General features: G+C 63.4%; 48 protein-coding genes, 6 tRNA genes and 9 pseudogenes (2 of these 63 running past the window's edge). 33 read left to right on the top strand and 30 right to left on the bottom strand.

Annotation, left to right across the window (positions count from 1 at the left end; translation table 11 throughout):
• Positions 1-733: the 3' portion of a glutamine synthetase family protein gene (locus CU110_RS12365; RefSeq protein WP_084209235.1), read on the top strand. Its footprint begins 644 nt before the window's first position; only the last 733 of its 1,377 coding nucleotides appear in the window; the start codon falls outside the window, past its left edge; it ends in the stop codon at positions 731-733.
• Here the strand turns inward: CU110_RS12365 and CU110_RS12370 are convergent, their stop codons facing one another.
• The 13 genes and pseudogenes from CU110_RS12370 to hemA all read right to left on the bottom strand — a co-directional run bounded on the left by CU110_RS12370 (position 734) and on the right by hemA (position 13,212).
• Positions 734-2,026 carry an FAD-binding oxidoreductase gene (locus CU110_RS12370; protein ID WP_084209236.1) on the bottom strand — a complete coding sequence of 431 codons (1,293 nt, stop codon included), beginning with the start codon at positions 2,024-2,026 and terminating at the stop codon, positions 734-736.
• 52 nt (positions 2,027-2,078) lie between these two features.
• Positions 2,079-3,422, bottom strand: a complete 1,344-nt coding sequence (locus CU110_RS12375) for a glutamine synthetase family protein (RefSeq protein WP_240665574.1) — start codon at positions 3,420-3,422, stop codon at positions 2,079-2,081.
• A gap of 39 nt (positions 3,423-3,461) precedes the next feature.
• Positions 3,462-4,412, bottom strand: a pseudogene (locus CU110_RS17240) (spermidine/putrescine ABC transporter substrate-binding protein); the annotation flags it as partial.
• Positions 4,409-5,209: an ABC transporter permease gene (locus tag CU110_RS12380; RefSeq protein ID WP_084209238.1), complete on the bottom strand. Its 801-nt coding sequence runs from the start codon at positions 5,207-5,209 to the stop codon at positions 4,409-4,411. The pseudogene CU110_RS17240 and the gene CU110_RS12380, both read right to left, overlap by 4 nt.
• Positions 5,206-6,129, bottom strand: coding sequence for an ABC transporter permease (locus CU110_RS12385; protein WP_084209239.1), 924 nt, complete (start codon positions 6,127-6,129; stop codon positions 5,206-5,208). The genes CU110_RS12380 and CU110_RS12385 overlap by 4 nt, the downstream gene beginning before the upstream one ends.
• Positions 6,130-6,131: 2 nt before the next feature.
• Positions 6,132-7,160: an ABC transporter ATP-binding protein gene (locus tag CU110_RS12390; RefSeq protein WP_240665382.1), complete on the bottom strand. Its 1,029-nt coding sequence runs from the start codon at positions 7,158-7,160 to the stop codon at positions 6,132-6,134.
• Positions 7,161-7,362: 202 nt separating this feature from the next.
• A complete protein-coding gene (locus CU110_RS12395) occupies positions 7,363-8,700 on the bottom strand; it encodes an FAD-binding oxidoreductase (protein ID WP_127736178.1) in 1,338 nt (445 codons plus the stop codon).
• Positions 8,697-9,449, bottom strand: coding sequence for a molybdopterin-synthase adenylyltransferase MoeB (gene moeB / locus CU110_RS12400; RefSeq protein WP_084209242.1), 753 nt, complete (start codon positions 9,447-9,449; stop codon positions 8,697-8,699). Before moeB ends, CU110_RS12395 begins: the two co-directional genes overlap by 4 nt.
• Positions 9,450-9,485: 36 nt before the next feature.
• A complete protein-coding gene (locus tag CU110_RS12405) occupies positions 9,486-9,986 on the bottom strand; it encodes an Lrp/AsnC ligand binding domain-containing protein (RefSeq protein ID WP_077371505.1) in 501 nt (166 codons plus the stop codon).
• 129 nt (positions 9,987-10,115) lie between these two features.
• Entirely contained in the window at positions 10,116-10,964 is an 849-nt protein-coding gene (prmC, locus tag CU110_RS12410; RefSeq protein WP_084209243.1) for a peptide chain release factor N(5)-glutamine methyltransferase, read from the bottom strand.
• 1 nt (position 10,965) lies between these two features.
• A pseudogene (locus CU110_RS18070) lies at positions 10,966-11,403 on the bottom strand (peptide chain release factor-like protein); the annotation flags it as partial.
• 187 nt (positions 11,404-11,590) lie between these two features.
• Positions 11,591-11,944 (bottom strand): annotated as a pseudogene (locus tag CU110_RS18075) (PCRF domain-containing protein); the annotation flags it as partial.
• Positions 11,941-13,212, bottom strand: a complete 1,272-nt coding sequence (gene hemA / locus CU110_RS12420) for a glutamyl-tRNA reductase (protein ID WP_084209244.1) — start codon at positions 13,210-13,212, stop codon at positions 11,941-11,943. The gene hemA and the pseudogene CU110_RS18075, both read right to left, overlap by 4 nt.
• A gap of 41 nt (positions 13,213-13,253) precedes the next feature.
• On the opposite strand from hemA, the gene CU110_RS12425 reads away from it, so the two are divergent.
• The 9 genes from CU110_RS12425 (at position 13,254) to ychF (ending at position 20,263) form a co-directional block, all read left to right on the top strand.
• On the top strand, positions 13,254-14,714 hold the full coding sequence (locus CU110_RS12425) for a hypothetical protein (RefSeq protein WP_127736181.1): 1,461 nt from the start codon (positions 13,254-13,256) through the stop codon (positions 14,712-14,714).
• Positions 14,686-14,823, top strand: coding sequence for a hypothetical protein (locus tag CU110_RS15840; protein WP_164850369.1), 138 nt, complete (start codon positions 14,686-14,688; stop codon positions 14,821-14,823). Before CU110_RS12425 ends, CU110_RS15840 begins: the two co-directional genes overlap by 29 nt.
• A gap of 13 nt (positions 14,824-14,836) precedes the next feature.
• Complete coding sequence (gene lolB, locus CU110_RS12430) at positions 14,837-15,430, top strand: lipoprotein insertase outer membrane protein LolB (RefSeq protein WP_240665383.1); 594 nt, start codon at positions 14,837-14,839, stop codon at positions 15,428-15,430.
• A gap of 2 nt (positions 15,431-15,432) precedes the next feature.
• On the top strand, positions 15,433-16,329 hold the full coding sequence (gene ispE, locus CU110_RS12435; protein ID WP_127736186.1) for a 4-(cytidine 5'-diphospho)-2-C-methyl-D-erythritol kinase: 897 nt from the start codon (positions 15,433-15,435) through the stop codon (positions 16,327-16,329).
• Between the two features lie 29 nt (positions 16,330-16,358).
• Positions 16,359-16,433: transfer RNA gene (locus tag CU110_RS12440), tRNA-Gln, on the top strand.
• 84 nt (positions 16,434-16,517) lie between these two features.
• On the top strand, positions 16,518-17,447 hold the full coding sequence (locus CU110_RS12445; protein WP_077371487.1) for a ribose-phosphate pyrophosphokinase: 930 nt from the start codon (positions 16,518-16,520) through the stop codon (positions 17,445-17,447).
• A 179-nt stretch (positions 17,448-17,626) separates the two neighbouring features.
• Positions 17,627-18,259 (top strand): 50S ribosomal protein L25/general stress protein Ctc, encoded by a 633-nt coding sequence (locus CU110_RS12450; protein WP_077371484.1) that lies wholly within the window; start codon positions 17,627-17,629, stop codon positions 18,257-18,259.
• A gap of 31 nt (positions 18,260-18,290) precedes the next feature.
• The gene (gene pth, locus CU110_RS12455; protein WP_084209246.1) at positions 18,291-18,875 is read left to right on the top strand and encodes an aminoacyl-tRNA hydrolase; all 585 of its coding nucleotides are present in this window, start codon (positions 18,291-18,293) and stop codon (positions 18,873-18,875) included.
• A gap of 296 nt (positions 18,876-19,171) precedes the next feature.
• Entirely contained in the window at positions 19,172-20,263 is a 1,092-nt protein-coding gene (gene ychF / locus CU110_RS12460) for a redox-regulated ATPase YchF (RefSeq protein ID WP_077371478.1), read from the top strand.
• Here ychF and CU110_RS12465 read toward each other — a convergent pair.
• Entirely contained in the window at positions 20,253-20,912 is a 660-nt protein-coding gene (locus tag CU110_RS12465) for a LysR family transcriptional regulator (protein ID WP_164850370.1), read from the bottom strand. The genes ychF and CU110_RS12465 overlap by 11 nt on opposite strands.
• A gap of 35 nt (positions 20,913-20,947) precedes the next feature.
• Between CU110_RS12465 and CU110_RS12470 the strand changes: the two genes are divergently transcribed.
• Entirely contained in the window at positions 20,948-22,282 is a 1,335-nt protein-coding gene (locus tag CU110_RS12470) for an FAD-dependent oxidoreductase (protein ID WP_084209248.1), read from the top strand.
• A gap of 81 nt (positions 22,283-22,363) precedes the next feature.
• Positions 22,364-22,440, top strand: a tRNA-Met gene (locus tag CU110_RS12475).
• 75 nt (positions 22,441-22,515) lie between these two features.
• Here the strand turns inward: CU110_RS12475 and CU110_RS12480 are convergent.
• The gene (locus tag CU110_RS12480; RefSeq protein WP_084209249.1) at positions 22,516-23,844 is read right to left on the bottom strand and encodes a M18 family aminopeptidase; all 1,329 of its coding nucleotides are present in this window, start codon (positions 23,842-23,844) and stop codon (positions 22,516-22,518) included.
• Between the two features lie 124 nt (positions 23,845-23,968).
• Between CU110_RS12480 and CU110_RS12485 the strand changes: the two are divergent.
• Positions 23,969-26,043 (top strand): annotated as a pseudogene (locus CU110_RS12485) (carboxy terminal-processing peptidase).
• On the opposite strand, the gene CU110_RS12490 reads toward CU110_RS12485, so the two are convergent.
• The 5 genes from CU110_RS12490 to CU110_RS12510 form a co-directional block, all read right to left on the bottom strand.
• Positions 26,006-26,081, bottom strand: a tRNA-Asn gene (locus CU110_RS12490). The pseudogene CU110_RS12485 and the gene CU110_RS12490 sit on opposite strands and share 38 nt — an antisense overlap.
• 98 nt (positions 26,082-26,179) lie before the next feature.
• Positions 26,180-26,255, bottom strand: a tRNA-Asn gene (locus CU110_RS12495).
• A 98-nt stretch (positions 26,256-26,353) separates the two neighbouring features.
• Positions 26,354-26,429, bottom strand: a tRNA-Asn gene (locus tag CU110_RS12500).
• Positions 26,430-26,603: 174 nt separating this feature from the next.
• Positions 26,604-26,680 (bottom strand) — tRNA-Met (locus CU110_RS12505).
• Positions 26,681-26,767: 87 nt separating this feature from the next.
• Positions 26,768-27,676: a choline ABC transporter substrate-binding protein gene (locus tag CU110_RS12510; protein ID WP_205632788.1), complete on the bottom strand. Its 909-nt coding sequence runs from the start codon at positions 27,674-27,676 to the stop codon at positions 26,768-26,770.
• Positions 27,677-27,741: 65 nt separating this feature from the next.
• On the opposite strand from CU110_RS12510, the gene betI reads away from it, so the two are divergent.
• The 4 genes from betI (at position 27,742) to CU110_RS12530 (ending at position 34,352) form a co-directional block, all read left to right on the top strand.
• Positions 27,742-28,353 (top strand): transcriptional regulator BetI, encoded by a 612-nt coding sequence (gene betI, locus CU110_RS12515; protein ID WP_205694108.1) that lies wholly within the window; start codon positions 27,742-27,744, stop codon positions 28,351-28,353.
• A 13-nt stretch (positions 28,354-28,366) separates the two neighbouring features.
• Complete coding sequence (betB, locus tag CU110_RS12520; protein ID WP_084209252.1) at positions 28,367-29,848, top strand: betaine-aldehyde dehydrogenase; 1,482 nt, start codon at positions 28,367-28,369, stop codon at positions 29,846-29,848.
• Positions 29,849-30,000: 152 nt separating this feature from the next.
• Positions 30,001-31,716: a choline dehydrogenase gene (gene betA / locus CU110_RS12525; RefSeq protein ID WP_077371454.1), complete on the top strand. Its 1,716-nt coding sequence runs from the start codon at positions 30,001-30,003 to the stop codon at positions 31,714-31,716.
• Positions 31,717-31,883: 167 nt separating this feature from the next.
• Complete coding sequence (locus CU110_RS12530) at positions 31,884-34,352, top strand: acyl-CoA dehydrogenase (protein WP_084209254.1); 2,469 nt, start codon at positions 31,884-31,886, stop codon at positions 34,350-34,352.
• A 125-nt stretch (positions 34,353-34,477) separates the two neighbouring features.
• On the opposite strand, the gene CU110_RS12535 is transcribed toward CU110_RS12530, so the two are convergent.
• Positions 34,478-35,023: a hypothetical protein gene (locus CU110_RS12535; RefSeq protein WP_127736195.1), complete on the bottom strand. Its 546-nt coding sequence runs from the start codon at positions 35,021-35,023 to the stop codon at positions 34,478-34,480.
• 145 nt (positions 35,024-35,168) lie between these two features.
• On the opposite strand from CU110_RS12535, the gene ugpB reads away from it, so the two are divergent.
• From ugpB to CU110_RS17250, 7 genes and pseudogenes are all read left to right on the top strand, one after another.
• Positions 35,169-36,467 (top strand): sn-glycerol-3-phosphate ABC transporter substrate-binding protein UgpB, encoded by a 1,299-nt coding sequence (gene ugpB / locus CU110_RS12540; RefSeq protein WP_127736198.1) that lies wholly within the window; start codon positions 35,169-35,171, stop codon positions 36,465-36,467.
• A gap of 71 nt (positions 36,468-36,538) precedes the next feature.
• Positions 36,539-37,414, top strand: coding sequence for a sn-glycerol-3-phosphate ABC transporter permease UgpA (gene ugpA, locus CU110_RS12545; RefSeq protein WP_077371440.1), 876 nt, complete (start codon positions 36,539-36,541; stop codon positions 37,412-37,414).
• Complete coding sequence (ugpE, locus tag CU110_RS12550) at positions 37,414-38,259, top strand: sn-glycerol-3-phosphate ABC transporter permease UgpE (RefSeq protein WP_084209256.1); 846 nt, start codon at positions 37,414-37,416, stop codon at positions 38,257-38,259. Before ugpA ends, ugpE begins: the two co-directional genes overlap by 1 nt.
• A gap of 38 nt (positions 38,260-38,297) precedes the next feature.
• A pseudogene (gene ugpC, locus CU110_RS16295) lies at positions 38,298-39,280 on the top strand (sn-glycerol-3-phosphate ABC transporter ATP-binding protein UgpC); the annotation flags it as partial.
• A 98-nt stretch (positions 39,281-39,378) separates the two neighbouring features.
• Positions 39,379-40,230, top strand: coding sequence for a glycerophosphodiester phosphodiesterase family protein (locus CU110_RS17245; RefSeq protein WP_346427139.1), 852 nt, complete (start codon positions 39,379-39,381; stop codon positions 40,228-40,230).
• On the top strand, positions 40,154-40,858 hold the full coding sequence (locus CU110_RS12565; RefSeq protein ID WP_240665384.1) for a DeoR/GlpR family DNA-binding transcription regulator: 705 nt from the start codon (positions 40,154-40,156) through the stop codon (positions 40,856-40,858). Before CU110_RS17245 ends, CU110_RS12565 begins: the two co-directional genes overlap by 77 nt.
• Positions 40,788-41,402 (top strand): annotated as a pseudogene (locus tag CU110_RS17250) (HAD-IIB family hydrolase); the annotation flags it as partial. The gene CU110_RS12565 and the pseudogene CU110_RS17250, both read left to right, overlap by 71 nt.
• 165 nt (positions 41,403-41,567) lie before the next feature.
• On the opposite strand, the gene trpC reads toward CU110_RS17250, so the two are convergent.
• The 5 genes and pseudogenes from trpC to CU110_RS16305 form a co-directional block, all read right to left on the bottom strand.
• Positions 41,568-42,407, bottom strand: a complete 840-nt coding sequence (trpC, locus tag CU110_RS12575; protein ID WP_127736207.1) for an indole-3-glycerol phosphate synthase TrpC — start codon at positions 42,405-42,407, stop codon at positions 41,568-41,570.
• A complete protein-coding gene (gene trpD, locus CU110_RS12580) occupies positions 42,407-43,453 on the bottom strand; it encodes an anthranilate phosphoribosyltransferase (RefSeq protein WP_084209260.1) in 1,047 nt (348 codons plus the stop codon). The genes trpC and trpD overlap by 1 nt, the downstream gene beginning before the upstream one ends.
• A gap of 77 nt (positions 43,454-43,530) precedes the next feature.
• Positions 43,531-44,166, bottom strand: a complete 636-nt coding sequence (locus CU110_RS12585; RefSeq protein ID WP_240499586.1) for an aminodeoxychorismate/anthranilate synthase component II — start codon at positions 44,164-44,166, stop codon at positions 43,531-43,533.
• Between the two features lie 322 nt (positions 44,167-44,488).
• Positions 44,489-45,976: an anthranilate synthase component I gene (gene trpE, locus CU110_RS12590; RefSeq protein WP_077373081.1), complete on the bottom strand. Its 1,488-nt coding sequence runs from the start codon at positions 45,974-45,976 to the stop codon at positions 44,489-44,491.
• Positions 45,977-46,051: 75 nt separating this feature from the next.
• A pseudogene (locus CU110_RS16305) lies at positions 46,052-46,678 on the bottom strand (phosphoglycolate phosphatase); the annotation flags it as partial.
• Between the two features lie 47 nt (positions 46,679-46,725).
• On the opposite strand from CU110_RS16305, the gene CU110_RS12595 reads away from it, so the two are divergent.
• Positions 46,726-48,027, top strand: a complete 1,302-nt coding sequence (locus CU110_RS12595; RefSeq protein WP_077371416.1) for an NAD(P)/FAD-dependent oxidoreductase — start codon at positions 46,726-46,728, stop codon at positions 48,025-48,027.
• Here CU110_RS12595 and CU110_RS12600 read toward each other — a convergent pair.
• Together CU110_RS12600 and rpe are read right to left on the bottom strand one after the other, a co-directional pair.
• Positions 47,957-48,304, bottom strand: a complete 348-nt coding sequence (locus CU110_RS12600; RefSeq protein WP_127736906.1) for a GIY-YIG nuclease family protein — start codon at positions 48,302-48,304, stop codon at positions 47,957-47,959. The two genes, CU110_RS12595 and CU110_RS12600, sit on opposite strands and share 71 nt — an antisense overlap.
• A gap of 24 nt (positions 48,305-48,328) precedes the next feature.
• A complete protein-coding gene (gene rpe / locus CU110_RS12605; RefSeq protein ID WP_077373074.1) occupies positions 48,329-49,036 on the bottom strand; it encodes a ribulose-phosphate 3-epimerase in 708 nt (235 codons plus the stop codon).
• Positions 49,037-49,206: 170 nt separating this feature from the next.
• Here rpe and ggt point away from each other — a divergent pair, with 170 nt between their 5' ends.
• The 4 genes from ggt to CU110_RS12620 are packed head-to-tail and all read left to right on the top strand — an operon-like array spanning position 49,207 to position 52,756.
• The gene (ggt, locus tag CU110_RS12610) at positions 49,207-50,877 is read left to right on the top strand and encodes a gamma-glutamyltransferase (RefSeq protein ID WP_240499757.1); all 1,671 of its coding nucleotides are present in this window, start codon (positions 49,207-49,209) and stop codon (positions 50,875-50,877) included.
• A gap of 22 nt (positions 50,878-50,899) precedes the next feature.
• Complete coding sequence (locus CU110_RS18080) at positions 50,900-51,577, top strand: hypothetical protein (RefSeq protein WP_205694042.1); 678 nt, start codon at positions 50,900-50,902, stop codon at positions 51,575-51,577.
• Positions 51,562-52,332, top strand: a complete 771-nt coding sequence (locus tag CU110_RS18085; protein ID WP_205694043.1) for a hypothetical protein — start codon at positions 51,562-51,564, stop codon at positions 52,330-52,332. The genes CU110_RS18080 and CU110_RS18085 overlap by 16 nt, the downstream gene beginning before the upstream one ends.
• Complete coding sequence (locus CU110_RS12620) at positions 52,271-52,756, top strand: YajG family lipoprotein (protein WP_164850372.1); 486 nt, start codon at positions 52,271-52,273, stop codon at positions 52,754-52,756. Before CU110_RS18085 ends, CU110_RS12620 begins: the two co-directional genes overlap by 62 nt.
• A gap of 35 nt (positions 52,757-52,791) precedes the next feature.
• On the opposite strand, the pseudogene tmpT reads toward CU110_RS12620, so the two are convergent.
• Positions 52,792-53,412 (bottom strand): annotated as a pseudogene (gene tmpT, locus CU110_RS12625) (thiopurine S-methyltransferase); the annotation flags it as partial.
• A 9-nt stretch (positions 53,413-53,421) separates the two neighbouring features.
• Positions 53,422-53,997: a TIGR04211 family SH3 domain-containing protein gene (locus CU110_RS12630; RefSeq protein WP_127736217.1), complete on the bottom strand. Its 576-nt coding sequence runs from the start codon at positions 53,995-53,997 to the stop codon at positions 53,422-53,424.
• 258 nt (positions 53,998-54,255) lie between these two features.
• On the opposite strand from CU110_RS12630, the gene miaB reads away from it, so the two are divergent.
• The 4 genes and pseudogenes from miaB to CU110_RS12655 form a co-directional block, all read left to right on the top strand.
• Entirely contained in the window at positions 54,256-55,605 is a 1,350-nt protein-coding gene (gene miaB, locus CU110_RS12635) for a tRNA (N6-isopentenyl adenosine(37)-C2)-methylthiotransferase MiaB (RefSeq protein WP_077373068.1), read from the top strand.
• 183 nt (positions 55,606-55,788) lie between these two features.
• Positions 55,789-56,976, top strand: coding sequence for a PhoH family protein (locus CU110_RS12640; RefSeq protein WP_240665576.1), 1,188 nt, complete (start codon positions 55,789-55,791; stop codon positions 56,974-56,976).
• Positions 56,966-57,408: pseudogene (ybeY, locus tag CU110_RS16320) on the top strand (rRNA maturation RNase YbeY). The gene CU110_RS12640 and the pseudogene ybeY overlap by 11 nt, the downstream one beginning before the upstream one ends.
• 128 nt (positions 57,409-57,536) lie before the next feature.
• Positions 57,537-57,671, top strand: the 5' portion of a protein-coding gene (locus CU110_RS12655; protein WP_077371396.1) for a transporter associated domain-containing protein. It continues 774 nt past the right edge of the window; only the first 135 of its 909 coding nucleotides appear in the window; it begins with the start codon at positions 57,537-57,539; its stop codon lies off the right edge, out of view.

The raw sequence follows: 57,671 nt of genomic DNA on the forward strand, positions 1-57,671 counted from the left end.
CGAGATCAACCTGATTCATCTCGACGACGTCATGAAGGCCTGTGACAGCGCCGTCCTGCTCAAACGCCTGATCAAGGGTGTCGCCCTGCGTCATGGCTTCGACGCGACCTTCATGGCCAAGCCGTACGGTGATGAAGCCGGCAATGGCATGCATGCGCACCTGAGCCTGGTGGACCGCGATGGACACAATGTCTTCGCAGACCCCGGCGAGAATCCTCTGGGCACCGAGACCCTGCGTCACGCCATCGGCGGCCTGCTGGAACTCATGCCCGCCTCCATGGCGCTGTTTGCCCCCAACCTGAATTCCTACCGCCGTTTCCAGCAGGGCCTGTACGTACCGATGGCGCCCACCTGGGGATTCGACAACCGCTCGGTCGCCATCCGCATTCCCTCCGGCCCCAATGAGGCGCGTCGGCTGGAGCATCGGGTCGCCGGGGCTGACGTCAATCCCTACCTGCTGCTGGCGACGCTGCTGGCCTCCATCATCCATGGCATCACCCATCGGATCTCCCCGGGTGCGCCGGTGACCGGCAATGCCTATGATCAGTTCGAGCCCAGCCTGACCAACAGCTGGCCCGAGGCCCTGACGCTGCTGGAGGAAAGCGCTCCCCTCACGGCCGCTTTCAGCGAGCGCTTCCTGAATGTCTTCATTGCCGGTCGCCGGGCGGAGCGCGAGGCCGCGATGCAGATCATCAGCCGTCTGGAATACGACTGGTACCTGCGCAGCATCTGATCAGAGGCCGAGCCTGTCGCGTGTCTGGTAGTACCAGGCTCCCACGGCAGACAGCGGCACTCGCAACAGTCGCCCCCCGGGGAACGGCAGATGCGGCAGGTTCGCGAAGGCATCGAAGCGACCCTCACGCCCCCTCATCACCTCGCTGATCAGTCGTCCGGCGAGGTGACTGCAGGTCACGCCATGCCCGGAATACCCCTGGGCGTAATAGACATTGTCATTGAGCACGCCGAACTGCGGCAGTCGATTGAGCGTCATCAGGAAGGTTCCGCTCCAGGCATAGTCGATCCTGACACTGGCCAGCTGCGGGAAGACCTTGAGCAGCTTGGGCCGAATCAGGGCCTCGATATCGGCGGGGTCTTCACCGCCGTAGTTGACACCGCCCCCGAAGAGAAGACGGTTGTCGCGAGTCAGGCGGTAGTAATCCAGCAGATAGTTGCAGTCCTCCACCGCCATGCCATTGGGCAGCAGCCCGCGCGCCACGTCATCCGCCAACGGCTCGGTGGCGATGATCTGCGTGCCGCAGGGCATCGACTTGCCCTCGAGCTCCGGCAGCACGCCGTGAAGATAGGCATTGCCCGCCATCACCACACGCTCGGCCCGGATGGCGCCAGCGGCCGTCCTGAGCACGACCGGACTGCCATGCTCGAGACTCACCAACGGGCTATGTTCGAAGATCACCCCGCCGAGGGACTCGAAGGCCGCGGCCTCGCCCAGCACCAGATTGAGCGGGTGGAGATGGCCGCCGGAGTGGTCGACCAAGGCGCCCGTATACCCTTCGGCGCTCACTTCACGCTGGTAGGCATCCCCTTCCAGCAATTCGAGACTGGTATTGCCATAGCGCTCCCAGAGGGCCTTGTGCTCCTTGAGTCCCTTGAGCTGACGAGCGTTGCAGGCGGCAAAGAGGTTGCCGTCGCGCAGATCGCAGTCGATGGCATAGTCAGCGATGCGATCCCGAATGATGCGATTGCCCTCAAAGGCCATGTCGCCCAATGCCTGCGCCGTCCGTGCGCCGAAGCGCGCCTCGATCACGTCCATGTCGCGACTGTAACTGTTGACGATCTGCCCGCCATTGCGACCCGAGGCCCCATACCCCACGCAAGCAGCCTCCAGCACCATCACCTTGAGTCCCTGCTCGGCCAGGTGCAGTGCCGCCGAGATTCCCGTGAAGCCAGCGCCGACCACGCAGACATCGCAGCTGACCTCACCGGACAACGGCCGGCGCTCGGGGGCGGCATTGGCGGAAGCGGCATACCAGGAGGCGGCAGGCTCCAGGGGGGTAGTGGCACTCATGACAGCATCCTTGTGGTAGACCAGATCAACCTGCGAACAAGACATCGGGGGTCTAGACACGCAGCAGCAGGTGCTCACGCTCCCAGGAGCTGATGACCTGGAAGTATTCCCCATGCTCGGCACGCTTGACGGCCAGATAACTCTTCACGAAGCGCTCACCGAGGATGTTGGCCAACGGCGTACAGGCATGCAGAGCATCGAGTGCCGGGCCGATATCGTCCGGCAGGGTATTGCCGCCCTCCCAGGCCGAGCCGACCACCGGAGGGCGCGGCTCGATCCGCTCCATCATTCCCAGATAGCCACACGCCAGCGAAGCCGCCATCACCAGATAGGGATTGGCATCGGCGCCCGCCAGGCGATTCTCGACCCGCGTACCCGCCGCGTCCGATACCGGCACCCGCAGGCCCACGGTGCGGTTGTCCAGGCCCCACTCGACATTGATGGGTGCGGAGCCACTGGTGTCATTGCGCATCAGACGCCGATAGGAATTGACGTTGGGGGCGAAGAACGGCATCGCGGCGGGCAGATAGGTCTGCAGGCCCCCGATGAAGTGACGGAACAGCGTGCTCGGCTGACCCGACGCATCGGCAAACAGGTTATTGCCTGACTCGACATCCACCAGGCTCTGGTGAATATGCATCGAACTGCCCGGCTGATAGGCCATCGGCTTGGCCATGAAGGTCCCGTACATGCCATGTCGCAGCGCCGTCTCCCGCAGGGTGCGCTTGAACATCACCACCTGGTCGGCGAGAGAAAGAGCATCCCCATGCTCGAAATTGACCTCCATCTGCCCCGCTCCCTCTTCATGGATCAGGGTGTCGAGATCCAGCCCCATCGCCTCGCAGTAGTCATACATCTCCTCGAACAGCGGATCGAATTCATTGACCGCATCGATGGAGAAGGACTGACGGCTGCTCTCCTGCCGACCGCTGCGGCCGATGGGCGGTTCCAGCGGATAATCGGAGTCGGTATTGGTCTTGACCAGATAGAACTCGGCCTCCGGCGCCACCACCGGCTGCCAGCCCTGTTCGGCATACAATGCCAGTATCCGTTTGAGCACATAGCGTGGCGACAGCTCGACCGGCTCACCATTCAGGTAATAGCAATCGTGGATGACCTGTGCGGTGGGATCTTCCGCCCACGGCACCAGATAGAGCGCGTTCACGTCCGGAATCAGCTGCATGTCCTGTTCGGCCGGATTCCAGAAGCGGCTGTCTTCATCATCCGGATAGCCTCCCGTGACGGTCTGGATGAACAGCGAATCCGGCAGGCGTGGCCGCCCGCCATTGAGGTACTTGCGCGCAGGCATGATCTTGCCCTTGAGAATGCCGGTCAGATCCGTGACCAGACATTCCACCTCGGTGATACCGTGAGCGGCGAACCATTCCTGCAGGATCGCGTCATCATCTTCATGGCCCGGCTGCTCGTGACCCACGTTGGGGCTGGCGTAGTAGTTGTAGTTGGACAACTGCGCGCCGACCTTGGCGTCCAGAAGGAAGTTGATGAAGGCGTGTGCCAGCTCAGGATGCGGCGCCTTGGCGGGAATCATCATCGAATCGACCCACTTCTCGGCACCTTCATCCGGAATCATGTACTTGATATCGGCGAAGGACTCCGGATTCTCGTCCAGATAGAACAGATAGTCGCCGTTGTAGGACAGCGCACCATGCGTGACCTTGCGTGCCAGCTGTTGCAGGGCCGGCGTGCCATCGGAGAAGCCGCTGAAGTTGTCGCGATGCTTGGTCTCGATCAGCAATCTGGCCGCCTCACGCCAGGCATCCATGCCGGTACAGTCATAGCCATGACCGAGATAGGCACAGGCCGCCCCCATGCTGACCTGGCCATCGCCCATCAGGCTGAACGGATATGAGGCATTGACGGCGGGATCAAACAGCAGTGACCAGCTCTTGGGGGCATCCTTGAACGTGCTGGCGTTGTAGACCAGCCCGGTGACTCCCCACTGATACGGGACGGTGTAGTTGGCTCCCGGGTCAAAGCTCGGGTCCTTGAACTGCGCATCGACATTGGCCAGGTTGGGCACTTTCGTCTTGTCGATCTTCTGGACCAGGCCGGTGTTGATCAGGCGCGGCACGTAGTAATTGGACGGCACGATGATATCGTATTGGGACACCCCGCCGGCATTCAGCTTGGCCAGCATTTCCGGCAGGGAGTTGTAATAATTCTCGACCACCTCGACATCGAAGGCCTCTTCAAAGGCGGTGATAATCTCCGGGTCCATGTACTGGGTCCAGTTGAAGAGATACAGCTTCCTGTCTTCAGCCTGGGCGGCGCCTGCCAGCAGCAGACTGCCGATGGCGACCGCGAGACGCAGCGTGTGAGTTGTCATTGTGATGCTCCGTTCAGTCGATGAGAGAGGTGGTGTCATGAAGCGCTGCGCCGGCGTGACAGCGCAAGACTCACGATCGCCGCCAGGGCGACCACCGCCATCATCAGGGTGGCGATGGCATTGATCTCCGGTGTCACGCCCTTGCGTATCGCGCTCCAGATGTAGATCGGCAAGGTGGCGCTCTCCGGTCCGGCGGTAAAGAAGCTGATCACGAAGTCATCCAGCGACAGCGTGAAGGACAGCAGGAAGCCCGAGATCAACGCCGGCTTCAGGGTCGGCAACATGAAGAACTGCACGCGCTGGCGCGGCGTGGCATAGAGGTCCTTGGCTGCCTCGAACAATGTCGGATCCAGACCGACGAAGCGTGAATAGACGATCAGCGCCACGAAGGGAATCTGGAAGGTGACATGCGCGATGATCATGGTGCCCAGCCCCGGTGACAGCAGCCCGGTCAACTCATTGATCTTGACGAAGAAGGTCATTTCTGAGATCCCGAACACGATGTCCGGCAACACGATGGGCAGATAGATCAACACGATCAGCCACCCCAGCTTGCGGTGACGATGGCGATACATTCCATAGCCGATCAGCGTGCCGATCATCAGCGCCAGCAGTGACGAGACCACCGCCAGCCACAGCGAATTGCCCAGCGCCGACAGAATCGCGTCATTGCCCAGCAGGCGCCGATACCAGCGCAGTGACACGCCGGTGAAGCTGGCGGCACTGTTGGAGGCATTGAAGGAGAACAGCATCACCACGATCAGCGGCAGATACAGAAAACCGAGCGTCAGCCACCAGAAGCCCCGCAATCCCTTGTGAAGTCCGCCGCGCGTCATATCACCACCTCTTCACCGCCACCCAGGCGCCTGCCGATGCGACGCATGGCATAGAGTCCGATGAAGGTCGCGATCAACATCAGGATCGCCCCCGCCGCCCCCAGTGGCCAGTTGGCACTGCCGGAGAACTGATTGGCGACCAGATTGCCCAGCATCATGCCCTTGCCACCGCCGAGCAGTTCCGGAATCACGTACATGCCGAACGCCGGGATCGCCACCAGCACCACCCCCGCCAGCAGACCCGGCAACGTCTGGGGGAATACCGCATGCCAGAAGGCCTTGAGCGGCGAGGCGTAGAGATCCTGCGCCGCTTCCACCAGCGAGAGATTGAGCTTCTCGAAAGCGGCATACAGCGGCAGCACCATGAAGGGCAGGAAGTTGTAGACCAGCCCCAGCGTGACCGCGAAATTGGACGGATAGAGCCCCATGTTGGGCGCGATCATGCCCATGGCCTCGGCCAGCTCCGCCATCGGCGTGCCCGGCGCCAGCAGGTTCATCCAGCCAAAGGTGCGGATGACCTGATTGGTCCAGGACGGCACGACTACCGCCAGCAGCATGATCGGCCGCCAGCGCTGGTCTGCCTGCGAGATGTGATAGGCGATCGGATACGCCACCAGCACCACCAGCACGGTGGAAAGCACGGTCTGCCACAGCGAACGCCCCAGCGTCATGAGGTTGCCCGGGCTCCAGCCGAGAAAGCCCTGACCCGCCAGCTGCGTAAACGAGGTCAGCGACAAGGGCATCTCCGGCAAGCCATAGGGGCCATTGCTCATGAAGGCCACGCTCATCAGATAGAGACTGGGCAGCACCAGGAAGATGATGATCCACAGCGCGCCGGGGGCGACCGTCAACAGCAGGTGGCGTGACTCGGCCACCACCGCGCGACTGCGTGCCGTGGGCAAGCTCCCGTGATAGGCCATCGTCATGCCTCCAGCGTGATCAGGTCTTGCGCGGCCACCACCACATCGACGTGGTCTCCCACGTCAGGCAACTGGCCGCCCCGATTGTTGACCACCACCTGCAAGGTGACACCCGCCACCTCCACGCGATATTCGGCATGGCTACCGCGGTACAGTCGCTCCTGTACTCGGCCCGGCAGATGATTTTCCAGCACGTCGTAGCGTTCGAATTCGCTGGCGGGACGCCGGCGCAGATCCAGCGTCTCGGGGCGCAGCAGCAGCAACCCGCCGCTGCCCGGTGCCTGCGCCGTCAGCATGCCCAGCGGCGTGGTCAGCCGGACGGCGTCATCGCAGCTGTCATCGCGAGCCGTGATCTCGAACAGATTGGCATGCCCCATGAAACGCGCCACGAAGGCATTGACCGGGCATTCATAGATCTCGCGCGGCGTCCCCACCTGCTGGATGCTGCCGCTGTCGAGCACCGCGATGCGGTCCGACATCACCATCGCTTCCTGCTGATCATGGGTGACGAACACGAATGTCATGCCAAGGCGCTTCTGCAGACGCAGCAGCTCGATCTGGATCTGACTGCGCAGCCCGGCATCCAGCGCCGACAGCGGTTCATCCAGCAGCAGCACATCCGGCTCGCAGACCAGCGCCCGCGCCAGCGCGATACGTTGGCGCTGACCACCTGAAAGCTGGTCGACCCGGCGATCGACCAGACTCCCCAGCTTGATGAACTCGGCCATCTCGGCGACCTTTGCCTCGCGCTCGCCACTCGGCATGCCCTGCATGCGCAGACCGAAGGCGAGGTTGTCACGCACGCTGAGATGCGGGAACAACGCATAGGACTGGAAGACCGTATTGACGCTGCGCTGATGCGGCGGTACGTCGGTGACATCGCGCCCGCCGATCACCACCTGCCCCTCATCCAATGCTTCCAGCCCCGCCAGAATGCGCAGAAGCGTCGTCTTGCCACACCCGGAAGGCCCCAATAGCGTGAAGAACTCGCCGGGCTGAATGGCGAGATCCACACCATCAAGCGCCGCCACCTCGTTGCCGAAGCGCTTGTGCAGTCCCTTGAGCTGAATGGATGACGCGGCACGTCGTGTCTCGCTCAGGCGCCATACCCTCGTTGCTGTCCACTGCGCTCATCGCGCCTCCCTTGCGATTACTCACCAGTCGTTTCCCGCTCATGGGCTGTCGGGATGATCAACGATGTCAAATGTGCAGCACCTTCATCATGGCTTCGGCCTAGAGCCGATCACGCAGCGTGTAGAAGCTGGTCGCCAGGACCAGCAGAGGAGTTCGCAACCAGTGTCCACCCGGGAAGGCGCGGTGGGGCATGGCGGCAAAGACGTCAAAACGTTCCGCCTGGCCGGCAATCGTCTCGGCGATCAATTTGCCCGCCAGCCCTGCAAGCGACATGCCATGTCCCGAGTACCCCTGGGCGTAATAGACATTCGGGGCAAGACGCCCGAAGTCCGGTGCCCGATTCATGGTGATGGCCACGTCACCCCCCCAGCGGTAATCGATCCCCACCCCGTCAAGCGCCGGAAACAGACGGCGAATCTTGCCGTCCATGCGCGTCTTGAGGTGGCGCGGCTCTCGTCCGGTATAGCTCACCTCCCCCCCGTAGAGCAGGCGCCTGTCAGCAGAGAGACGGTAGTAGTCGAGCACGAAGTTGGCATCGGAAAGGGCATCATTGCCCGGCAACACCTGCGCGACCTGTGCTTCGCTGAGCGGTTCGGTGGCCACGATATAATTGGCGACGCGCATGATGCGCTCATCCAGCCGCGGGACCAGGCCATCGAGATAGGCGTTGGTCGCCACCACCACAAACTCGGCACTCACGCTGCCCTGCGCGGTATGCACACGCGCACGCTCTGCCTGCCCACCGGAGCCATTGGCGACGATGCCACTGCCACTTCGGCCATGCTCGAGCTTGAGCACAGGACTCTGTTCACAGATCGTGACCCCTGCCCGCTGAGCAGCACGCGCAAGCCCGAGGGTGTAATTCAGCGGATGCAGATGGCCACCCTCTCCATCATGCAGCGCCCCGGGATAGGCATCGGTAACGACTCGCGCTCGCAGGGCATCCCCCTGCAACCACTGCAATGCATGGTAGTCATGATCGCGTGCCATGCGCGCCTGAAATTCCTGCAATTCGCGCACATGTCGCGGCTTGACGGCAGCATGCAGATAGCCGCGGGTATAATCACAGGGGATCCGGTGCTTCTCGATCAGTGCGGTGGTGAGACGAACCGACTCGCGACTCATCTCCCAGATGGCATGCGCCTGCTCACGGCCGAGAGCCTTCTCGACCGTGGCGATGTCGGTGCCAAGTCCCGGCAGGATCTGGCCGCCACTGCGTCCCGAAGCCCCGAAGCCGATGCCGCGCGCCTCCAGCAGGATGACCGAATAGCCACGCTCAGCGAGATGCAGAGCCGCTGAGCAGCCGGTGATACCGCCGCCGATCACGCAGACATCAGCGCGCCGTTCCCCGGCCAACGGTGGACAGGGTGCAAGCGTCACACGCTGACTGGCCCGGTAGTAGGAGCGGATGTCATCACGCCCACGCTGCGATGTCATGTCGAGCGACGACATACCGGACAGGCGGGGTCACGCTTGAGCCCCATGCGTCGCCACTCACCGGTCAGGCCATCGAAGGTGGCGAGCCCTCGATGCACATGCCCGGCACCACTGATCAGCTTGAGCGCTTCCAGCGCCTGGAAGGCCCCGATGATGCCGACCAACGGCGCGATGACCCCGCTCTCGGCACAGGTCAGCTCTTCATCGCCCTGCTCTTCCGGCGAATACAGGCAGCCGTAACACGGCGCATCTGCCTCACGGCGATCAAACACCGCCAGCTGGCCGGAGAAACGAATCGCGGCACCTGACACCAGCGGCGTGCCTGCCGCCACGCAGGCGGCGTTGATCGGGAAGCGCGAACTGAAACGGTCAGTACAATCAAGCACCACGTCCGCGGCGGCGACCTGCTCGGCCAGCGCCTCGCCCTGAAGGCGTTCGGACAGGGCGATCACCTCGGTGTCGGGATTGATCGCCGACACCGAGCTGGCGAGCGAGCGCGCCTTGGGCTGGTCGATGTCCGCCTCTCCGTGGGCGATCTGACGTTGCAGATTGGAGAGCTCGACATGGTCATCATCGGCCAGCACCAGCGTGCCGATACCGGCTGCCGCCAGATAGAGCGCCGCCGGGCACCCCAGACCGCCAGCCCCGATCACCAGCACCCGCGCGGCCAGCAATCGTTGCTGACCCGCGATATCGACCTGAGGGAGCAATATCTGACGCGAATAGCGCAGCAGTTGCGAATCTTGCATGGAAGGTGAGCCGTCTGTCTGTGAATGAAGTGAGCGTCACTTGGCGTCGAGATCCTCGATGTCCGGCACATGCAGCGAGAACTGCTCCTTGACCTCTTCCATCACCACATAGCTCTTGGATTCCTTGACCCCGGGCAGCGTCAGCACCACATCCCCGAGCAACTGCCGATAGGCGGACATTTCCGGAATCCGGCACTTGAGGATGTAATCGAACTGCCCCGAGACCAGATGACACTCCTGGATCTGCGGCAGCTTGGAGACGGCACGGCGGAATTCATCGAAGACGGAGGGTGACTGGGTCTCGAGGCTGATCTCGACGAAGACCAGCAGATTGGCCTTGAGCGCCTTGGGGTCCAGCACGGCCTTGTAGCCACGGATGATGCCGGCACGCTCGAGGCGTTTGACTCGCTCCAGACAGGGAGTGGTGGAGAGTCCCACCTCGGAGGCGAGGTCGACATAGGAAATGCGCGCATTTTCTTGCAGGCAGCGCAGGATCTTGAGGTCAATGCGGTCCAGAGAACGTGATTTCGCTTTCATTATAATAGTTTTCCCAGCAGGGTGACTTGCAGCAGGATCATCCTTACTCCTGTCTTTCGTGCAGTCAGGCAACCCGAGAACGCGGGGGTAATCAGGCGACCTTTCCAGTCATGCATCGCCGGGGAGGCGTCAGCCAATGCGCCCCAGCGTGATGCGCTCTCGCCCACCGAGGTCTTCCAGCGTTTCCACTTCCAGAAAACCACCGGCGCGCAGCGCCTCGCGCACTTCCTTGCCCTGGGCCAGGCCATGCTCGAGCATCAGATGACCGCCCGCGGCCAGATGGCGGGGCGCGGCCTCGATCAGATGCAGGAAGTCTGCCAGCCCCTGCTGGCGCGCCACCAGTGCCGAGCGCGGCTCGAAACGCACGTCACCCAGTGCCAGGTGCGGGTCATCATCGGCCAGGTAAGGCGGATTGGCGGTCACCAGCGCAAAGCCGGTCTCGGGAACGGCGGAGAACCAGTCACTGCGCCGGAATTCGACGTTGGGAATCGCGAGATGCTCGGCATTGTCACGCGCAAGCTGCACGGCCTCCTCGATGAGGTCCACCCCCAGCACCTGCCACTGCGGACGATGACGAGCGAAGGCCAGCGCGATGGCGCCGGTGCCGGTGCCGAGATCCAGCAGCGTGCCTTCGGGCGCCTCGGCCAGCTCCAGCGCGCACTCCACCATCACTTCGGTATCCGGGCGCGGAATCAAGGTGGCAGGAGAGCAGCGCAGCATCAGGCCATAGAACTCACGGCGGCCAAGCAGGTGGGCGACGGGGTGTCCTTCGGCTCGGCGTGCCAGCAGCGCCTCGAAGCGTGCCACGCCCTCGGCGCCCGCTTCCGTCTCGAGATCGCGATCCCCCCAGGTATAGAACCAGGTGCGATCGCGCCCCATCACCTCTCCCAGCAGCAGCTCAGCATCCAGACGCGGAGATTCGCTGCCCGACTCACTCAGACGGGCAGCCGCGGCTGCCAACGTGACATCGATTCTCACCTCATTGCTCCTGCAGTGCCGTCAGCTGGTCTGCCTGATATTCGACGACCAGCGGCTCGATCACCTCGTCCAGCTGACCGGCGATCACTTCATTGAGCTTGTAGAGCGTCAGATTGATACGGTGATCGGTCAGACGCCCCTGGGGGAAGTTGTAGGTGCGGATGCGCTCGGAGCGATCACCGGAGCCCACCAGCTTGCGACGGGCATCGGAAGTCGCCTGTGCCTGGCTGTCCACCGCGGCCTGCTTGAGTCGCGCTGCCAGCAACGACATGGCGCGCGCACGGTTCTTGTGCTGACTGCGCTCGTCCTGGCACTCCACGACCACACCGGTGGGCAGGTGGGTGATGCGAATCGCCGAATCGGTGGTGTTGACGTGCTGCCCCCCGGCCCCGGAACTGCGGTAGGTATCCACTCGCAGGTCGGCCGGATTGATGTCGATTCGTCATCGTCGGCCACCACGGGGAGTTGCGGCCGGATCGGACGCGCCACGGTGCCACCTCGAGCGAGCTCGCCCTGAGGGTGCCTTGAGCCCTCACCGCTGCGACGTCTCGCTTAGCCTGCTCGGCAGCGTACATCTTGAACAGGTCCCCCGCGAACAGCGCCGCCTCGTCACCGCCGGTGCCGGCACGCACTTCAAGGAAGACGTTGGCCCCATCATCCGGGTCCCGCGGGATCAACAGCTGGGTGATCTCTGCCTCCAGCACGTCAAGCGCCGCATCGCTCTCGCGGACTTCCTCACGTGCCATCTCGCGCATCTCGGCGTCGCTGTCATCGCACATGCCGAGGGCGGCCTCGCGATCTTCCTTCAAGGCGCGATGGCGCTGCCATGCCTCGATCAATGGCTCAAGCTCGGCATACTCCCGCGACAGGTCACGGAAGCGGGCCTGATCCCCGATCACTTCAGGCTCCGACAGCAAGGCGGAGATCTCCTCGAAGCGGTCATGGAAGGTGTCGAGCTTGGTGATGAGGCTGTCTTTCATGAAGGGTCCTGTGATGAATCAACCGGCGCGAGCAGCAGCTCCTGCGCCGTCTGAAGAATATCCTGTCGATCGTCGCCTGACGCCTGACGCAGCGCCAGGGTCGGGTGATGCATGAAGCGGTTGGCCAACTGACGGGCCAGTTGCGCCACGACTTCCTGCGGGTCACGGCCCTGATCAAGCTCGGCCAGCGCCTGTGCCTCGCACTCTGCACGCAGTTGCTCGCCGTGGCTACGATAACGCTTGATGACTTCTCCGCCACTGCGCACCCGCTTGCGGTGCTGCCAGGCACTGACACCCTGCCGGATCAGCTCTTCGGCCTGGGCAGCCGCCAGCTGGCGATGACGACGGTTCTCCTCGATGACTTCCTGCAGATCATCCACGGTATAAAGGAAGACATCATCGAGATCCCCGACCTGCGGTTCGATATCGCGCGGCACGGCGATATCGACCATGAAGACCGGCTTGTAACGGCGTTTCTTGAGCGCACGCTCCACCATGCCCTTGCCGAGGATCGGCAGCTGAGCGGCGGTGGAGGCTATCACGATATCGGCATTCTCGAGGGCATGCGGAATGCCTTCCAAGCCGATGGCGGTCCCGCCCAGCTCATCGGCCAGCGACTGGGCGCGCGACACGGTACGGTTGGCGATGCACAGGTTGGCGATGCCCGCTTCCTTGAGGTGGCGCGCCACCAGCTCGATGGTGTCTCCCGCCCCGATGAGCAGCGCATTGGCTCGCGAGAAGTCATCGAAGATATGGCTCGCCATGCTGACCGCGGCATAGGCCACCGAGACGGGGTTCTCACCGATTCCCGTCTCGGTACGCACCTGCTTGGCGACCTGGAAGATATGCTGGAAGAGCTGCTCCAGTTCCCCCCCGAGACCGACGGTACCGCGGGCGAACTGATAGGCATCCTTGAGCTGACCGAGAATCTGCGGCTCGCCCAGCACCATGGAGTCCAGGCCGACCGCCACGCGAATCAGGTGGCGGACCGCCTCCTCACCGAGATGTTGATAGCTGCAGCGCTCAAGCTCTTCTGCGGGCAGGCCATGGTATCGGCTCAACCATGCGAGAACCGAGCGCGCACCGTCCTCTGTCACACAGTAAAGTTCCGTGCGATTGCAGGTCGAGAGCACCGCCGCCTCGGAAACTTCCGGCAGACGCTTCAGCTCGGCCAGCGCAGCCTCGAGCTGTGTCGGCGTGAAGGCAACGCGCTCGCGGACATCGACGGCGGCGGTGCGATGATTGATGCCAAGGGCAAGAAGGGTCATGGAGTCAGTCCAGCCGCTGGACACGCTGCCTGCTGGCCAGTGTGCTGCTGGGTCTGGCCGGCTGCCAGTCGCCGGCCACGCAGGCTCCCTTCGCCTCTCAGCCGGACCCGCTGGATACCGCCCCACCCATCACCAGTGGCCTGGATGCCAACAGCCTCAATCAGCTGCTGGGCGCGGAGCTTGCCGGCCAGCGTGGCGACTACCCCAGCGCCGCCGATGGGTATCTGGCCGCCAGCCGCCGCTTCGATGACCCGGAACTGGCCCGGCGCGCCGTGCTGGCCGCTCGCTACGCCGACAATCCTGCCCTGCTGGAGCGTGCCGCCCAGCGCTGGCAACAACTGGATGATTCCGCGACCGAGCCGGGCATCATCCGCGCCCGCCTGGCCGTGGAGCGCGGCGACTGGATGACGGCGCTCGAGCAGCGTCTCGCGGTAGAGACCGCCGGCGGTACCGGCAACGTGACCACCTTGGCGGAGCAGTCCATCGATGCCGGCGCGGATCTGGAATCACTGCTGTCACGGCTGCTGGAGCATGTCGCGCAATATCCCGCGCAACCGGGCCCGCGAATTGCCGCCGCGCTCTATGAAGCGGCGCTTGGAAATGAGTCCGACGCTCGCAGGCGCCTGATGGCGATGGAAGGCGAGTTCCCCGAACTGGCCGAAGTGTGGCTGGCACGCAGCGAGATAGAGCGCGACGCAGGCCGCCTGAGCGCCTCACGACAGGCGGCCGAGCGTGGCCTGGCCATCGCCCCGGATGACAGTCGCTTGATCTTGAGCGCCGCCCAGACCGAGCTTGCCGGTGGTGACATCGAGGCCGCGCGCCTGCGCATTGATGACCTTGTCAGCCGCCATGCCAACGCACCGCGCCTGCGTCTGGCACTGGCCAGCCTCTATCTGGACGCCGACTCTCCCGAGGATGCTCGTCGTCTGTTGCTGCCGTTGCTTGATGACACGCCGGTCCCGGATGCCGCCTATGCCCTGCTCGGGCTGGCGGCAGAGGCCAGCGGCGAGATCGACAACGCCATCCTCTATTACCGACAGGTACCGGATGGGGAGCGCTACGTCTCAAGTCGCGCGCGCGCCGCGCAGCTGCTGGTGGAGCATGATCGCAGCGAGGAGGCACGCCAGTTCCTTGCCGTCGAGCGCCTGCGTCATCCGCGTCACGCCATGACATTGCTCAGCTTCGAGATCGACCTGCTGGATGCCCAGGAACACTACGCCGCCGCCGACGAGCTGCTCGACGGCAGCATCAAGGCTCGCCAGAAGACACTCACTGGTAGAGGATGCCGACCGCCGCGCCGAAGCGCTCGAACTGGTTCAGCGCGCCCATGCACTGAAGCCGAACGACCCTGCCATCCTCGACAGCCTCGGCTGGGGGTATTTCCTCACCGGGGATGCCGCCCAGGCATTGCCCCCGCTGGAAGCGGCCTGGGCACAGCAACAGGATGCCGAGATAGGCGCACACCTCATCGAGGTGCTGTGGTCACTCGAGCAGCAGGATGAAGCACGCAGCCTGGCCATCGAGCTCAGTGAGCGTTTCGAGGAGGCCAGCGAGCTGGAAGCCCTGTTCCAGCGCATCCCGGCTCTGCGACCGGTCGTGGATGCGCCCTGACAGGCGCCGTCTGGTGGGGCCAGTCCTGCTGGCCATGACATTGGGCCTGAGCGGCTGTGCCAGTCAGATGGCCAGCGACAACGCCGGTGACCTGACCCGCAATGAAGGTGACTGGCAGCAGCAGAGCGACAGGATCGATTCGCTCACGCACTGGCAACTGGCAGGCAAGGTCGGCATTCGCACGCCGGAGGAAGGTCACAGCGCCAATCTTGACTGGCAGCAGGAGGGCGATGACTACCACATGCTGATCACCGGCCCACTGGGTGCTGGCCGCACGACCCTGGTGCGTGATGCCGAGGGCGTGCGCCTCTCCTCGTCCGACGGCGACTTCCAGGCACCGGACGCCGAAAGCCTGATGCTCTCGCAGCTGGGCTGGTCCTTGCCGCTGGGGGCTCTGGATGACTGGGTCCGCGGAGTGGCAGCCAAGGGCGAGCACGACCTGAAGAGTGACGCCCTCGGCTTCCCCGATACCCTTTATCAGGATGGCTGGGAGGTGGACTATCAGGATTGGACCCGCGCCGAAGGACTGTGGCTGCCGCGCAAGATGAAACTCTACTACGGCGATCTGACCGCCACCCTGATCGTCAATCAGTGGCAGGCACTCTAAGCGTGCCCCCGACGCTCTCTTCGACCGCGACACTTTCTCTGCCGGCACCGGCCAAGCTCAACCGCATGCTGCATATCACCGGTCAGCGCGCCGATGGCTATCATGAACTGCAGACACTGTTCCAGTTTCTGGATCACGGTGACCGACTGGACTTCACGCTGCGTGATGACGCTGCCATTCACCTCGCCCCGGCCATCGAAGGCGTGCCCGCGGAGTCCAATCTGATCATGCGTGCCGCTCGCCTGCTGAGAGAAGCGGCCGTCGCACGCGGCCAGGTCGCGAGCCCAAATGACTTGCCCGGTGTCGATATCCGACTGAAGAAGGTGCTGCCGATGGGCGGTGGCCTGGGCGGTGGCAGCAGTGATGCGGCCACCACGCTGCTGGCGCTGGATCACCTCTGGAAACTTGAGCTCGACCTGGACACCCTGGCCGAGCTCGGACTGACTCTAGGGGCCGATGTACCGGTCTTCGTTCGCGGCTTTTCGGCCTGGGCCGAAGGCATCGGTGAGCGACTGGAACCTGCCCCGCTGGACACCCCGTGGTTCGTGGTGATCCACCCGGGCATCGAGGTCGCGACCCCCGCCGTGTTTGGCCACCCGCAATTGACACGTTCCAGTCCCGCGATTAGTATGGCGCGCGCACTGCAGGGGGGCCGCAACGACTGCGAAGTCGTGGTGCGCACTTTGTACCCGGCAGTCGCCGACGCCCTGGACTGGCTGGACCAGTTCGGCACCGCCAGACTGACGGGCACCGGCGCCTGTGTGTTCTGTGCGTTCGATGACGCACGACAGGCCAGCAAGGTGCTGGGCCGACTCGACTCCGAGCGCCCGACGTGGCACGCCTTCATGGCACGTGGTTGCAATCTCTCCCCTCTTCATGCCGCTCTGGCTTCGGCCTGAGCACAGCAACTGGTTGAAGTGAACGTTGCTGGGGTATCGCCAAGTGGTAAGGCACCGGTTTCTGGTACCGACATTCCCAGGTTCGAATCCTGGTACCCCAGCCAATCCTGGCCGTTCCCGGTCAACCCGGAATTCTCCACTCCCGAGATCCCACAAGACTCCAAAGGTGGCTGCGCGTGTCAAAACTGATGGTATTCGCGGGGAATGCCAATCCCGCTCTCGCCCGCAAGGTAGCTGAAGCCCTCGATACCCGCCTGGGCCACGCAACCGTCGGTCAGTTCAGCGATGGCGAGATTGCGGTAGAAATCAACGAAAACGTCCGCGGCAAGGACGTCTTCATCATGCAGTCCACCTGCGCACCGACCAACGACAACCTGATGGAGCTGATCCTGATGGTGGATGCGTTGCGTCGTGCGTCAGCGGCGCGCATCACGGCGGTCGTGCCGTACTTCGGCTATGCCCGTCAGGATCGCCGCGTGCGCTCCGCTCGCGTGCCGATCTCGGCAAAGGTGGTCGCGGACATGATGGTCAAGGCTGGCGTGAATCGCGTCATGACCATGGACCTGCATGCCGACCAGATCCAGGGCTTCTTCGATGTGCCGGTGGACAACGTCTACGGCTCACCGATCCTGCTCGACGACATCGAACGTCAGAACTATGACAACCTGATCGTCGTCTCCCCGGATGTGGGCGGCGTGGTGCGTGCCCGTGCCATCGCCAAGCAGCTCAACTGCGAGCTGGCCATCATCGACAAGCGTCGTCCCCAGGCCAACCAGGCCCAGGTGATGAACATCATCGGTGATATCAAGGACCGCACCTGCGTGCTGGTCGATGACATGATCGACACCGCCGGCACCCTGTGCAAGGCGGGCGAGGCACTCAAGGATCATGGCGCCAACCGCGTCGTGGCCTATGCGTCCCACGCGATCCTGTCCGGCCCGGCGGTCGACAACATCACCAACTCCGTCCTCGACGAAGTGGTGGTGGCCGACACCATCCCGCTGTCCGACACCGCACGTCGTTCCGGCAAGATCCGCCAGCTGACAGTCGCTGGCCTGATCGCCGAGGCGATCCGTCGCGTCAGCAATGAAGAATCCGTCAGCGCCATGTTCCACTGAGTCCTGTCGGCGGGCCCTGCTCGCCGCTGCTCGGGGAAGAGGCACTGACACCGGCAGATGATCCGTCATCTGCCGACAAGCGGCCGGCCCGGAAATCTCCGGGCCGGCCTCATGGATCCGGTAGCGCTCTGGTCGCGGGGGCTGCCGGATTCTCATTAGACCCTTGAGGTATCTGCAAAATGAAACTGTTCAAACTGAATGCTGAAGTTCGTGAAGACCTGGGGAAAGGTGCGAGCCGCCGCCTGCGTCGTACGAACGACTTCGTGCCGGGAATCGTCTACGGCGCCGACAAGGCCCCGACTCCGGTCATGGTCGACAAGCCGAGCCTGTACAAGGCGGTTGACGATGAGGCGTTCTACTCCTCCATCATCACCCTGAATGTTGCTGGCAAGGCCGAGAAAGTCGTCATCCGTGACCTGCAGCGTCACCCGTTCAAGCCGCTGCTGACTCACATCGACTTCCTGCGCATCGACCCGACCCACAAACTGACCATGAACGTGCCGCTGCACATCACTGGTCAGGAAGCCTGTGTCGGCGTCAAGGATCAGGACGGCGTCCTGCACATCCTGGCAACTGACGTCGAAATCAGCTGCCTGCCGGAAGCCCTGCCGGAATACCTGGAGCTGGACGTGTCCAAGCTGGAAGTTGGCCACACCCTGCACCTGTCCGACATCGCTCTGCCGGAAGGCGCCGAGTCCGTTGCCCTGTCTCACGGTGCCGATCACGACACCGCTGTGGTCAACGTCACTCGTCCGAACATCTCTGCTGACGCAGAAGATACTGCTGAAGGCGAAGAAGCCGCTGCAGAATAACGCAGCCTTCTGATCAGGGAGCCAGACACGCATGTCACGAGTGAAAGCGATCATCGGCCTCGGTAATCCGGGGAGCGAATACGAAGACACCCGTCACAACGCCGGCGTCTGGCTCCTTGACGCTCTTGCGCGCCACGGTCACACCACGTTGCGTCCGGAACGCAAGTTCCATGGCCAGTACGCGAAGATCATCTTCGCCGGTCAGGATCTGCATCTGCTGTTCCCATCGACGTTCATGAATCGCAGCGGTCAGGCCGTGGCCGCATTGTGCAACTTCTACAAGCTCGCCCCGGATGAACTGCTCGTCGCCCACGACGAACTGGACATCGATCCCGGCACCGCCCGCTACAAGCAGGGTGGCGGCCACGGGGGGCACAACGGGCTTCGCGACATCATCAGCGCACTGGGCAACGACAAGTCGTTCCATCGTGCCCGTATCGGCATCGGCCACCCCGGCAATGCCAAGCTGGTGACCAACTTCGTGCTCGGGCGTCCCGGCAAGGCTGAACGCCTGGCCATCGATGACGCCATCGACGAAGTGGTCATGACCCTCCCGGATGCCCTCAGCGGCGAATGGGCACGGGCCATGAATCGCCTGCACTCCTTCAAGCACTGAACCTCTGCATCACCCGGCATCACTCCTCTCCGAATTTCGGTGATTCGCTCAGCGCATCACCTCGCTTGTGCGCGCGTCTCGCCACGCGATCAGCAGCAAAAGGCATCATTTGTCGCGCGACATGCGCCCAATGGATGACCTCGGCGGCATGAGGCCTTACACTTCCCGCCTGACTTCACACCGTGCCTGTCCCCTCGTCTCCTCGCATGGCCCGTGCCCTCGCACTCCGGGCCTGCCGGTCGAGACGGTCATCAGTGCCACGCCCCATTCGACACGTCACACCAGGATCTAGCGCCATGGGTTTCAATTGCGGCATCGTCGGCCTGCCGAACGTCGGCAAGTCCACTCTCTTCAATGCACTGACCAAGTCGGGCATTGACGCCGAGAACTTCCCCTTCTGCACCATCGAGCCGAACACCGGTATCGTGCCGATGCCTGACCCTCGCCTGAATGCGCTGGCCGAGATCGTCAAGCCGGAGAAGGTGATTCCGACCACCATGGAATTCGTCGACATCGCAGGTCTGGTCGCCGGCGCCTCCAAGGGCGAAGGCCTGGGCAACAAGTTCCTGGCCAACATCCGCGAGACCGATGCCATTGCCCACGTGGTGCGCTGCTTCGAGGATGACAACGTCATCCACGTCGCCAATCACGTTGACCCGGCCGCCGATATCGAGACCATCAACATCGAGCTGGCCCTGGCCGACCTCGACAGCGTCGAGCGCAGCATCCAGCGCCTGGCCCGTGTCGCCAAGGGCGGCGACAAGGAAGCCATCGCCACCAAGGCGGTGCTGGAGCGTATCCAGCCGCACCTGGCCGAAGGCCAGCCGCTGCGCAGCTTCGGTCTCAGCGATGACGACCTCAAGATCCTGCGTGGCTTCGGCTTCCTGACCCTCAAGCCGACCATGTACATCGCCAACGTCAGCGAGGAAGGCTTCGAGAACAACCCCTACCTCGACATCGTGCGTGGCATCGCCGCCAATGAAGGTGCCAGCGTGGTGCCGGTGTGCAACAAGATCGAAGCCGAGATCGCCGAGCTGGAGGAAGAGGAGCGCGAGATGTTCCTCGACGAGCTGGGCATGGAAGAGCCGGGCCTGGATCGCGTGATCCGCGCCGGTTATGAACTGCTGGGCCTGCAGACCTACTTCACCGCTGGCGTGAAGGAAGTGCGTGCCTGGACCGTCAAGATCGGCGCTACCGCTCCGGAAGGCGCTGGCGTCATCCACACCGACTTCCAGAAGGGCTTCATCCGCGCCGAAGTCATCTCCTATGACGACTTCATCGCCTACAAGGGCGAGCAAGGCGCCAAGGATGCCGGCAAGTGGCGCCTGGAAGGCAAGGACTACATCCTCAAGGATGGCGACGTGGTGCACTACCGCTTCAATGTCTGAGGCCTCGCATCTCGCTCGCCAGCAGGCCATCGAGACGTCGCGCCAGCGGATCATGCGCCCCCAGCGCGATCAGACGCTGACCGGCAAGCTCCGCCACCGTCATCGGTGCCTGCTGACACTCCTGTACCCAGTACCCTGCGGGCGCCAATACCTTCAGGGGCATGCGGGCCAGTGCGCGAGTCATCAGTGCCGGATGCGTCGGCGCACTCAAGGTGAAGGCGATATCGACTTCATGCAGCAGCAGGGCATCGATGATCTCGCGGGTGTGCTGGGTGGCCAGCTCGCAATTGACTCGAGCATGTCGCCGGCGCCATTGCCCCAGCGCCTGCGGCAACAGCTGCTGGGCGATCGCCGGCGTCGCCACCACCTTGAGAGACTGCGCCTCACCTGAGCGCAAGCCTTCTACCAGCCGCTTGACGTCATCCAGCTGCCCCAGCATCCCCTGGCTTGCCGCCTCCAGCTTGCGCGCCTCCTCCGTGGGCACCAGCTGTCCGGCGCTACGGGTGAACAGCGCGATCCCCCACTGCCGCTCCACCTGCTGCAACGCCTTGCTCGCGGCCGGCTGGGAAACATGCAACAGCCGAGCGGCGCCGGTCACGCTGCCGGCCTGCAACACCGCATGAAAGACCTCCAGATCCCTGAGCCGCATGCAAGATCTCCACATTCTGTCGTCAGGAGCCTGCCATGCAACGTCATGTGACCATCATCGGAGGCGGCGTGATCGGCCTGAGCAGCGCTCATGCACTGGTCCGAGCGGGACACTGCGTGACCCTGATCGATGCCCACGCCGACGTCGCCCGCGAGACCAGCCATGCCAACGGCGGCCAGTTGAGCTACCGCTACGTGGCACCGCTGGCTGACAGCGGCGTGCCCCGCCAGGCCATCAAGTGGTTGCTGGCAGGCAATGAGGCACCGCTGAAACTGCGCCCGAACCTGGACCCCGCACAATGGCGCTGGATGACGCAGTTTCTGGCCGCCTGCAATCAGCGCACGCATCGAGCAAGCGCAGCGCAGATGCTCGCCCTGGCACTGCACAGCCAACAGATCATGACTCAGTGGCGAGTTCAGGATGCACTCGAGGAGTTCGCCTGGCAGCAACGCGGCAAGCTGGTGATCCATCGCGACTCCGCAGCGCTCGACAGGGCCGCCGCCGCACGCGTCGCGCCTCAGGACCAACAGGTGCTCGATGCACGTCAATGCATCGCACTGGAGTCCTCACTTATCCACCAGCAGCCTCATCTGTCGGGCGGAATCTTCAGCGCCTCGGACGAGACGGCGGATTGCCATGCCTTCTGTCAGGCGCTGGAGCGCAAGCTGCAGGCCTCTGGTCGCTATACACACCTCGCCAGCACCCGCGTCGCTCCACTGAGCGCGCACGACGGACGCATCGCGCACCTCGAACTCACCCGCGCCGATGGCCGCCGCGAACGCCACGTCGTCGATACGCTGATCATCGCGGCCGGCAATCACGCCACCGAACTGGTCCGCCCGCTGGGCATCCGCCTATCTCTGCAACCGCTCAAGGGCTACAGCCTCACGCTGCCACTGCCAGCTGACACCCCAAAGACAGCGGCCCCGCGCATCAGCGTGACGGATGCCGCGCGCAAGGTGGTCTACGCCGATCTGGATACACGCAAGTCCCGACAGCTGCGCGTCGCGGCCATGGTGGATATCGGCCACCGCGAATCTGACAGCTTCCATCCTGCGCTGGACGAGAAGCGCATTGCCGCCCTGCGTCAGCTGGCCAGTGAGACCTTCCCCGACGCCGGCGATTTCTCGCAAGCCACTCCGTGGGCCGGGCTGCGCCCCAGCACGCCGAAGGGCCCTCCGATCCTGGGACGCCCCCAGCAAGCGGGCAGACCGGACAACCTGTGGCTGAACGTCGGACATGGCAGCCTGGGATTCACGCTGGCCTGCGCCAGTGGCGACCTCATCGCACGCGCCATCTCGCAAGAGAGCCTTCCCGGCACGCTCCTCGATACCCTCCCCGACCACCTCGCAGAGCAGCTCGGCTGCTAGCCTGATGAATTCCCTGCCACTTTTTCAGGCTGATGCGTTGACAACATCACGGATAATCCGTAATATTCGCCTCCGTTGGACGGCTACATAGCTCAGCTGGTTAGAGCACATCACTCATAATGATGGGGTCCCCTGTTCAAATCAGGGTGTAGCCACCAACCAAGATTCGAAAGGCCTGACTGCTTGCAGTCAGGCCTTTTTTGTTGCGTCGGATTCACACAGTTCAACTCTGCTCAGTCCAGACGCTCGCGATTGCAGAATGCCACCAGCACCTTGATCAGCATCGCCACATCGGCACTGCCGGACGTCTCACGAATCGAGTGCATGCCCCACTGCGGCAGCCCGACATCCAAGGTCGGCACCCCCACTTCACTGGCGGTGATCGGCCCGATGGTGCTGCCGCAACCCATGTCGGCACGGCTGACGAACGTCTGAACCGGCACCTCCTGCTCACGGCACAGCTCACGGAACAGACCCGCCGTGGTGCTGTTGGTGGCATAACGCTGATTGGCGTTGACCTTGATCACCGGCCCCGCATTCAGTTTCGGGCCATGACCCGCATCATGCTTGTCCGGGAAGTTGGGGTGGACGGCATGCGCATTGTCACAGGAGATCATCAAGGAGCGCTGCACGAGGCACTGATAACCTTCTTCGTTGTCCAAGCCCACATAGTGATTGATGCGCTTGAGCACATCCGCCAGGAAAGGTCCCTGGGCACCGCAGGCGCTGGCACTGCCGACTTCCTCGTGATCCGTGGCGACGAACAGCGCGCCCTGGCTGCCATCGGCCCCCAGCAACGCTTCCAGGCCGACGAAGCAGGACAGCAGATTGTCCAGGCGTGCACTGGCGACCAGCTCGCCCTTGAGCCCGGCCTGGGCCGCCGGCTGCAGATCATGCAGCCCGAGTTCGAAGTCGATGACCTCCGCGACACGCACGTCGTGCTGCTCTTCCAGCAGCTCGATCAACAGCGCATGGAAGGCCTCAGCCGGAGTGCCAGCCTCCTCACCCAGCTGCATGACCACGGCGGACATCTGCGTCTGGGCATTGATGGCGCGCCCATTGTTGACGTCACGATCCAGGTGAATCGCCAGGCTCGGAACACAGGCCACCGGCCGCATCACCGTCAGCAGCAGACTCTCGCGACGGCCATCCTGGTGACGCACCTGAACACGGCCTGCAAGCCCGAGATCGCGATCGAACCAGGTATTCAGCAGTACGCCACCGTAGGTTTCGATTCCCAGGGTCAGCCAGCCCTGACTGAGCTGGGCTGGATTGGGCTTCAGGCGCAGGCAAGGAGAATCCGTGTGCGCGCCGATCATCCGTATTGCCTCGAGCTGCGTATTACCCCGAGGAAGCTGAAAGGCGAGCAGCGAGGAATCATTGCGCGTCACGAAAGCCCGTTCACCGGGCGACAACTTCCAGCTTTCGGTCTCCTCGAGTCGGCGATAGCCTTCGCGCTCCAGGCGAGCCGCCATGGTCGCCGTGGCATGCCAGGGCGTCGGAGAGACATTCAGGAATTCAAGCAGTGCTGGAACGCGGGAATCCGCAATCGCGTAAGTCATGATAGCGTCAAGTCCTCGAAGATGAATGCAAGGCACTGTATAAGAAGAAACATGATGGATAGAGCCTCTCCGCGGAGAGGTCGCTCAGGGAGCAGAGTGTACATGAATCGGGAGTGCTTCATTGATGAGCCTGTTTGCAAACGTCCGGCGCACGGCATGCCTTGCCTTGTGTCTCGCCATGGCCGGCCCCGCCAGCGCCGCGGTCACCCCTACTGACGCCGATGCACAGGCTGCTCGCGAAGTTGCCGAATCATTGCGTTACGGGCATTACGAAGATGTCACGCTGGATGACCAATGGGCTACCCAGGCATTCACGCAATATCTCAAGACACTCGACCCCCAGAAAGCCTATCTGCTGGACTCGGATATCACCGAGTTCAGTGATCTTCGCCACGCCTTCGATGACGCCATGCTCGACGGTGATCTCGAGCGCCTCTATGCCCTGCATGCCCGCTACCAGCAGCGCCTCACCTCACGCCTCGAATGGCTGGTGAAGACGCTGGACGGCAAGCCGAGCTTCGATTTCACCCGCGATGATCGACTCGCACTCGATCGTGCGGAAAGCCCCTGGGCCGACAGCGAGCAGGAGCTTGATGAGCTGTGGCGCAAGCGACTCAAGAACGCCTGGCTGTCGATGTCGCTGTCCGACAAGAGCGACGAGGACATCGCCAAGACGCTCAGCGAGCGCTATGCCAACCAGCTCAAGCGCATCGAGCAGACCAACGACGAAGACATCCTGACCCTGATCATGCACGCCGTCACCGGCAGCATCGATCCGCACAGCGAATACTTCTCCCCACGCCAGGGCGAATCCTTCGACATCCAGATGAAGCTGTCACTCGATGGCATCGGCGCCCTGCTTCAATCCGAAGGCGAGTACGTCAAGGTCTCAAGCCTGGTACCGGGCGGCCCGGCCGAGAAGGACGGGGAGCTCAAGCCGGCGGACCGCATCGTGGCCGTTGGTCAGGGAGGGATGGCGAATGGACCAACGTGGTCGGCATGCGCCTTGACGATGTCGTGGACCTGATCCGTGGCCCCAAGGGCTCCGTCGTGCGCCTTGAAGTCATCCCGGCCCAGTCCCTGGATGTCACCAAGACACGGGAAGTGGACATCACCCGCGACACCGTCAAGCTGGAAGACCAGGCTGCCAACGCCAAGGTCGTCGACGTCAAGCGCAATGATGGCGTGCACAGGATCGGCGTGATTCACGTCCCTGCCTTCTATGTCGACTTCGATGCCTGGCAGGCCGGCGAAGATGACTATCGCAGCACCACACGTGACGTGGCGCGCCTCATCGATGAGCTGAAGGCCAAGCAGGTGGAAGGCATCATTCTGGATCTGCGCAACAATGGCGGCGGCGCCCTGCAGGAGGCCAATTCGATGATCGGCCTGTTCATCGACCGCGGCCCCACCGTGCAGGTACGTGATGCCCGCGGACGCATCAGCCTGTATGGCGATACCGATGCCGGCACCCACTACGATGGTCCGCTGGCCGTCCTGGTCAACCGCCTTTCGGCCTCGGCCTCCGAGATCTTTGCCGGCGCCATCCAGGATTATGGCCGCGGCCCGGTCATCGGCAGCCAGACCTTCGGCAAGGGCACCGTGCAGACGATCTCCTCGCTGACACAAGGTGAAATCAAGCTGACCCGCGCCAAGTTCTATCGCATCTCAGGTGACTCCACCCAGAACAAGGGCGTCAAGCCGGACATCGCCTTCCCCAGCATCATCGACCCGAAGGAAATCGGCGAATCGAGCCTCGACTACGCCCTGCCATGGGACCAGGTTCGCCCGGTGAAGTATCGTCGCTATGGGGAACCGGCTCGCTACCTGGCAGCCCTGCGTGCCCGCCACGAGAGCCGTGTCGAACAGGAGCCCAACTTCGTCTACCTGCAGAGCGAAGTCGCGTTGTCAAAGGCACTGCGCGCCCAGCAGACCAGCATCAGCCTCAATCGTGAGCAGCGCAAGCGCGAGATGGATGCCCAGGAAGCCGAGCAACTGGCACTGGAAAACAAGCGCCGCCGAGCACTGGGCATGGAGCCGCTGTCGAGCTTCGCCGAACTTGATGCCGCCAGCGATCACATCGCATCGGCAGAAAGTGACCTGCAGCAGGAGATCGAGACGCAGGACAGCACCGACGAGGGGGAGATACGGGATGTGCTATTGGCTCCTCGAACAGGACTCGAACCTGTGACCCAATGATTAACAGTCATTTGCTCTACCAACTGAGCTATCGAGGAACGAACGAAATATCGATCGATATCAGGGCGATATCGAAGCTGACGATGAGATGCTCATCTACCAGCGTCATTTCCGGCATTGGCAGGAAGCCTGGGATTGGCTCCTCGAACAGGACTCGAACCTGTGACCCAATGATTAACAGTCATTTGCTCTACCAACTGAGCTATCGAGGAACGACCGGAATATCCATCGATGCCAGGGCGACATCGAAGCTGACGATGAGATGCTCGTCTACGACTGACATTTCAAGCATTGGCATGACGTGTGCTATTGGCTCCTCGAACAGGACTCGAACCTGTGACCCAATGATTAACAGTCATTTGCTCTACCAACTGAGCTATCGAGGAACAACCTTGAACACGCGACGAATTATACGGAAATACTCAATGGCGTCAACCACCTTCGGGCATTCAACCTGCCGCAGAACTCGCTCGATTCCTTCTGCCGAATCCACCTCCGAAAGCGCACATGGCGACATCCAGATGTGACAAGGCCCGCACGGATGCAGGCCTTGGAATCACTGGTGGCTACACCCTGATTTGAACAGGGGACCCCATCATTATGAGTGATGTGCTCTAACCAGCTGAGCTATGTAGCCACACGACGGAGGCGTATATTGCAGGTCAGGCTGCTGAATTGCAAGCACTTTTTTGCAATTGCCCGTCAAAGTGAGTCAGCGGGATGCTCAGATGCCCAGCGAGGCCTTGACGGCAGGCAGGCCAGGTTCTCCCTGGGTGGTCTCGACACCTTCAAGCCATGCCTCCAGCACGCTGGGGTTCTGCTTGAGCCAGTCTGCTGCTGCCTCGTCCGGATCGGCACCCTCATCCATGATCTCGCCCATGATCTGATTTTCCATCTCCAGGCTGAACTCGAGATTGGCCAGCAGCGCACCGACATTGGAACACGCCTCACTATATCCCGCGCGGGTATTGGTGTAGACCGTCGCTCCGCCCAGGTTCGGCCCGAAGTAGTCATCCGCGCCTTCCAGATATCCCATCTCGAAGCGAGTGTTCATGGGGTGCGGCTCCCAGCCGAGGAAGACGACCCACTCCTTGGCCGCGATCTTCGACTTCACTTCCGCCAGCATGCCGGCTTCGGAAGAATCGATCATCTCGAAGGCGCCCAGACCGAAGGCATCGTCATCGATCATGTCGGCGATGATCATGTTGCCATCATTGCCTGCCTCGATGCCGTAGATGCGCCCATCGAACTTCTCGAGGTTGTCGGCAAGATCCGCCACCGAGGTCACGCCGGCATCCAGCACGTACTGGGGCACCGCCAGGGTGTACTTGGCCCCTTGCAGATTCGCACGCGGTCGCTCTACCTGCCCCTTGTCGATATAGGGGTCACTGATGGAAGCCATCGACGGCATCCAGTTCCCCAGGAAGACATCGAAGTCATCGTTCTTCATGCCGGCATAGGCGATCGGCACGGAGATCGTGTCGGAGGTCGTCTCGTACCCCAAACCTTCCAGGACACTGCGCGTCAGCGCCGTGGTGGCAGTGATGTCCGTCCATCCCACCTCAGCGAAGCGCACCGTACTGCACTCCTCTGATACCTCGGCGTGCGCCTGGGGTGCCAGCAGCATCCCCATGGCCAGTCCCAGCGGCAATGCGGCAAAACCTGATGATGATTTCATGCTTGTCCCTTCTCTTGCTGATGCCGAAAGTGGGAATGGAGCCTATTCGTCGCCGCCAATTGATTCTGGCCACCATGCAAGCCATCGATGAGGCAGGACTGGCCGACGCCACCGTTGCACGGATCGCACGGCATGCGGGCGTCTCCGCCGGCATCATCAGTCACTACTTCGGCGGCAAGGATGGCCTGATGGAGGCCACGATGCGCCAGATCCTCACCGACCTGCGCAGAGCCGTCAGTGAGCGACGCGCCGAGATCGCCTCGAACGACGTCCGCAGTCACCTGCATGCCGTGATCGATGGCAACTTCGATCGCAGCCAGGTCAGTCAGAGCGTCTCCAAGACCTGGCTGGCCTTCTGGGCCTCCAGCATGCATCGCACACCGCTGGAGCGCCTGCAGAAGGTCAATGACCGTCGTCTGGTCTCCAATCTGTCGGCCATCTTCCGTCGCGTGATGCCGCTGGTGGAGGCACGCGATGCGGCGGCAGGGCTCGCCGCCTTGATCGACGGCCTGTGGTTGCGTGGCGCGCTGGACCCCGAGGGACTGGACGTCGAGCGAGCCCGGCGTCTGGCCTATGAATATGTGGAATACCAGCTGGCGCAACACGCCGCCTCCCCCTTTTCTGATCCCTGACAGGAGCGCAAGCATGGCCAACAGCAACGCAAGCTTCCCGACCCAGACCCTGTACATCAATGGTCGTCGCGTTGACGCGACCTCTGGCGAAACCTTCGAGACCGTCAACCCGGCCACCGGCGACGTCATCGCCCAGGTACAGCAGGCCAGCGGCGCGGACGTGGATGCCGCCGTCGAAAGCGCCCTGCAGGGCCAGAAGGTGTGGGCCGCGATGAGCGGCATGGAGCGTTCGCGCATCCTGCGTCGCGCCGTCGACCTTCTGCGCGAGCGCAATGACGAGCTGGCACTGCTCGAGACATTGGACACCGGCAAGCCGCTGTCCGAGACCGAAGTGGTCGACATCGTCACCGGTGCCGATGCACTGGAATACTATGCAGGCCTCGCGCCGGCCATCGAAGGCACCCAGGTGCCGCTGCGCCAGGAAGCCTTCGTCTACACCCGCAAGGAACCGCTGGGTGTCATCGGTGCCATCGGTGCCTGGAACTACCCGATCCAGATCGCCTGCTGGAAGTCTGCCCCGGCACTCGCCGCCGGCAACGCCATGGTCTTCAAGCCCAGCGAAGTCACGCCGCTGAGCGCACTGAAGCTTGCCGAGATCTTCACCGAAGCCGGCCTGCCGGACGGCGTGTTCAACGTCGTGCAGGGCGATGCCCGCGTCGGCGTGATGCTCACAGAGCACCCGGATATCGCCAAGATCTCCTTCACCGGCGAAGCCGGCACCGGCAAGAAGGTCATGTCCGCGTCCGCCTCTTCCAGCCTCAAGGAAGTCACCATGGAGCTGGGCGGCAAGTCCCCGCTGCTGGTGTTTGCGGATTCCGACCTCGACCGTGCTGCCGACGGCGCCATGATGGCCAACTTCTACAGCTCCGGTCAGGTGTGCACCAACGGCACCCGCGTCTTCGTCGAAGCCAGCGTCAAGGACGCCTTCGAGGCCAAGATCGTCGAGCGCGTCGCACGTATCAAGGCCGGTGACCCGCAGGATCACGCCACCACCTTCGGTCCGCTGGTCAGCTTCGAGCACCTGGAAAAGGTCGTCTCCTACCTGGAGATCGCCAAGCAGGACGGCGCACGTCTGCTGGTTGGCGGCGAGCGCATGAGCGAAGGCGACTTCGCCAAGGGCGCCTGGGTCGCGCCGACCGTCTACACCGACTGCAGCGATGACATGCGCATCGTGCAGGAAGAGATCTTCGGTCCGGTGATGTCCATCCTGTCCTTCGACAGCGAAGAGGAAGTCATCCGCCGCGCCAACGACACCACCTATGGCCTGGCGGCTGGCCTGTTCACCGAGAGCCTGAACCGCGCGCACCGCGTGATCCACCAGCTCGAAGCCGGTATCTGCTGGGTCAACACCTGGGGCGAGTCCCCGTCCGAGATGCCGGTCGGCGGCTACAAGCAGTCAGGCATCGGTCGCGAGAATGGTGTCGAGACGCTGTCCCACTACACTCAGACCAAGTCCGTGCTGATCGAGATGGGGCCGTTCGAGTCCGCCTTCTGAGCCACCAGAGGCCATGAGGCCTGATGCCATGCGCTGCCCCGACGGCTCCTCACAGACACATCACCGTATCCATCCGCCCGGCAGTGGCCACCCCTCGTCGTCGACGGGGCGTCCTGCGCCCGCATGTGGCATCTGATACGAAAGGAGATTTCATGAGCCAATTCGAGCGTGAATACGACTACGTCATCATCGGTGCCGGCAGCGCCGGCAACGTGCTGGCCACTCGCCTCAGTGAAGACGCTGACGTCAGTGTCCTGCTGCTGGAAGCGGGCGGCCGTGACCACCGCTTCGATTTCCGTACCCAGATGCCTGCCGCACTGGCGTATCCCCTGCAGGGCCAGCGCTACAACTGGGACTTCAAGACCGACCCCGAGCCGCACATGAACAATCGCCGCATGGAATGTGGCCGCGGCAAGGGGCTGGGAGGCTCCTCGTTGATCAATGGCATGTGCTACATCCGTGGCAATGCGCTGGATTACGACAACTGGGCCAAGGATCCCATCCTGGCTGACTGGAACTATCGTGAGTGCCTGCCCTACTTCCGCAAGTGCGAGACGCGCGATATCGGCCCGAACGACTACCACGGCGGCGATGGGCCGGTCTCGGTCACGACTCCCAAGGAAGGCAACAACGAGCTCTATCACGCCTTCATCGCGGCAGGCATCGAGGCGGGCTATCCGGCCACCGAAGACGTCAACGGCTATCAGCAGGAAGGCTTCGGCCCGATGGATCGCTTCGTGACCAAGGAAGGCCGTCGCGCCTCCACCGCCCGCGGCTATCTGGATACCGCCAAGAAGCGCGCCAACGTGACCATCGAGACGCGTGCCACCACTGATGTCATCCTGTTCGAGGGCAAGACAGCGGTCGGCGTGAAATATGAGCGCAAGGGGCAGGACCACCGCGTACGTGCACGCAAGGAAGTGCTGCTGTGTGCCGGCGCCATCGCCTCGCCGCAGATCCTTCAGCGCTCCGGCGTAGGCAACCGTGAGCACCTCGAGCCGCTGGGCGTGAAGATGGTGCACCACCTGCCGGGTGTGGGGGAGAACCTGCAGGATCACCTCGAGCTCTACATCCAGTACGAGTGCACCAAGCCGATCTCGCTCTACCCGTCCCTCAAGTGGTACAACCAGCCGCCCATCGGCCTGGAGTGGATGCTCAAGGGGACCGGTGTGGGTGCCAGCAACCAGTTCGAGGCTGCCGGCTTCATTCGCAGCGATGCCAACGAGGCCTGGCCGAACCTGCAGTATCACTTCCTGCCGATCGCGATCAGCTACAACGGCAAGAGTGCGGTGCAGGGTCACGGCTTCCAGGCACACGTCGGTTCCATGCGCTCCCAGAGCAAGGGCCGTGTCCGACTGACCTCACTGGACCCCAAGGCCGCGCCCTCGATCTTCTTCAACTACATGGCCGAGGAGCGTGACTGGGAAGAGTTCCGCGCCGCCATTCGCCTGACTCGCGAGATCATCGCTCAGCCGGCACTGGACGATTACCGTGGCCGCGAACTGGCGCCGGGCGCTGACGTCCAGACGGACGAGCAGCTCGACGAGTACGTACGCAATCATGCCGAGACGGCCTACCACCCGTGCGGCAGCTGTCGCATGGGCAGTGACGCGACCTCCGTGGTCGATGGTGCCGGTCGCGTGCATGGTCTCGACAACCTGCGCGTCGTGGACGCCTCGCTGTTCCCGGTCATCCCCACCGGCAACCTGAACGCACCGACGATCATGCTGGCGGAGAAGATGGCCGACAAGATTCGGGGCCGTGCTCCGCTGCCGCCGTCCGACGCCGACTACTTCGTGGTCGAGCCGGGCACACCGGCCAAGCAGCCCGCCAAGCGCCAGATCGATTCCGCGCCGATCAACGGCTGACTGACGGCAGGCATGGAAGCACCATCGATCGTTCGAGGCCCCGCACTGCGGGGCCTTTTTTATGTCTGGCAGCGGAGTGAGTCGAGTTGGGATAGGCTGACAATAATTCAAACAACTGTTCTAAACGCATGGCTGCTATGCTGAAGACGCAACCTGGAGATCCTGCCATGACGCAGCTCATCCTCATCCTCGTCGCCCTTGCCGGTCTGCTGACCGTCATGGCACGTGAATCCGGTGCACTGGCCGCCATCGGCGTGCTGGCGGTCACCGGCCTCATCGGCCTGGGCATCGACACCCCGGTGCTTGGTGTCCTGCTGTTGATCGGCGCGGCACTGGTCGCCGTCTGCGGCCTGCCGGCGCTGCGCACCAAGTGGCTCAGCCCGCGGCTGTTCGCGATGTTCAAGAAGGTGTCGCCCAAGGTCTCGGCGACCGAGAAGGTAGCCCTGGAAGCCGGTACCGTGTTCTGGGACGCCGAATTGTTCTCCGGCAAGCCGCAATGGGACACCCTGACCGCACAGCGCAATGAGGGCATCTCCAGCGAGGAGCAGGCCTTCATCGATACGCAGTGCTCCATCGCCTGTGGCATGACCAACAGCTGGGAAATCGCTCGCGAGCGTGCGGATCTTCCCGAGGAACTGTGGGAATTTCTCAAGCGCGAGAAGTTCTTCGGCATGATCATTCCCAAGCAGTACGGCGGCCTCGGCTTCTCGGCCAAGGCGCAGTCACTGGTACTGCAGAAGCTGGCGGTCAACGAGACGCTGATGGTCACCGTCGGCGTGCCCAACTCCCTCGGCCCGGGTGAGCTGCTGCTCAAGTACGGCAGCGAGGAACAGAAGGATTATTACCTGCCGCGCCTGGCGGATGGCCGCGAGATCCCCTGCTTCGGCCTGACCGGCCCGCGTGCCGGCAGTGACGCGACCTCCATTCCGGACACCGGTATCGTGTGTCGCGGCATGCATGACGGCGAGGAAGTCGTCGGTATCCGCCTCAACTTCGAGAAGCGCTGGATCACCCTGGCGCCGGTCGCCACCGTGGTCGGCCTGGCCTTCCGCATGTTCGACCCCGAGCACCTGCTGGGGGACGTGGAAGACATCGGCATCACCTGCGCCCTGATTCCGCGTGATACCGACGGCATGGACATCGGCCGTCGCCATCACCCGATCGGCGCGCCGTTCATGAATGGCCCGATCTTCGGCAAGGACGTCTTCATCCCGCTCAGCTATCTGATCGGTGGCGAGCAGATGGCCGGCCAGGGCTGGAAGATGCTGGTCGAGTGTCTGTCGGTGGGTCGCTGCATCACCCTGCCGTCCGGCTCCGCGGGCATCTCTCGCTACGCACTGGGCTGGAGCGCCGGTTTCGCGCGCATCCGCCGCCAGTTCAATCTGCCGGTGGCCGAGATGGAAGGCGTGCAGGAGCCGCTGGCTCGCATGGCCGCGATGAACTACATCAGCCAGGCCGCCGTACTGCATACCGCCAACATGATCGACAACGGCCACAAGCCGGCCGTGCCCTCCGCCATCCTCAAGAGTCAGCTGACCGAGATGGCCCGCACGCTGCTGACCGATGGCATGGATATCCACGGCGGACGCGGCGTGACGCTCGGCCCGCGCAACTACATCGGCGTGGCATATGCCGGCACCCCGGTCTCGATCACGGTGGAAGGCGCCAACATCATGACCCGCAACCTGATGATCTTCGGTCAGGGGGCCATCCGCTGCCATCCGTACGTGCTGGAAGAGCTGGCCGCCAAGGATGCCGATGACCTGAACGCCTTCGACAAGGCCTTCTTCCGCCATGCAGGCCTCATCTTCGGCAACGCGGCCCGCGCCTTCAGCCAGAGCTTCGGCATCGGCGGCAAGACCACCGGCTTCGACGCCGTCGCCACGCCTTATGCCAACCACATCAACCGCTTCAGCGCCGCCTTCTCGCTGTCCGCCGATGCGGCCATGGCCAGCCTCGGCTCCAGCCTCAAGGCACGCGAGATGCTGTCGGCTCGTCTGGGTGACGTGCTCTCCAACCTCTACCTGGCGTCCCTGACGCTCAAGCAGTGGCACGAATCGGACGCCTGTGAGCACGAGGAAGCGCTGTTCCACTACAGCATGCAATGGTTGCTGCATCGCACCGAGAAGGCACTCGACGAACTGCTCGCCAACCTGCCCAACCGTGCCCTGGCCACGACATTGCGCGTCGTCACGCTGCCGCGTGGTCGTCAGTTCGCCATGCCCAGGGACAGCCTGACCCGCGAGATCGCACGTGCCGTCTCCACCGACAGTGCATTGCGTACCAAGCTGACCGACAACACCTGGGACGCTCAGGACGAAGGCCAGAAGGACAATGCTCTCGCCCGCTACAACGCGCTGCTCAAGGATTACCCGCGTGCGGAGCCGATCTACAAGACGCTGGCCAAGGCCTATCACAAGGGCGAGATCCCGGCCGACGCACTGTCACCGGAAGCGCGCATCGAAGCGGCGGTCGAGGCCGGTATCCTGTCCGCTGAGGATGGCGACTTCATGCGCGTCTTCGAAGCCGAGGTACTCGACATGCTGACCGTCGACCACTTCGATTTCGATGCCTTCGTGCGCAAGCCGATGGCGAGTGACGGCACAGCCTCCAACCCACAGCAGGACGCCGCCTGATCACCGGCCGACGCCCGCGTGAGCGATGCAAGACCTGATCGCTGATCGCAGAACCAAAAAGGCCCCGCTCAGTGAGCGGGGCCTTTTTATTGGCAGGAGGCGCCATGCTTCGCGTCATCTCGATCTCAGATATGACGCGCGAAGTGCTCGAGATCACGCACGAAGGCGTTCTTGTAGGTCTCGAAGTCCTTCGGGCGCGCCTTGAAGGTGCGCTTGATACGCTCGCGATCCAGACGCAGCGGCTCGTCCAGCGCCGCGAGAGTGCCGACACGCGCCGCCGGATTCATGCCGACCAGCTCACGCGGGCGATCGCCTTCGGCCTCGGCCTCCAGCCAGTCGTTGATCCCGGCGCGACGCAGCACGCTGACCAGCGAGCCGTCGGTGAGACGCACCTGCAGACGACCGTGATCCGCCAGCTGTGACACCAGCGCGATGCCGTGGTCATGGCCACGATGGACCGGCGGCGTCGCCCACAGGGCAAGATTCAGCCCGCGCGCATTCTCGTCGAGCACCAACAGGGCGGCGGAGTGGATGCGCTCGGCATCGTCCACCAGCGCGAACAGGCGAGCGGTCTCGTTCTCGAACCAGACACCTCGGACACCGGCATAGCTCACCAGCGCATCCAGCCCCCCTCGCGGCCATGCACTTCGGCACACAGCATCGCCAGACACGCATCGCGCCGGGCACCGGCATGAACATCCAACCGTCATAAAGTTGTAAGGAAAGCCTTCTAGAGTCGTCTACGCTTTTCGGACGATCATCATAAGAACAAAAAGATGTTCGCTTGATCGTACCCGTCATCTTGCCAGCCTCGCGCTGGCAGTCGGTTTCGCGACCGCTTCCGCCAGTGCCCTGGCCGCCACCGAAGTCGAGTGGTGGCACGCCATGGGGGGCGGACTTGGTAAGAAGGTCGACGAGATCGCGGCCGACTTCAATGCAAGTCAGGATGAATTCGTCGTCAAGCCGGTCTTCAAGGGCAACTACTCCGAGACCATGACGTCCGCCATTGCCGCCTTCCGGGCCGGCAAGGGCCCGGACATCGTGCAGATCTTCGAGGCCGGCACCGCCACCATGATGAGCGCCAAGGGTGCCATCATGCCGGTCCATCAGCTGATGGCGGACTATGCACCGTCAGAAGGCGCGAGTTTCGATCCGAAGGCCTACCTGTCTTCCGTCACCGGCTACTACACCGACACCGAAGGCAAGATGCTGTCAATGCCGTTCAACTCCTCCACCCCGGTCACCTATTACAACAAGGACATGCTGGCCAAGGCCGGTGTCGAATCCGTGCCGGCCACCTGGCAGGAGCTGGGTGATGCCCTCAAGAAGGTCGTCGATTCCGGCGCGGGCAGCTGTGGCCTGACGACCACCTGGCCGTCCTGGGTGATGCTGGAGAACTTCTCGGCACGCAATGACGTGCCCTTCGCCAGTAAGGCCAATGGCTTCGCCGGCACCGATACCCGCCTTGAATTCAACAAGACCGCCGTGGTCGACCACATCCAGCGCCTCGATGACTGGCAGGCCGACAAGCGCTTCGTGTTCGGCGGTCGCTTCGATGACGCGGCGCCGAAGTTCTACTCCGGTGAGTGCGCGATGATGATGGGCTCCTCCGCCAGCTATGCCGGCGTCAAGGAAAGCGCCAAGGGCTTCGAGTTCGGCGTGGCACCGCTGCCCTACGACAGCGACGCGATCGAGACGCCGCAGAACTCCATCATCGGCGGCGCGTCACTGTGGGTGCTGTCCGGCCACAGCGATGAGGAATACCAGGGCGTCGCCAAGTTCTTCCAGTACCTCTCCAGGCCCGAAGTCCAGGCCGACTGGCACCAGTTCACCGGCTACCTGCCGATCACCACCGCCGCGGCAGAGCTGACACGTGAGCAGGGCTTCTACGCCGAGAATCCGGGCACTGACGTCGCCATCACCCAGATGACCTCCGTGACCCCGACCGAGAACTCCAAGGGTCTGCGTCTGGGCAACATGGTGCAGATACGTGACGTGATCAACGAAGAGCTCGAGAAGATCTTCGCTGGCAAGGAAAGCGTGCAGGACGGTCTCGATCAGGCTGTCGAGCGCGGCAACAAGCTGCTGGAGAAGTTCGAGCGCGCCAACGGCTGAACACCGCCACACCATGGTGGGCCGCCTGGGCGGCCCACCATGCCCCCTCTTCCTTGCGAGACCTCTGCTGCATGGCCCATTTCAATCGACATCCCTTCACGCCATGGATCCTGCTGGCCCCCCAGCTGATCATCGTCGGCGTGTTCTTCTTCTGGCCGGCCCTGCAGGCCATCGAACAGGCTTTCTATATCGAGGATGCCTTCGGGCTTTCACGTGAATTTGCCGGACTTGCCAACTTCCTCGCGGTCCTCGGCGAAGCGGAATATCTGGAAACCCTGTGGACGACGGTCTACTTCTCCTTTGCCGTCGCCTTCGGCGCCATGGCACTCGCCCTTGGGCTGGCCGTGCTGGCAGACCGCGTGCTGCGTGGCGCCAGCACCTACAAGACCTTCCTCATCTGGCCCTATGCCGTCGCGCCTGCCGTGGCCGGCGTCCTGTGGCTGTTCCTGTTCGACCCGACGCTCGGCATCCTGCCGGAACTGCTGTCCGCCATCGGCATCGACTGGAATCACAACCTCAACGGCAACCAGGCCATGCTGCTGGTGGTACTGGCCTCGATCTGGAAACAGATGAGCTACAACTTCGTGTTCTTCCTCGCAGGTCTCCAGGCGATCCCCAAGAGCCTGCTGGAAGCGGCCGCCATGGATCGCGCCGGCCCCTGGCGACGTTTCTGGACCATCACCTTCCCGCTGCTCTCCCCGACCAGTTTCTTTCTGCTGGTGATGAACGTGGTCTACGCCTTCTTCGAGACCTTCGGCACCATCGATGCCACCACCTCGGGTGGTCCGGGCGGCTCGACGCGCACCCTGGTCTACAAGGTGTATGAAGACGGTTTCGTCGGTCAGGATCTGGGGTCGAGTGCCGCCCAGTCGGTGTTGTTGATGGTCATCGTCGGTGTGCTGACGCTGATCCAGTTCAAGTATGTCGAGAAGAAGGTGCAGTACTGATGCGCTACAACCGTCCCGGGCTTGATATCGCAAGCCATGCGCTCTTGATCGTCGGCTGCGCGCTGTTCTTCCTGCCGGTGTGGATCGCCTTCAGCGCCAGCACCCACGAGATGGGCGACCTCTACTCCAACGTCGCCCCCGTCTGGATAGGCGAGGCAGGATTCGACAACTACCGCCACCTGCTGGAAGACCCCGTCAGCAGTCTCGGCGCCGACGTGATGACCTTGCTGTTCAATTCGATGCTGATGGCACTGGGCATCGCCATCGGCAAGATCATCATCTCGGTACTGGCGGCCTATGCGATCGTGTTCTTCGAGTTCCGCTTCCGCAAGCTGTGCTTCTGGCTGATCTTCATCACCCTGATGTTGCCGGTGGAGGTGCGCATCCTGCCGACCTTCAAGGTGGTGGCCGACCTCAACATGCTGGACAGCTATGCAGGCCTGATCCTGCCGCTGATCGCCAGCGCTACCGCGACCTTCCTGCTGCGCCAGTTCTATCTGACCATCCCGGCCGAACTGGTCGAGGCGGCACGCATCGATGGCGCCGGGCCGTGGCGCTTCCTCAAGGACATTCTGCTGCCGCTGTCGAAGACCAACATCGCGGCACTGTTCGTGATCATGTTCATCTACGGCTGGAATCAGTACCTGTGGCCGCTGCTGATCACCACGGATGCCGACTACCTGACCATCGTCGTCAGCCTCAAGCGCATGTTGACCACCGGCGACGGCCTGGTGCCGTGGCAGGACGTCACCGCCACCACGCTGCTGGCCATGGGGCCGCCGGTGCTGGTGATCCTGTTCATGCAGCGCTACTTCATCAAGGGGCTGGTGGACAGCGAGAAGTGACCTCGCCTCGTCACGGCACCGCTTTGGATATTCATCTCATGGCAACACTGACACTCAAGCAGCTCAAGAAGCAGTACCCCAATGGCTACCAGGCCCTGCACGGCATCGACCTGGAGTTCGGTGAGGGCGAGCTGATCGTCATCGTCGGCCCTTCCGGGTGCGGCAAGTCCACCCTGCTGCGCACCCTGGCGGGGCTCGAGGATATCTCCGAAGGCGACCTGGAGATCAACGGCAAGCGCGTCAATGACCTGGAGCCCGCCGAGCGCGATATCGCGATGGTGTTCCAGAACTATGCGCTCTACCCGCACATGAGCGTGTTCGACAACATGGCCTACGGCCTCAGGAACCGTCGCACGCCCAAGGACGAGATCCAGCATCGCGTCAGCGAGGCCGCCGAACTGCTGGGCCTGACCGAGCTGCTCGATCGTCGTCCCAAGCAGCTCTCCGGCGGCCAGCGTCAGCGCGTCGCCATGGGGCGCGCCATCGTGCGCAAGCCGCAGGTCTTCCTGTTCGATGAGCCGCTCTCGAATCTCGATGCCAAGCTGCGCGTGCAGATGCGCCTCGAGATCCGCCGTCTGCAAAAACGCCTCAAGGTCACCTCCGTCTATGTCACCCATGACCAGACCGAGGCCATGACCCTGGCAGACCGCCTGGTGGTGATGAATGGCGGCCACGTCGAACAGTTCGGCACGCCGATGGCGCTCTATGACCGACCCGCCAGCCAGTTCGTCGCCGGCTTCATCGGCTCGCCTGCCATGAACTTCCTGAGCGCCACCCGTACGGAGGCAGGCCTCTCGCTGCCCTGCGGCGCGCGCCTGGCATTGCCATGGACGCCGCACTGACGTTGGGCATCCGCCCGGAACATCTCGAGGTTCTGCAGCCGGACAGCCCGCTGCCACCGGGTGCCGCGGAGCTTGTGGCCCGCATCGAGCTGGTCGAGCCACTGGGCGCGGACACCCTGGCGTACTGCCGACTGGACGGCCAGGCGGAGCCGCTGGTGGTGAGACTGGACGGCGAGCACGCCGTCGCCGAGGAGCAATGCCTGCGCCTGGCCATTCCGCCCGCACGCGCGCATCTGTTCGGTGCGGATGGCAAGCGCCTGGCAACTCACGAGTGCCAATGGCCATCGCTCACCGCGGGTTGTCCGCCTATGCACCGGAAAACACGCTCAGCGCCATCCGCGCCGCCCATGAGGCCGGCCACCAATGGGTGGAGCTGGATGTCCAGCTGCTCAAGGATGGCACTCCTGTCATCTGGCACGATGCCAGCGTCAATCGTTGCTCCGATGGGCGTGGGCGGCTGAGAAACCTGGATCTGGCAGCGGCTCGGGCGCTGGATGTGGGCAGCTGGTTCAGTGCCCGCTTTGCCGGGGAACGCATGGCGACACTCGAGGAAGCCCTGGCATTGATCGCCTCGCTGGGCATGGGGCTCAATCTCGAGCTCAAGCTGAGTCCGGGGCACGACACTCGAGCACTGGTCGAGAAAGTCGTGCCCCTGGCGGTCGAGGCGCTGCCCGTCGGGCGGCTGATTCTCTCGTCATTCGACCCGCAAGCCCTGCGCATGAGCCGGGAACGTGACGGCAAGGTGCTGATCGGGCTGCTCTACGACGCCATTCCTGACGACTGGGAGGCATTGGCCGAGGACGTGAAGGCAGTCACCGTACATGCGGACTGGCGTGCACTGACACGTGTCGCGGCGAGTCGCGTCACGGCCACCCAGCGCAAGCTGCTCTGCTACACGCCCAACGATGCCGCGGCCTTCTCCCCTCGCTGGGCCTGGGGGGTCAGTGCCGTCATCAGCGATGACCCCGGTATCTTCTCCGAGCAGGACCTTGCGCGAGACATTGAGCCCGCGCCAGCTGCGCATTCTCGAGCGCCTGGCGCGAGACGGCCAGTTGAGCGTCGAGCCGCTGGCCGTGGACTTCGAGGTCACACCGCAGACCATACGCCGCGATCTCGGCGTGCTGTGTGATCTCGGACTGGCGCGACGGCGTCATGGCGGCATCGAACGTCCGCTGGGTGGACACAATCTGGGCCACACCCAGCGCAGCATGCTGGCGAGACCGGCCAAGCAGGCCATGGCGGCCCAGGTCGTCGCCGAGATACCCGATGGCGCCTCGCTGGCACTGGGAATCGGCACCAGCGTGGTGGCTGTCGCCGAGGCACTGATCGCCCGGCGCGGCCTGCGCGTGATCACCAACAACCTGCAGGTGGCACAAGCGCTTTCCAGCCACCCGGATGTCAGCGTGCAGCTTGCCGAGGGCCAGCTTCGCCCTCGGGATCTCGATGTGGTCGGCAGCGCCACCGTGGCCTTCTTCACCCGGCATCAGGTGGACATCGCCGTGCTGGGATGTGGCGGGCTGGATGCCGAGGGGCTGCTGGATTTCGACCCTGAAGAGGCCGCCGTCAGTCGCGCCCTGCTCAGGCATGCCAGACGCCGCATCCTGGTCACCGATGCCAGCAAGTGGGGGCGTGCCGCCATGTGCCGGATCGGCCCGCTCACCGCTCACGAGGATGATCGGAATCACCATGCAAGCCTTCGCTCACTGCCCAGCCACCACCCTGTCCGGCATTCGCTACCTGCTGACCGACATCGATGACACCCTCACCCGGGAAGGGCGACTCGATGCCTCGACATTGGCGGCACTCGAGCGCCTGGAGGCAGCCGGCATCAAGGTCATTCCGGTCACGGGCGGCTGTGCCGGCTGGTGCGATCATATCGCCAGGGCCTGGCCAGTGGCCGCCGTGATCGGGGAGAACGGCGCCTTCGCCTTTCAGCGCCAGGGGCAGCGGATACTCACGACCTGGTGGGAGGACGAAGCACGTCTTCGCGCGCGTCAACGCCATGTGATGACGGTGGCGCGCCAGCTGCTGCTCAACCATCCCCAGGCCGCACTGGCCCAGGACCAGCCCTTCCGCTACGCGGATGTCGCGGTGGACCACTGTCAGGCCGTCAGCCCGCTGTCGCAGGCACAGATCCACGCCATCATCGCCGGCTTCACGGCCGCCGGCATTCAGGCGCGTGCCAGCTCCATCCATATCAATGCCTGGCAGGGTGACTTCGACAAGGCACGCATGGCCGTGCGTGTCCTGACCGAGACCTTCGGACTGGACCGCATGCAACTGGAACAGGAGGTGATGTACGTCGGCGATGCCCCCAATGACGCGCCGATGTTCGCTACCTTCCGGCATACCGTGGGCGTCGCCAATATCCTCAAGCATCGTGCAGCGCTGGGCTGGGAGCCCGCCTGGCTGACCCGCCACGGTCATGGCGCCGGGGTCGAGGAAATCGCCGATGCCCTGCTCGGGTCACATGCAGCCATCGACAGCGAAGAACAGCCCACGCAAGCCTTCACCCGGGTCTTCGAAGCGCATGAAGGCCTCGCCCACCAGGAAGCCGTGGACACCACGGTCACGCATCTTCGCCACATTTTCACGGGTGTGGATACCTGATTCGGTCACGACGCGCACTCCCGATGGCATGTCGGTCAACAGGTCCAGCGTCGTCTCCAGTGAGGTCTCGAAGCTACGCAGATCACGGTTGTTGATTCCGACCAGCTCGATCCCCAGCGCCAGCGCACGCTTGAGCTCCTCGCCATCATGCACCTCGACCAGCACATCCATGCCCAGCTCTCGCGCCTGATCATGCAGAGCACTCAGGCGTGCATCGTCCAGTGCCGCGACGATCAGCAGAATGCAGTCGGCACCGATGGCACGCGCCTCGAGCACCTGATAGGGATGAATGATGAAGTCCTTGCGGATCACCGGGATCGAGACGGCGTCGCGCGCCTCGATCATGAAGTCCTCATGCCCCTGGAAGAAGTCGGCATCGGTCAGCACCGACAGGCAGGCAGCGCCGGCCTGCTCATATGCCACGGCGATCTCGGCCGGCGCGAAGTCTTCACGGATCACGCCCTTGGAGGGAGAGGCCTTCTTCACCTCGGCGATGATGGCCGGCTCACCGCGATCGATACGAGATGTCAGCGCCTTGATGAAACCACGCGGCGCACTCTGCTTCTCGATCAGCGTCTGAAGATCCGCCTCGCCCACCGCCGCACTGCGCTCGGCGATCTCCTCTTCCTTGCGCGCCAGAATTCTGGCCAGGATGGTCGGCAGCGCCTTGTCAGTCGTCTGTTGCTCGGTACTCATCAGCGGGTCGCTCCTTCATCATTGACCTGGGCGTAGACACGGGTGAAATCGGCAAGCTCCTTCATCTTCTCGAAGGGCAGCTTGCTGGCCTGCACGTCCTCGGCAATATTGACGCCTTCCTTGAGACTGTCTGCGATACCGGCCACGTACAGGGCCGCGCCGGCATTGAGCGCCACGATATCGCTGGCCGGCCCCTCGTCTCCGCGCAGCGCCTGCTGCACCAGCTTCAAACTGTCGGCAGACGTCGCGACTGCCAGCGAATCCAGCGACTGGCGCGCGATACCGAAGTCTTCCGGCGCGATGCGGTATTCGCGGATCTCGCCATCCTTGAGCTCATTGACCAAGGTCGGCGCCGCCAGCGAGATCTCGTCCAGACCGTCATCGCTGTGCACCACCAGCACATGCTCGGCCCCGAGACGCTTGAGCACCTCGGCCATCAGCGGCACCAGCGCGGGGTCATACACGCCGAGCACCTGACGGGTAGCGCCAGCCGGATTGGTCAGCGGACCCAGGATGTTGAACATGGTGCGCACCCCCATCTCGCGACGCGGACCGATCACGTGCTTCATGGCAGCATGATGATTGGGCGCGAACATGAAGCCGACCCCGATATCATCGATGCAGCGCGCGACCTGTTCGGCATTCAGCGCCAGATGGATGCCAGCCGATTCGAGCAGATCCGCACTGCCGGACGACGAGGAGACACTGCGGTTGCCATGCTTGGCCACATGCCCACCGGCGGCGGCCACGACGAAACTTGCGGCAGTGGACACATTGAACAGATTGGCCCCATCTCCGCCGGTACCCACGATGTCCACCGCATCGGTGGCGCGCACCGTGACTCGCGTCATCAATTCACGCATCACCTGCGCGGCAGCGGCCAGCTCATCGACAGTCTCGCCTTTCATCGACAGGGCCATCAACAGCGCCCCTATCTGCGCCTGGGTTGCCTCGCCGGTCATGATGGCCGTCATGACCGCATGAGTGTCGTCGTAGCTCAGGTGCTGGCGGCGCATCACGGCGCCAATCGCCTCACGCATCTGCATGTTGTGTCTCCGCAGACGCCAGCCTCGGCGGCTGACGCATGAAAAAATGAAATATGACTCTTGCGATCTGCATCCGCTCAAGCGGCTTTCTCGACCTCGCCGCGACGCAGGAAGTTAGCCAGAAGCTCATGACCCTGCAATGTGAGGATCGACTCGGGGTGGAACTGCACACCCTCGACATCAAGCTCGCGATGGCGCAGCCCCATGATCAGCTGCGGGGTGACATCGTCATCTCCCGTCCAGCTGGTGACGACAAGACACTCAGGCAGGCTGTCGCGCTCGACGACCAGCGAGTGATAACGCGTGACTTCCAGCGGCTCGGCCAACGCCCTGAAGACGCCACTGTTGTCGTGATGGACGGCGGAGGTCTTGCCATGCATCACCTGAGGGGCACGCACCACCTTGCCACCGTAGACCTGACCGATGGCCTGATGGCCGAGACAGACCCCCAGGATCGGCAGCTTGCCGGCAAAGTGACGGATGACGTCCAGGGTAATCCCGGCCTCATTGGGCGTGCACGGCCCTGGCCCCAACACCAGATGCGTGGCACCGAGCACCTCGATCTGCTCGAGCGTGATGGCGTCATTGCGCACGGTCAGCACTTCGGCCCCAAGCTCGCTCAGATACTGGACGATGTTGTAGGTGAAGCTGTCAAAGTTGTCGATCATCAGCACGCGTGGCGCGCTGGCGTCCTGCGAAGTGAATGCCTGCATGGTCAGTGTCCATTCTCGGGAGCGGATCCGTGCCGTGATTCACCGGCCTGCCCGCCCTCCTTTGGTGTCGTTCCCGCCGTCCAGCAACAAAAATGCCGCCCTGGTCGGCGGCATTCTTCTGGTCGTACGTCCTCGAACTTCAGACATGCGAAAGCCGCCCCGTTGTCAGGAGCGCCACCACTGCTGGTTGAGGTCGTGCGGGTTACGTAGCGTCATGGGTCAATAGTGCGTTGAGCCGTTGGGAGTGTCAATCACATGCGACATTGCAGGGAGCGGCCCCGCAAGGCCGCCGGGCCACTCCCTGTCGTGCATGGCGCGGCATTCAGTCCAGGTTGTCCAGGCCACGCTCCGCCATCGCCACGGCACGGAACAGCGCACGCCCCTTGTTGAGGGTCTCGTCCCACTCGGACTGCGGGACGGAATCCGCGACCACCCCGGCACCGGCCTGGACGTGAAGCACCTGATCCTTGAGCACGGCGGTACGGATCGCGATCGCGGTATCCATGTTGCCGTGCCAGGAGAGATAGCCCACCGCCCCCGAGTAGATGCCACGCTTGACCGGCTCCAGCTCGTCGATGATCTCCATGGCGCGAATCTTCGGCGCGCCGGACAGCGTGCCCGCCGGGAAGGTGGCACGCAGCACGTCCATCGGCCCCAGCCCTTCCTTCAGCTTGCCGGTGACGTTGGAGACGATGTGCATGACGTGGGAGTAGCGTTCCACCACCATCTGGTCCGTCACCTTGACGCTACCGGTCTGACTGATGCGCCCGGCATCGTTGCGGCCCAGGTCGATCAGCATCAGGTGCTCGGCGATTTCCTTGGGGTCCGAGAGCAGATCCTTCTCGAGCGCCAGATCCTCCTCTTCGGTGGCACCGCGTACGCGCGTCCCGGCAATGGGACGCACCGCGACTTCACCATCCTCGAGACGCGAGAGAATCTCGGGCGACGAGCCGATGACGTGATGATCATCCAGATTGAAGAAGAACATGTACGGCGAGGGATTCAGACTGCGCAGCGCACGATAGAGATCCAACGGCGCGGCACGGTAGGGAATCGACATGCGCTGGGACGGCACGCACTGCATGACATCACCGGCCAGCACGTATTCCTTGATCTTCTCGACCGCGCCCTTGAAGCCTTCCTCGGTGAAGCCGGAAGTGAAATCGGTCTCCTGGACCGGATCACCTCCGGTACCGGGGCTGACGGTATTCAGCGTGGCGCTGCGCAGCTGGATCTCGAGGCGCTCGAGACGCTCGCAGGCTGCCTCGAAGGCATTGGGTGTCTCGGGGTCGGCATGGGTCAGCAACGTCAGGCGGCCAGAGAGATTGTCGAAGATCACCAGCTCGTCGGCCACCATCAACAGGATATCCGGCACGCCCAGCGGGTCCGGCTTCTCGACGCCCCGCAGGCGCGGTTCGATGTAGCGCACGGTGTCATAGCCGAAGTAGCCGACCAGCCCGCCATTGAAGCGCGGTGCGCCCTCGATGACCGGCACCCGGAAGCGCGTCTGGAACTGCTCGATCCACTCGAGCGGATCTTCCACCTCGGTCATGCCGGTCTGCTCGCCATTGACCAGGTGCGCCACGACCTGACCACGCACCTCGATGCGCTCACGGCACGGCAAGCCGATGATCGAATAGCGCCCCCACTTCTCGCCGCCCTGCACGGACTCCAGCAGGAAGGTCCACGGCATGTCAGCCAGTTTGAGATAGGTGGACAGCGGTGTGTCGAGGTCCGCCAGCACGTCACGAGTAACGGGAATGCGGTTGTAGCCTGCCTCGGCCAGTTCAGCGAAGTGTTGTGGGGTCATCATGACCTGCAGTTCCTTCCACGGAGGGGGCGTTGCCGGTACGCGACCGGCTTGTCTGGCTGCGACGACCAGCTCGGCCAGGGACTCGACGATGTGATCCGGATGACTGCGCGCGATCGGCTCACCGTGGTTGTAGCCGTAGGGCACCGCCAGCGTCCGGAAACCGGCGACGCGACCTGCCGCGATATCGTGACGTGAATCCCCGACCATCAACGCCTCCCGCGGCGCGACCCCCAGGCGCTCGGCCGCGAACAGCAACGGTGCGGGGTCCGGCTTGCGCGTCGGCAGGCTGTCGCCCCCCAACGCCAGCGCGAAGTATTCCGCCAGCGAGAAATGCGAGAGCAGCGGTTCGATGAAGGTTTCCGGCTTGTTGGTGATCAGCACCACGACCACACCGGCCTGATGCAACCCCTCCAGACAGTCACGCGCACCGGGATATAGCCGTGTACGCGAGCTGGGGTCCGCGGCGTAATGCGCCAGGAAGCACTGATGCGCGCGCTCGACCCGCGTCAGATCATCCGTCGCCAGACCATGCGCCTCAAGCGCTCGCTCCACCAGCACCCGCGCGCCATTGCCGACGAAGTCGCGCACGCGGTCTTCCCCGAGTGCCGACAAGCCTTCATCGACCAGCATCCTGTCGATCGCGTTGGCAAGATCCGGCACCGAGTCGATCAAGGTGCCATCCAGATCGAAGGCCACCATCTTGATGCCCCGCAATGCCGGATGCGCCAGCCCCTCAGGAGCTCTCCATGGCTATTCCCCGCATCGTGGTTGTCGGCGGTGGCGCCGGCGGTCTGGAACTTGTCACCAAGCTTGGCCACAAGCTGGGTCGCAAGAAGAAAGCCGAAATCATCCTCATCGATCGCAATTCCACGCATATCTGGAAGCCTCTGCTGCACGAAGTGGCCACCGGCGTGCTGGATTCCGGTCTTGATGAGGTGTCCTACCAGGGCCATTCCAAGGCCCACGGCTACAAGTTCCAACGCGGGACTCTCGAAAGCCTGGAGCGCGAAGAGAAGCAGCTGACACTGGCGGCCATCCACGATGCCAACGGCACCGTACTGCTGCCCTCGCGCACCCTGAGCTATGACTATCTGGTGCTGTCGCTGGGCAGCGTGTCCAACGACTTCGGTACCCAGGGCGTCGCTGAGCACTGTCACTTCCTGGACAGCCCGCAGCAGGCCGAGAAGTTCCGTCGCGACATGCTCGACACCTTCCTGCGCTTCAGCGCCAATGGCGACAAGTGTGAGCGCCAGCAGCTCAACGTCGCCATCATCGGCGCCGGCGCGACCGGGGTCGAACTGTCCGCCGAGCTGTTCGATGCCTCAAAGATGCTGCACAGCTATGGCTTCTCCTCGCTGGAGGATCGTCAGGTCAAGGTGCATCTGATCGAGGCCGCTCCCCGCATCCTGCCGGCCCTGCCGGAGCGCATCGGCAAGCCGGTCGCCAAGGAGCTGACCCGGCTCGGTGTGGACATCCACACTGACACCCGCGTGACCTGTGCCGACGAACGCGGCATCACCACGGCCGATGGCACTCTGATCGAGGCGGATCTGAGCGTATGGGCCGCCGGTATCCGGGCGCCGTCCTTCCTGTCGGAGCTGGGCCTGTCCACCGAGCGCAACCACCAGGTCAAGGTCCACCAGACCATGCAGAGCATCGACGATGACGCCATCTTCGCGCTCGGCGATTGCGCCAGCTGCCCGCAGCCGGATGACAAGCGCGTGCCGCCACGCGCCCAGGCCGCTCACCAGCAGGCCAGTCTGATGGTCAAGAATCTGCGTGCGGCAATGGACAACAAGCCGCTGAAGGAATTCGTGTTCAAGGATCACGGCTCGCTGATCTCGCTGGCGCATTTCGATGCCGTCGGCTCGCTGATGCGCGGCGCCTCCGCGCGCTCGTTGTTCATCGAAGGCCGCCTGGCCAAGTTCTTCTACGCCTCGCTGTATCGCATGCACCAGATGGCGATCCACGGCGTGATCAAGACCGGCATGACCGTGATCGTGGATGGCCTGAATCGCTACCTGCGTCCGAAGATGAAGCTGCACTGATCACCTGTTCAGAACGAAAACCGAGCAGGCTCTCCAGCGTCAGTTCGCCGGCAATCAGGCGCCGCTTGGCGGAGACACTCAGCTGCTTGACGCGGTACTCGAGCTTGAGTGCCCGCGAGCGATCCCCGACCGCCTGTTGATAACACAACGTCAAGGGCCCCTTGCCACGCAGGGCACGCGCGCCCCGCTTGCCGCCGGCATGCTCGCTCAGGCGACGCGTCACATCGGTACTGATGCCGGTATAGAGGCGCCCCTGGGCCGTCTCGAGGACATACAGCCACCACTCGGATGGCGTCTCGGATCAGCCACGCACGCTGGCAAGCTCGGCACGCAGTTTCGCCAGTACGCTGTCATAGCGGTTGGCATCGCTGTCGCTGCGCGCATTGAAAATGGCGGAACCCGCGACGAAGGTGTCAGCCCCGGCACGCGCGATCTCGGCGATGTTGTCGACCTTCACGCCACCATCGATCTCGAGACGGATGTTGTAGCCGGAGGCATCGATGCGCCGGCGCGCTTCACGCAGCTTGTCCAGCGTTCCGGGGATGAAGGACTGCCCGCCGAAGCCCGGATTGACGCTCATCAGAAGGATCATGTCGACCTTGTCCATCACGTAATCGAGATAGGACAGCGGCGTGGCCGGATTGAACACCAGGCCGGACTTGCAGCCCGCGTCACGGATCAGTTGCAGCGAGCGATCGACGTGATCGGAGGCTTCCGGATGGAAGGTGATGAAACTGGCGCCTGCCTCGGCGAAGTCACCGATCATGCGATCCACCGGGGTGACCATCAGGTGCGCATCGATCTCTGCCGTGATGCCATAGTCACGCAGCGCCTTGCACACCATCGGACCGATGGTGAGGTTGGGCACGTAATGATTGTCCATCACGTCGAAGTGCACGATATCCGCACCGGACGCCAGCACATCCTCGACTTCCTGCCCCAGGCGGGCGAAGTCGGCAGACAGGATCGACGGGGCAATCTTGAAATCATTCGGCAGTAGATCAGACATGTCATCAGGCGCCATCAGCAAGTGGAAGAGGCATTTTACGTCACCCTCTCACAAAAGACAGGCACTGTGTGAAACCACTCATGTTCGACACCCCTTGTGCAGCACGCAAGCGTCTGAAGACCTTCGCCGCGGCGGCACTACTGCCTCTGGCAGGTCTGCTGCCCGCCGCGATGCCGGCCGCCTTCGCGGACAGCAGCGCGATTCTGGAAGGCGAGCGTTTCCATCCGGTGGAAGGCAAGCATGGCATGGTCGCCACCAGCCATTACCTGGCCTCACAGGTCGCACGTGATGTCCTGGCGGAAGGCGGCAATGCCGTCGATGCCGCCGTGGTGGCCGGCTTCGCGCTGGCCGTGACCCAACCCCGCTCCGGCAACATCGGTGGCGGCGGTTTCATGCTGGTGTCCGATGAGAAGACCGGCAAGGTGGTCGCCATCGATTACCGTGAGAAAGCTCCGGCTGCGGCCAGCGAGACGATGTTCCAGGACGAGAATGGCGAAGCCGTGGCCGAGTGGTCTCGCTTCACGCATCGCGCTGCGGGCGTGCCCGGCACCGTGGCCGGTCTTGCCAAGGCACTGGAGGACTACGGCACCCTGACGCTCGAGCAGGCACTGGCTCCGGCCATCAAGCTGGCAGAAGACGGTTTCGTCATCCCGACCCGCTTCGCCAAGGGGCTGAGCGATGCCAAGGACCGCCTCGCCAAGTGGGACAGCACCGCCAAGGTGTTCTACAAGGCAGACGGCAGCAATTACGAGGCGGGTGAGCTGTTCAAGCAACCGGAGCTGGCCGCGACGCTCAAGCGTATCGCCGCCAATGGGGCACGGGAGTTCTATGAAGGTGAGACGGCCAGGCTGATCGTCGCCGAGATGGATCGCCATGACGGCATCATGACGATGGATGACCTGAAGGCCTACGAGCCGGAAATCCGTGAGCCGGTCCATGGCACCTATCGTGGCTACGACATCTTCTCGATGAGCCCGCCCTCCTCCGGCGGTGCGCACATCGTCCAGATTCTCAACATGCTCGAGGGTGACGACATCCAGGCGATGGGCTTCAATTCCGCCGCCACCATCCACGTGATGGCCGAGGCGATGCGCCGTGCCTACGCCGATCGCTCCGAGTATCTGGGCGACACCGACTTCGTCGATGTGCCGCTGGCCGGCATCACCTCCAAGGACTACGCCAAGGAGCTGCGCGGCCAGTTCGACATGAACCAGGCCACGCCGTCCAGCGAGATCAAGCCCGGCAAGCCGCAGCCCTATGAATCCAACCAGACCACCCACTTCTCGATCGCCGATGGCAATGGCCTGGCCGTCTCCAATACCTACACCATCAATTTCAGCTATGGCTCCGGCATCGTGGTGGATGGCGCAGGCTTTTTGCTCAACAACGAGATGGATGACTTCTCCGCCAAGCCGGGCGTGCCGAATGCCTATGGTCTGATCGGTGGCGTCGCCAACAAGATCGAGCCGGGCAAGCGCATGCTGTCCTCCATGAGCCCGACCATCGTGATGAAGGATGGCAAGAACTTCCTCGTCACCGGCAGCCCCGGCGGCTCGCGCATCATCACCACCACGCTTCAGGTGCTGATGAACGTGATCGACCACGGCATGAACATCCAGTCGGCGGTCAGCGCTCCGCGCATCCACCACCAGTGGCTGCCGGATGAGATCCGCATCGAGGCGGGCATCAGTCAGGACACCATCCGCCTGCTCGAGGCGATGGGCCACAAGGTCGTCACCAAGGACGCCATGGGGGCCATCCAGTCCGTGATGATCCAGGACGGCACCTTCTATGGCGGTGCCGACCCGCGCCGCTCCACCTCCTCGGCCATGGGGCTTTGAGCGAGCTCAACCAGGTGCTCTCTTGTCCTCCTCAAAGTCTCTTTCCTCGGCCGATGCCCGTTGGCGGCAACTGGCCAGCCGTTACCCCGTCGCCCTCATCGCGCTGGCTCAGCTGTTCGGCACCAGCCTGTGGTTCACGCCCAATGCCGTGCTGACGCCAATGCTGGCGAGCTGGAACTTTGCCGGCGAGAGCGCTGGCGCTCTGGGGCAACTGACCTCCTCGGTACAGGGCGGCTTCATCGTCGGCACCCTGACCCTGGGGCTGGCGGGACTGGCAGACCGCTTCGCGGCACGCCACCTGTTCATGGCTTCGTGCCTGCTGGGGGCGCTGACCAACCTGGCGCTCATCCTCGCGCCGGGGCTGTTGAGTGCCTCGGCGCTGCGCGTGCTGACCGGCCTGGCGCTGGCCGGCATCTATCCCATCGGGCTCAAGCTGATGGTACAGACGGCCCCGGACCGCGCCGGAGCTGCACTGGCCTGGCTGGTCGGCATGCTGGTGCTGGGCACCTCGCTGCCACATGGCCTGGCTGCCCTGCAACTCAGTGGCAGCTTCTCGCTTTCCTGGGGGGCGGCGATCGGCATGGCCTCGCTGCTGGCCGTGGCCGGGGCCGGACTGGTGGCCTTGCTGCCCCCTTGCTTGCCCGCGCGACACGAGGGTTGGCCGCCTGGCGTCATCCCGGTTTCGTGCGCGGCGCGCTAGGCTACTTCGGCCACATGTGGGAGCTCTATACGCTGTGGGCATTGGTGCCGCTATTGCTGACGACCATGGCCAGACTCAACGGCCTCTCACTCTCGGCCACGCAACTGGCGCTGCACAGCTTCATGGTGATCGCGGTGGGCGGGCCCGGTTGCGTGGTCGGAGGCTGGCTGTCGCGCACTCGCGGGAGTCTGTGGGTCGCGCGCCTGGGATTGGCGGGCTCGGTGATCCTCACCCTGCTGTTCGTCGGTGCCATGCAACTCGAGGCCGGCTATGGCCTGCTGCTGGGCCTGCTGGCGCTCTGGAGTCTGATGGCCGTGATCGATTCCCCGCAATTCTCCGCGCTGGCGGCCGGCGGCACGCCCGTCGAGCTGCAGGCCAGTGCGCTGGCCTTGATGAATGCCATCGGTTTCAGCCTGTCACTGGTCTCGATCGCCCTGCTGACCCCGCTGATCGCCGCACAGGGCAGCCTGTTGCTGCTGAGCATTCTGCCCGGCCCCTTGCTGGGGCTGCTGGCATTGACGCGCCGCGTCGTGATCCTTCCACTGTTGACCGGCCACCGGCCCGGGAGCCCGAACGATGATGCGACACCTGCGTATTACCTGCATGAGCGTGGCCTTGATGGCCACGACCGCGCTACTCAGCGCCTGCGGCACCAGCCCGCAACGCCTGTACGTCAACCCGCAGGTTGGCGAGATGGGGGTGGTCGGCCATGGCCAGCAGGTGGTGGTGGAAGTGCGCGACGAGCGACCCTCTGAGCGCATCGGCACCCGTGATGGTGCCACCAACGCCTCCAGCTATCTGGTGGTCCCGACCGGCGATCTGACGCCCAAGCTGGAGGCACAGGCCATCAGCGCCCTGCGCCGCATGGGCTTCGTGCCGGTGACCGCCGAGCAGGCCAATGCCGGTGCCACCGAACTGACCCTCTCGCTGACCGAGCTGGCCTATGGCGTGAAGCGCGGCGGTCTGCTCACCGACACCGCGGCACTCAACGGAGTGATCCAGGCGGTCGCGGTCTCCGGCAAGCAGCGCTACACCGGCAGCTATACCGCCACGCGTGATCAGGGCTACGCCCTCAAGCCCAGCCAGGAGAAGAATACCGAACTGGTCTCTCTGGTGATCGGGGATGCCCTGACACGCGCCTTCCAGGACACCACCCTGATCCGCCAGCTGGACCAGTAAGTCCACTCGGGAGACGCGTCCAGCAGCCCCGCACCAGGCCCCTTGCGCACCAGCGCCCAGACCGTCTCGCGCAGACCACGATCATCCGGCGCACGGCGCTCCAGCACCTCCAGCGTGAAATTGGCGCCCAACAGCCGCCGGATCTCCGCCTCCGAGACATGAAACGGCGGCCCTTGTTCACGCTCCGTGTCACGCTCGAGACTGATCAACAGGCCGCGAGCGCCGGGCGGCAACAGCTGAGCCAGATGGAAGGCATAACGCTGACGAGTCGCCTCGGGCAGTGCAATCAGCGCCGCACGGTCATAGAAGGCATCGAGATGATCGACATGATCGATGTGGAAGTGGAAGAAGTCTCCGCACCACAGCTCGACCGGCCCCTGACGGAAGCATTCGAAGTGATCCAGTCGATAGCGCGAGACATCCCCGACTCCCTCGGCCACGAAGGCCTCACAGGCCTGACGCGCAAGCTCGATCCCCAGCACCGGATGCCCCTGAGCCGCCAGCCAGCGCATGTCCAGACTCTTGCCACACAGCGGCACCAGCACCTTGGCCTGGGGCGCGACGTCGAGACGCGGCCACCAGCGCTCCAGCGCCGGATGGGGCGCCGGCAGATGAAACCCGATCCGGCCTTCGGCCCAACGCGCAAGCCAGGGGTCACTGGCCGGTTACAGGAAACCGTGACGCTTCTTCTTGCGGCGCGGCAGGTGCGGCACGATCAGGCCGACCAGCAGTCCGGCACCGGCCACACCACCGCCATACATGAAGTAACGCATCAGCAGGTCCTGCTTCTGGGTGTCCAGCAGCGCCTGCATCTTGCGCATCTTGCTGCGGGCCTGCTCAAGCTCCGCGGACTGGCTGTTGCTGGAGGCTTCCAGCTCCTCGATGCGCGCCTGACGCGTCTCGAGGCCAGCCTTCATGTCCGAGACCCGGGTTTCCCACTCGTCATTGATGCCATCGAGCCTGGCCGTAAGCTCCTTGACCTTGCTGCTGAGGGCCGGCACACGCGCATTGACGCTGCGCGTGTCCTGAAGGTCGGCGGAAGGCAGCCAGACCACGTCACCGCTGGCGGTGCGGATCTTGCTGTAGTCATTCTGGACGTCGAGCAGCTCGACCGGCTGCCCGGCCTCCACCGTGCCCACGATACGGTAACCATCGGTGGGGCCGCTGCGCACGAAGGTGGTGAGATTGTCAGAGACCCAACGCTCGCTCGCGGCATTGGCCAGCGGTGCAGACAGTCCCAGATTTCGCTGTCATCAGACATCCACACTTTCTGTGGATAAGTCTTGGGACAACGTGACGATGGAAGGTCCGCGCACGGCGAAATGCCTGCCTCGCCAACAAATCGTTTATTTTTTGACCAGCACCAGTGCCGCCACTGTCGGCATGAAAACCTCAATAAATCAAGCTATTGACAGCTGCCTGTTTGCCCTGCAACACGGGCTTGAGAGCCGGGAGTGAACGAAGGTTCGGCGCGCAGCTCAGAGCGTTCACACAAGGCAATGGCGAAGAAACTCTTCATCAAGACCCACGGCTGCCAGATGAACGAGTATGACTCCGCGCGCATGGCGGATCTGCTCGGCGAATCGCACCAGATGGAAGTCACCAGCGACGAATCCGAGGCAGACGTCATCCTGCTCAACACCTGCTCCATCCGCGAGAAGGCGCAGGAGAAGGTGTTCCATCAGCTGGGACGCTGGAAGAAGCTCAAGGAGAAGAATCCGGACCTGGTGATCGGTGTCGGCGGCTGCGTGGCCAGTCAGGAAGGCGACAACCTGCGCAAGCGCGCGCCACATGTGGACATGGTCTTCGGCCCGCAGACCCTGCACCGCGTGCCGAAGATGCTCAATACGCGTCGCGAGAGCCTCAAGCAGATCTCCGTGGTCGACGTGACCTTCCCTGAGATCGAGAAGTTCGACAACCTGCCCGCGCCCAAGAGCGACGGCGCCAGCGCCTTCGTCTCGGTGATGGAAGGCTGCTCCAAGTACTGCACCTTCTGCGTGGTGCCCTACACCCGTGGTGAGGAAGTCTCACGTCCCTTCGAGAAGGTGATGGATGAAGTCATCCATCTGGCCGACCAGGGTGTGCGCGAGATCAATCTGCTGGGCCAGAACGTCAATGCCTACGCCGGCCTCAACCTGCTGGGCGAGGAGATCGACCTGGCCGAACTGATCAGCTGCGTGGCGCAGGTCGAGGGGATCGACCGCATCCGCTTCACCACCTCGCATCCGCTGGAGTTCAAGGACTCGCTGATCGAGGCCTTCGGCGAGATCCCCGAGCTGGTCAGCCACCTGCACCTGCCGGTGCAGTCAGGCTCCAACCGCATTCTGGCGGCGATGAAGCGTGGCCACGAGCGTGATCTCTACATCGACAAGCTCGAGCGCATCCGTGCACTGCGTCCGGACATCAGCTTCTCTTCCGACTTCATCGTCGGCTTCCCGGGCGAGACGGATCAGGACTTCATGGACACCATGGACCTGATCGGCCAGATCGGCTTCGATCACTCCTTCAGCTTCATCTACTCGGCACGCCCCGGCACCCCGGCGGCCAGCCTCGAGGATGATACGCCCGAGGAGGTGAAGAAGGAGCGCCTGATGATCCTGCAGGAGCGCATCAATCAGCAGGCGATGCAGATCGGGCGCAAGATGGTCGGCACCACCCAGCGCATTCTGGTCTCCGGGTTCTCGCCGCGTGATCCGGGCCTGCTGTCCGGGCGCACCGAGAACAATCGCGTGGTCAACTTCCGCGCCGCCAACCCGACCGAGCTGATCGGCTACCTGGTGGATGTCGAGATCACCGAGGCCTATCCCAATTCGCTGCGTGGCGAGCTCGCCTCTCCCTATCGCTATTGATCACTCGTCGCCCCAGGGATTGACGAGGCGCCATCAGCCCCCACTATCCAGCGGATAGCCACGTTGGCCGTACAGGACAATTGCCCTGTACGGCCATCGCGCATTAAGCTCTTCTCATTCACCTGCATCAGGACATTCGACGCCTTGAGCCACCAGCCCCAGCAAGCCAATCGCATTCTCAACATGACGCTCGAGCCGGCAGACCCACAGCGTCTGGCCAGCCTGACCGGTCAGCGCGACGAGCACCTCAAGCTGATCGAATCCCGACTCGGTGTCACCCTGCGCAACCGCGGCAACGACTTCCAGATCGCCGGCCCCTCGGCTGCCGTCAAGGCCGCAGCCAACGTGCTGGAGCACCTCTATCGCGAGACCGGTGCCGGGGAAGTCGATGCCGAGACCGTCCATCTCTTCCTGCAGGAATCCGGTGTCGAGGCACTGGTGGAAGCCGCGGAAGACCAGGACGTCAGCTACGGCGACGTGGTGATTCGTACTCCCAAGGTGCTGGTCCGCCCGCGCGGCTTCAACCAGCAGGGTTACGTCACCGAGATGCGCAACCACGACATCAACTTCGGCATCGGCCCGGCCGGTACCGGCAAGACCTATCTGGCCGTCGCCGCTGCGGTGGAAGCGCTCAACAATCAGGAAGTGCGCCGTATCCTGCTGGTGCGTCCTGCGGTCGAGGCCGGCGAGAAGCTCGGCTTCCTGCCCGGCGATCTGGCCCAGAAGATCGACCCCTACCTGCGCCCGCTCTATGACGCCCTCTACGAGATGCTCGGCTTCGAGCACGTCAACAAGATGATCGAGCGCCAGATCATCGAGATCGCCCCGCTGGCCTACATGCGTGGCCGGACGCTCAACAATGCCTACATCATTCTCGATGAGTCCCAGAACACCACGCGCGAACAGATGAAGATGTTCCTGACGCGCATCGGTTTCGGCTCCACCGCCGTCATCACCGGGGATGTCTCGCAGGTCGACCTGCCGCGTGGTACCCAGTCGGGCCTTGCGCACGTGCTGGAAGTGCTCAAGGACACTCCCGGGATCAGCATCACCCGCTTCCTCGCCAAGGACGTGGTGCGTCACCCGCTGGTGCAGCGCATCGTCGAGGCCTACGACAGCTTCGAGGCCGAGGAAGAGAAGCAGGAAGGCGAGCGTCGCGAGAAGCGCCAGGCCGAGCGCGAAGCGCGCATGGCGGCACTCAATGCCCAGGGCAGCACGCCGCCGGGGGTGCTCAGTGAGCCAGGCAACTGCCGTGGTCGTGGACCTGCAACTCGCTGTCACCGAGAGCGAGATCGATGGCCAGCCGTTGCCGGCGAGCCATCAGCTCGAGGCCTGGGTGGCCGCGGCGCTGGCAGGGGCCATGGCCGATGACGCCCTGCAGAGTGACGGCGAGGCGGATGACACCCCCTACGAGCTGACCGTGCGCCTGGTGGAAGAGGAAGAAAGCCGCGGGCTCAACCGCGACTATCGCGGCAAGGATTCCTCCACCAATGTGCTGTCCTTTCCGCATGAGCCACTGGATCTCGACGACTTCGCCCTGCCGGCCGAACTGGCGGAGCGTTTCGCCGAGGAAGGCGCTTTCTCGGCGACCTCGTCATCAGCGTACACGTCGTGGCGCGGGAAGCGGCCGCTCAGGGCAAGTCCCTCGAGGACCATTTTGCCCATATGCTCGTGCATGGCACCTTGCACTTGCTAGGTTATGACCATATCGAGGACGATGACGCCGAGCATATGGAAGCCCTCGAGCGTGACGTGCTGGCAGGGCTGGGCATTGCCGACCCCTACCGGGAAGAGAATCAATGATGCCGATGCCCTTTCGCATCGGCAGCACCCGCCGTCGGGTGATGCCTGGTTCGTCCAGGCGTCACCCGGCAGCCCCGATACCCCCACGACGATGGGGTATCGCCACCGAGGAAAAGAGAAACTAACGCATGAGCGAAGACCGATCGGGAAGCCATTCGAAATCCTGGCTCGATAAGCTGTTCGGCGCCTTCTCAAGCGACACCGACGAACCCAGCTCCCGCAGTGAGCTGCTTCAGTTCCTGACCGAGGTAGGCCCACGCCTC

This window comes from Cobetia sp. ICG0124, from assembly GCF_004006355.1.
GTDB classification, from domain to species: Bacteria; Pseudomonadota; Gammaproteobacteria; order Pseudomonadales; family Halomonadaceae; genus Cobetia; species Cobetia marina.

What these genes read in the sequence shown, in the direction of transcription:
- CU110_RS12405 (WP_077371505.1), bottom strand. Translation starts at nt 9,986, where the DNA reads ATGAAAGCGAAATCACGTTCTCTGGACCGCATTGACCTCAAGATCCTG.
- hemA (WP_084209244.1), bottom strand. Translation starts at nt 13,212, where the DNA reads ATGACCCTTCTTGCCCTTGGCATCAATCATCGCACCGCCGCCGTCGAT.
- CU110_RS12480 (WP_084209249.1), bottom strand. Translation starts at nt 23,844, where the DNA reads ATGACTTACGCGATTGCGGATTCCCGCGTTCCAGCACTGCTTGAATTC.
- CU110_RS12510 (WP_205632788.1), bottom strand. Translation starts at nt 27,676, where the DNA reads ATGGGGATGCTGCTGGCACCCCAGGCGCACGCCGAGGTATCAGAGGAG.
- CU110_RS12370 (WP_084209236.1), bottom strand. Translation starts at nt 2,026, where the DNA reads ATGAGTGCCACTACCCCCCTGGAGCCTGCCGCCTCCTGGTATGCCGCT.
- ggt (WP_240499757.1), top strand. Translation starts at nt 49,207, where the DNA reads ATGCCGGCCGCCTTCGCGGACAGCAGCGCGATTCTGGAAGGCGAGCGT.
- ugpA (WP_077371440.1), top strand. Translation starts at nt 36,539, where the DNA reads ATGGCCCATTTCAATCGACATCCCTTCACGCCATGGATCCTGCTGGCC.
- rpe (WP_077373074.1), bottom strand. Translation starts at nt 49,036, where the DNA reads ATGTCTGATCTACTGCCGAATGATTTCAAGATTGCCCCGTCGATCCTG.
- CU110_RS12640 (WP_240665576.1), top strand. Translation starts at nt 55,789, where the DNA reads ATGACGCTCGAGCCGGCAGACCCACAGCGTCTGGCCAGCCTGACCGGT.
- trpC (WP_127736207.1), bottom strand. Translation starts at nt 42,407, where the DNA reads ATGAGTACCGAGCAACAGACGACTGACAAGGCGCTGCCGACCATCCTG.
- CU110_RS12445 (WP_077371487.1), top strand. Translation starts at nt 16,518, where the DNA reads ATGGTATTCGCGGGGAATGCCAATCCCGCTCTCGCCCGCAAGGTAGCT.
- ychF (WP_077371478.1), top strand. Translation starts at nt 19,172, where the DNA reads ATGGGTTTCAATTGCGGCATCGTCGGCCTGCCGAACGTCGGCAAGTCC.
- moeB (WP_084209242.1), bottom strand. Translation starts at nt 9,449, where the DNA reads ATGCAAGATTCGCAACTGCTGCGCTATTCGCGTCAGATATTGCTCCCT.
- CU110_RS12380 (WP_084209238.1), bottom strand. Translation starts at nt 5,209, where the DNA reads ATGACGCGCGGCGGACTTCACAAGGGATTGCGGGGCTTCTGGTGGCTG.
- CU110_RS12585 (WP_240499586.1), bottom strand. Translation starts at nt 44,166, where the DNA reads ATGCAGGCATTCACTTCGCAGGACGCCAGCGCGCCACGCGTGCTGATG.
- CU110_RS12470 (WP_084209248.1), top strand. Translation starts at nt 20,948, where the DNA reads ATGCAACGTCATGTGACCATCATCGGAGGCGGCGTGATCGGCCTGAGC.
- CU110_RS12395 (WP_127736178.1), bottom strand. Translation starts at nt 8,700, where the DNA reads ATGACATCGCAGCGTGGGCGTGATGACATCCGCTCCTACTACCGGGCC.
- betB (WP_084209252.1), top strand. Translation starts at nt 28,367, where the DNA reads ATGGCCAACAGCAACGCAAGCTTCCCGACCCAGACCCTGTACATCAAT.
- CU110_RS12450 (WP_077371484.1), top strand. Translation starts at nt 17,627, where the DNA reads ATGAAACTGTTCAAACTGAATGCTGAAGTTCGTGAAGACCTGGGGAAA.
- betA (WP_077371454.1), top strand. Translation starts at nt 30,001, where the DNA reads ATGAGCCAATTCGAGCGTGAATACGACTACGTCATCATCGGTGCCGGC.
- ugpE (WP_084209256.1), top strand. Translation starts at nt 37,414, where the DNA reads ATGCGCTACAACCGTCCCGGGCTTGATATCGCAAGCCATGCGCTCTTG.
- pth (WP_084209246.1), top strand. Translation starts at nt 18,291, where the DNA reads ATGTCACGAGTGAAAGCGATCATCGGCCTCGGTAATCCGGGGAGCGAA.
- trpD (WP_084209260.1), bottom strand. Translation starts at nt 43,453, where the DNA reads ATGCAGATGCGTGAGGCGATTGGCGCCGTGATGCGCCGCCAGCACCTG.
- CU110_RS12385 (WP_084209239.1), bottom strand. Translation starts at nt 6,129, where the DNA reads ATGGCCTATCACGGGAGCTTGCCCACGGCACGCAGTCGCGCGGTGGTG.
- CU110_RS12595 (WP_077371416.1), top strand. Translation starts at nt 46,726, where the DNA reads ATGGCTATTCCCCGCATCGTGGTTGTCGGCGGTGGCGCCGGCGGTCTG.
- CU110_RS12530 (WP_084209254.1), top strand. Translation starts at nt 31,884, where the DNA reads ATGACGCAGCTCATCCTCATCCTCGTCGCCCTTGCCGGTCTGCTGACC.
- CU110_RS12620 (WP_164850372.1), top strand. Translation starts at nt 52,271, where the DNA reads ATGGGGGTGGTCGGCCATGGCCAGCAGGTGGTGGTGGAAGTGCGCGAC.
- CU110_RS12465 (WP_164850370.1), bottom strand. Translation starts at nt 20,912, where the DNA reads ATGCGGCTCAGGGATCTGGAGGTCTTTCATGCGGTGTTGCAGGCCGGC.
- trpE (WP_077373081.1), bottom strand. Translation starts at nt 45,976, where the DNA reads ATGACCCCACAACACTTCGCTGAACTGGCCGAGGCAGGCTACAACCGC.
- CU110_RS17245 (WP_346427139.1), top strand. Translation starts at nt 39,379, where the DNA reads ATGGCCATCGCTCACCGCGGGTTGTCCGCCTATGCACCGGAAAACACG.
- miaB (WP_077373068.1), top strand. Translation starts at nt 54,256, where the DNA reads ATGGCGAAGAAACTCTTCATCAAGACCCACGGCTGCCAGATGAACGAG.
- betI (WP_205694108.1), top strand. Translation starts at nt 27,742, where the DNA reads ATGCCGAAAGTGGGAATGGAGCCTATTCGTCGCCGCCAATTGATTCTG.